Annotated in this window: 59 protein-coding genes (1 of these 59 running past the window's edge); 33 read left to right on the top strand and 26 right to left on the bottom strand. The window is 72.7% G+C overall.

What is annotated here, in order from left to right; translation table 11 throughout:
- Positions 1-813 (bottom strand): globin domain-containing protein (locus VGN18_RS00250; protein WP_327537603.1); only part of this gene is annotated, 813 nt, incomplete at its 3' end.
- 194 nt (positions 814-1,007) lie between these two features.
- Here VGN18_RS00250 and VGN18_RS00255 point away from each other — a divergent pair.
- From VGN18_RS00255 to VGN18_RS00295, 9 genes are all read left to right on the top strand, one after another.
- On the top strand, positions 1,008-1,529 hold the full coding sequence (locus tag VGN18_RS00255; protein WP_327537604.1) for a pyridoxamine 5'-phosphate oxidase family protein: 522 nt from the start codon (positions 1,008-1,010) through the stop codon (positions 1,527-1,529).
- A 61-nt stretch (positions 1,530-1,590) separates the two neighbouring features.
- A complete protein-coding gene (locus tag VGN18_RS00260) occupies positions 1,591-2,055 on the top strand; it encodes an SRPBCC family protein (protein WP_414655002.1) in 465 nt (154 codons plus the stop codon).
- Between the two features lie 40 nt (positions 2,056-2,095).
- Complete coding sequence (locus VGN18_RS00265) at positions 2,096-2,488, top strand: hypothetical protein (RefSeq protein WP_327537606.1); 393 nt, start codon at positions 2,096-2,098, stop codon at positions 2,486-2,488.
- 48 nt (positions 2,489-2,536) lie between these two features.
- A complete protein-coding gene (locus VGN18_RS00270) occupies positions 2,537-3,148 on the top strand; it encodes a TetR/AcrR family transcriptional regulator (protein ID WP_327537607.1) in 612 nt (203 codons plus the stop codon).
- The gene (locus tag VGN18_RS00275; protein ID WP_327537608.1) at positions 3,135-4,763 is read left to right on the top strand and encodes an acyl-CoA dehydrogenase family protein; all 1,629 of its coding nucleotides are present in this window, start codon (positions 3,135-3,137) and stop codon (positions 4,761-4,763) included. The genes VGN18_RS00270 and VGN18_RS00275 overlap by 14 nt, the downstream gene beginning before the upstream one ends.
- The gene (locus VGN18_RS00280) at positions 4,760-5,755 is read left to right on the top strand and encodes a crotonase/enoyl-CoA hydratase family protein (RefSeq protein ID WP_327537609.1); all 996 of its coding nucleotides are present in this window, start codon (positions 4,760-4,762) and stop codon (positions 5,753-5,755) included. The genes VGN18_RS00275 and VGN18_RS00280 overlap by 4 nt, the downstream gene beginning before the upstream one ends.
- 48 nt (positions 5,756-5,803) lie before the next feature.
- Positions 5,804-6,727, top strand: a complete 924-nt coding sequence (locus tag VGN18_RS00285) for a metal ABC transporter solute-binding protein, Zn/Mn family (protein WP_327537610.1) — start codon at positions 5,804-5,806, stop codon at positions 6,725-6,727.
- The gene (locus VGN18_RS00290; protein ID WP_327537611.1) at positions 6,720-7,571 is read left to right on the top strand and encodes a metal ABC transporter ATP-binding protein; all 852 of its coding nucleotides are present in this window, start codon (positions 6,720-6,722) and stop codon (positions 7,569-7,571) included. The genes VGN18_RS00285 and VGN18_RS00290 overlap by 8 nt, the downstream gene beginning before the upstream one ends.
- Positions 7,568-8,413, top strand: a complete 846-nt coding sequence (locus VGN18_RS00295) for a metal ABC transporter permease (protein WP_327537612.1) — start codon at positions 7,568-7,570, stop codon at positions 8,411-8,413. The genes VGN18_RS00290 and VGN18_RS00295 overlap by 4 nt, the downstream gene beginning before the upstream one ends.
- Positions 8,414-8,443: 30 nt before the next feature.
- On the opposite strand, the gene VGN18_RS00300 is transcribed toward VGN18_RS00295, so the two are convergent.
- On the bottom strand, positions 8,444-8,692 hold the full coding sequence (locus VGN18_RS00300) for a DUF5999 family protein (protein ID WP_327537613.1): 249 nt from the start codon (positions 8,690-8,692) through the stop codon (positions 8,444-8,446).
- Between the two features lie 192 nt (positions 8,693-8,884).
- Positions 8,885-9,349: a hypothetical protein gene (locus VGN18_RS00305; RefSeq protein WP_327537614.1), complete on the bottom strand. Its 465-nt coding sequence runs from the start codon at positions 9,347-9,349 to the stop codon at positions 8,885-8,887.
- A gap of 71 nt (positions 9,350-9,420) precedes the next feature.
- On the opposite strand from VGN18_RS00305, the gene VGN18_RS00310 reads away from it, so the two are divergent.
- From VGN18_RS00310 to VGN18_RS00320, 3 genes are all read left to right on the top strand, one after another.
- Positions 9,421-10,854 carry a GuaB1 family IMP dehydrogenase-related protein gene (locus VGN18_RS00310; RefSeq protein WP_327537615.1) on the top strand — a complete coding sequence of 478 codons (1,434 nt, stop codon included), beginning with the start codon at positions 9,421-9,423 and terminating at the stop codon, positions 10,852-10,854.
- 12 nt (positions 10,855-10,866) lie between these two features.
- Positions 10,867-11,811, top strand: a complete 945-nt coding sequence (locus tag VGN18_RS00315) for a cation diffusion facilitator family transporter (RefSeq protein WP_327537616.1) — start codon at positions 10,867-10,869, stop codon at positions 11,809-11,811.
- 68 nt (positions 11,812-11,879) lie between these two features.
- Positions 11,880-13,250: a wax ester/triacylglycerol synthase family O-acyltransferase gene (locus VGN18_RS00320; protein ID WP_327537617.1), complete on the top strand. Its 1,371-nt coding sequence runs from the start codon at positions 11,880-11,882 to the stop codon at positions 13,248-13,250.
- Between the two features lie 3 nt (positions 13,251-13,253).
- Here VGN18_RS00320 and VGN18_RS00325 read toward each other — a convergent pair whose 3' ends face one another.
- The 6 genes from VGN18_RS00325 to VGN18_RS00350 all read right to left on the bottom strand — a co-directional run bounded on the left by VGN18_RS00325 (position 13,254) and on the right by VGN18_RS00350 (position 18,405).
- The gene (locus VGN18_RS00325; RefSeq protein WP_327537618.1) at positions 13,254-13,667 is read right to left on the bottom strand and encodes a VOC family protein; all 414 of its coding nucleotides are present in this window, start codon (positions 13,665-13,667) and stop codon (positions 13,254-13,256) included.
- A gap of 38 nt (positions 13,668-13,705) precedes the next feature.
- Positions 13,706-14,131, bottom strand: a complete 426-nt coding sequence (locus tag VGN18_RS00330) for an AraC family transcriptional regulator (protein ID WP_327537619.1) — start codon at positions 14,129-14,131, stop codon at positions 13,706-13,708.
- A gap of 57 nt (positions 14,132-14,188) precedes the next feature.
- Positions 14,189-15,229, bottom strand: a complete 1,041-nt coding sequence (locus tag VGN18_RS00335; RefSeq protein ID WP_327537620.1) for a PDR/VanB family oxidoreductase — start codon at positions 15,227-15,229, stop codon at positions 14,189-14,191.
- Positions 15,226-16,122, bottom strand: coding sequence for a metal-dependent hydrolase (locus VGN18_RS00340; protein ID WP_327537621.1), 897 nt, complete (start codon positions 16,120-16,122; stop codon positions 15,226-15,228). Before VGN18_RS00340 ends, VGN18_RS00335 begins: the two co-directional genes overlap by 4 nt.
- 11 nt (positions 16,123-16,133) lie before the next feature.
- The gene (locus tag VGN18_RS00345; protein ID WP_327537622.1) at positions 16,134-17,834 is read right to left on the bottom strand and encodes an SDR family oxidoreductase; all 1,701 of its coding nucleotides are present in this window, start codon (positions 17,832-17,834) and stop codon (positions 16,134-16,136) included.
- Positions 17,835-18,003: 169 nt separating this feature from the next.
- Complete coding sequence (locus tag VGN18_RS00350; protein ID WP_327537623.1) at positions 18,004-18,405, bottom strand: STAS domain-containing protein; 402 nt, start codon at positions 18,403-18,405, stop codon at positions 18,004-18,006.
- Between the two features lie 198 nt (positions 18,406-18,603).
- Here VGN18_RS00350 and VGN18_RS00355 point away from each other — a divergent pair, with 198 nt between their 5' ends.
- From VGN18_RS00355 to VGN18_RS00370, 4 genes are read left to right on the top strand one after another with little or no spacing between them, the layout of a single operon-like run.
- Positions 18,604-19,344: a GAF and ANTAR domain-containing protein gene (locus VGN18_RS00355; protein WP_327537624.1), complete on the top strand. Its 741-nt coding sequence runs from the start codon at positions 18,604-18,606 to the stop codon at positions 19,342-19,344.
- Positions 19,345-19,396: 52 nt separating this feature from the next.
- The gene (locus VGN18_RS00360) at positions 19,397-20,278 is read left to right on the top strand and encodes a short-chain dehydrogenase/reductase (RefSeq protein WP_327537625.1); all 882 of its coding nucleotides are present in this window, start codon (positions 19,397-19,399) and stop codon (positions 20,276-20,278) included.
- Positions 20,279-20,282: 4 nt separating this feature from the next.
- The gene (locus tag VGN18_RS00365) at positions 20,283-22,778 is read left to right on the top strand and encodes a hypothetical protein (RefSeq protein WP_327537626.1); all 2,496 of its coding nucleotides are present in this window, start codon (positions 20,283-20,285) and stop codon (positions 22,776-22,778) included.
- Between the two features lie 26 nt (positions 22,779-22,804).
- Entirely contained in the window at positions 22,805-23,347 is a 543-nt protein-coding gene (locus tag VGN18_RS00370; protein ID WP_327537627.1) for an SRPBCC family protein, read from the top strand.
- Between the two features lie 3 nt (positions 23,348-23,350).
- Here VGN18_RS00370 and VGN18_RS00375 read toward each other — a convergent pair whose 3' ends face one another.
- The 5 genes from VGN18_RS00375 to VGN18_RS00395 form a co-directional block, all read right to left on the bottom strand.
- Positions 23,351-23,791, bottom strand: coding sequence for a hypothetical protein (locus VGN18_RS00375; RefSeq protein WP_327537628.1), 441 nt, complete (start codon positions 23,789-23,791; stop codon positions 23,351-23,353).
- 139 nt (positions 23,792-23,930) lie between these two features.
- Complete coding sequence (locus VGN18_RS00380; RefSeq protein WP_327537629.1) at positions 23,931-25,592, bottom strand: peptide-N4-asparagine amidase; 1,662 nt, start codon at positions 25,590-25,592, stop codon at positions 23,931-23,933.
- A gap of 29 nt (positions 25,593-25,621) precedes the next feature.
- The gene (gene helR / locus VGN18_RS00385; protein WP_327537630.1) at positions 25,622-27,790 is read right to left on the bottom strand and encodes an RNA polymerase recycling motor ATPase HelR; all 2,169 of its coding nucleotides are present in this window, start codon (positions 27,788-27,790) and stop codon (positions 25,622-25,624) included.
- A 153-nt stretch (positions 27,791-27,943) separates the two neighbouring features.
- The gene (locus VGN18_RS00390) at positions 27,944-28,564 is read right to left on the bottom strand and encodes a hypothetical protein (RefSeq protein ID WP_327537631.1); all 621 of its coding nucleotides are present in this window, start codon (positions 28,562-28,564) and stop codon (positions 27,944-27,946) included.
- An 83-nt stretch (positions 28,565-28,647) separates the two neighbouring features.
- A complete protein-coding gene (locus VGN18_RS00395) occupies positions 28,648-28,911 on the bottom strand; it encodes a helix-turn-helix domain-containing protein (RefSeq protein ID WP_327537632.1) in 264 nt (87 codons plus the stop codon).
- A 51-nt stretch (positions 28,912-28,962) separates the two neighbouring features.
- Between VGN18_RS00395 and map the strand changes: the two genes are divergently transcribed.
- Positions 28,963-29,778, top strand: coding sequence for a type I methionyl aminopeptidase (gene map / locus VGN18_RS00400; RefSeq protein WP_327537633.1), 816 nt, complete (start codon positions 28,963-28,965; stop codon positions 29,776-29,778).
- Between the two features lie 464 nt (positions 29,779-30,242).
- Here map and VGN18_RS00405 read toward each other — a convergent pair whose 3' ends face one another.
- The 3 genes from VGN18_RS00405 to VGN18_RS00415 are packed head-to-tail and all read right to left on the bottom strand — an operon-like array spanning position 30,243 to position 33,517.
- Positions 30,243-32,618, bottom strand: coding sequence for an excinuclease ABC subunit UvrA (locus VGN18_RS00405; protein WP_327537634.1), 2,376 nt, complete (start codon positions 32,616-32,618; stop codon positions 30,243-30,245).
- Between the two features lie 21 nt (positions 32,619-32,639).
- Complete coding sequence (locus VGN18_RS00410; protein WP_327537635.1) at positions 32,640-33,062, bottom strand: VOC family protein; 423 nt, start codon at positions 33,060-33,062, stop codon at positions 32,640-32,642.
- Positions 33,059-33,517 carry a helix-turn-helix transcriptional regulator gene (locus tag VGN18_RS00415; protein ID WP_327537636.1) on the bottom strand — a complete coding sequence of 153 codons (459 nt, stop codon included), beginning with the start codon at positions 33,515-33,517 and terminating at the stop codon, positions 33,059-33,061. Before VGN18_RS00415 ends, VGN18_RS00410 begins: the two co-directional genes overlap by 4 nt.
- A gap of 56 nt (positions 33,518-33,573) precedes the next feature.
- Between VGN18_RS00415 and VGN18_RS00420 the strand changes: the two genes are divergently transcribed.
- Positions 33,574-34,233 (top strand): Pr6Pr family membrane protein, encoded by a 660-nt coding sequence (locus VGN18_RS00420; protein ID WP_327537637.1) that lies wholly within the window; start codon positions 33,574-33,576, stop codon positions 34,231-34,233.
- Here the strand turns inward: VGN18_RS00420 and VGN18_RS00425 are convergent.
- Entirely contained in the window at positions 34,204-35,001 is a 798-nt protein-coding gene (locus tag VGN18_RS00425) for an alpha/beta hydrolase (RefSeq protein WP_327537638.1), read from the bottom strand. The two genes, VGN18_RS00420 and VGN18_RS00425, sit on opposite strands and share 30 nt — an antisense overlap.
- A 39-nt stretch (positions 35,002-35,040) precedes the next feature.
- Entirely contained in the window at positions 35,041-36,708 is a 1,668-nt protein-coding gene (locus tag VGN18_RS00430; protein ID WP_327537639.1) for a GAF domain-containing sensor histidine kinase, read from the bottom strand.
- Between the two features lie 174 nt (positions 36,709-36,882).
- Between VGN18_RS00430 and VGN18_RS00435 the strand changes: the two genes are divergently transcribed.
- Entirely contained in the window at positions 36,883-37,344 is a 462-nt protein-coding gene (locus VGN18_RS00435; protein ID WP_327537640.1) for a hypothetical protein, read from the top strand.
- Here the strand turns inward: VGN18_RS00435 and VGN18_RS00440 are convergent.
- Positions 37,337-38,227: a L,D-transpeptidase family protein gene (locus VGN18_RS00440; RefSeq protein WP_327537641.1), complete on the bottom strand. Its 891-nt coding sequence runs from the start codon at positions 38,225-38,227 to the stop codon at positions 37,337-37,339. The genes VGN18_RS00435 and VGN18_RS00440 overlap by 8 nt on opposite strands.
- Before the next feature lie 42 nt (positions 38,228-38,269).
- On the bottom strand, positions 38,270-39,301 hold the full coding sequence (locus tag VGN18_RS00445; RefSeq protein ID WP_327537642.1) for a hypothetical protein: 1,032 nt from the start codon (positions 39,299-39,301) through the stop codon (positions 38,270-38,272).
- 76 nt (positions 39,302-39,377) lie between these two features.
- Here VGN18_RS00445 and VGN18_RS00450 point away from each other — a divergent pair, with 76 nt between their 5' ends.
- Complete coding sequence (locus tag VGN18_RS00450; RefSeq protein WP_327537643.1) at positions 39,378-39,665, top strand: antibiotic biosynthesis monooxygenase family protein; 288 nt, start codon at positions 39,378-39,380, stop codon at positions 39,663-39,665.
- An 8-nt stretch (positions 39,666-39,673) separates the two neighbouring features.
- Here the strand turns inward: VGN18_RS00450 and VGN18_RS00455 are convergent, their stop codons facing one another.
- Positions 39,674-40,105 (bottom strand): VOC family protein, encoded by a 432-nt coding sequence (locus VGN18_RS00455; protein ID WP_327537644.1) that lies wholly within the window; start codon positions 40,103-40,105, stop codon positions 39,674-39,676.
- A 72-nt stretch (positions 40,106-40,177) separates the two neighbouring features.
- Here VGN18_RS00455 and thiD point away from each other — a divergent pair, with 72 nt between their 5' ends.
- On the top strand, positions 40,178-40,993 hold the full coding sequence (gene thiD, locus VGN18_RS00460; protein ID WP_327537645.1) for a bifunctional hydroxymethylpyrimidine kinase/phosphomethylpyrimidine kinase: 816 nt from the start codon (positions 40,178-40,180) through the stop codon (positions 40,991-40,993).
- 3 nt (positions 40,994-40,996) lie between these two features.
- On the opposite strand, the gene VGN18_RS00465 is transcribed toward thiD, so the two are convergent.
- Together VGN18_RS00465 and thiE are read right to left on the bottom strand one after the other, a co-directional pair.
- Positions 40,997-41,854: an alpha/beta hydrolase gene (locus VGN18_RS00465; RefSeq protein WP_327537646.1), complete on the bottom strand. Its 858-nt coding sequence runs from the start codon at positions 41,852-41,854 to the stop codon at positions 40,997-40,999.
- A 76-nt stretch (positions 41,855-41,930) separates the two neighbouring features.
- On the bottom strand, positions 41,931-42,590 hold the full coding sequence (gene thiE / locus VGN18_RS00470; RefSeq protein WP_327537647.1) for a thiamine phosphate synthase: 660 nt from the start codon (positions 42,588-42,590) through the stop codon (positions 41,931-41,933).
- Between the two features lie 133 nt (positions 42,591-42,723).
- Here thiE and thiO point away from each other — a divergent pair, with 133 nt between their 5' ends.
- From thiO to VGN18_RS00505, 8 genes are all read left to right on the top strand, one after another.
- Entirely contained in the window at positions 42,724-43,869 is a 1,146-nt protein-coding gene (gene thiO, locus VGN18_RS00475; protein WP_327537648.1) for a glycine oxidase ThiO, read from the top strand.
- Complete coding sequence (thiS, locus tag VGN18_RS00480; protein ID WP_327537649.1) at positions 43,866-44,066, top strand: sulfur carrier protein ThiS; 201 nt, start codon at positions 43,866-43,868, stop codon at positions 44,064-44,066. Before thiO ends, thiS begins: the two co-directional genes overlap by 4 nt.
- A gap of 5 nt (positions 44,067-44,071) precedes the next feature.
- Entirely contained in the window at positions 44,072-44,845 is a 774-nt protein-coding gene (locus VGN18_RS00485; RefSeq protein WP_327537650.1) for a thiazole synthase, read from the top strand.
- 96 nt (positions 44,846-44,941) lie between these two features.
- Complete coding sequence (locus tag VGN18_RS00490; RefSeq protein WP_327537651.1) at positions 44,942-46,294, top strand: purine-cytosine permease family protein; 1,353 nt, start codon at positions 44,942-44,944, stop codon at positions 46,292-46,294.
- A 9-nt stretch (positions 46,295-46,303) separates the two neighbouring features.
- Positions 46,304-47,206, top strand: a complete 903-nt coding sequence (locus VGN18_RS00495) for a pseudouridine-5'-phosphate glycosidase (RefSeq protein WP_327537652.1) — start codon at positions 46,304-46,306, stop codon at positions 47,204-47,206.
- Positions 47,203-48,081: a carbohydrate kinase family protein gene (locus VGN18_RS00500; protein WP_327537653.1), complete on the top strand. Its 879-nt coding sequence runs from the start codon at positions 47,203-47,205 to the stop codon at positions 48,079-48,081. The genes VGN18_RS00495 and VGN18_RS00500 overlap by 4 nt, the downstream gene beginning before the upstream one ends.
- A 22-nt stretch (positions 48,082-48,103) precedes the next feature.
- Entirely contained in the window at positions 48,104-48,388 is a 285-nt protein-coding gene (locus tag VGN18_RS21040; protein WP_349259798.1) for an NAD-dependent epimerase/dehydratase family protein, read from the top strand.
- Positions 48,307-48,936 (top strand): NAD(P)-dependent oxidoreductase, encoded by a 630-nt coding sequence (locus tag VGN18_RS00505; protein ID WP_327537654.1) that lies wholly within the window; start codon positions 48,307-48,309, stop codon positions 48,934-48,936. The genes VGN18_RS21040 and VGN18_RS00505 overlap by 82 nt, the downstream gene beginning before the upstream one ends.
- A 7-nt stretch (positions 48,937-48,943) precedes the next feature.
- Here the strand turns inward: VGN18_RS00505 and VGN18_RS00510 are convergent, their stop codons facing one another.
- Positions 48,944-49,654, bottom strand: coding sequence for a DUF2993 domain-containing protein (locus VGN18_RS00510; RefSeq protein WP_327537655.1), 711 nt, complete (start codon positions 49,652-49,654; stop codon positions 48,944-48,946).
- 50 nt (positions 49,655-49,704) lie between these two features.
- Between VGN18_RS00510 and VGN18_RS00515 the strand changes: the two genes are divergently transcribed.
- Genes VGN18_RS00515 through hypE form a run of 4 tightly spaced genes read left to right on the top strand, consistent with a single transcriptional unit; the run spans position 49,705 to position 55,300 of the window.
- On the top strand, positions 49,705-50,775 hold the full coding sequence (locus tag VGN18_RS00515) for a winged helix DNA-binding domain-containing protein (RefSeq protein WP_327537656.1): 1,071 nt from the start codon (positions 49,705-49,707) through the stop codon (positions 50,773-50,775).
- Positions 50,776-50,830: 55 nt separating this feature from the next.
- Positions 50,831-53,137 (top strand): carbamoyltransferase HypF, encoded by a 2,307-nt coding sequence (gene hypF, locus VGN18_RS00520; protein ID WP_327537657.1) that lies wholly within the window; start codon positions 50,831-50,833, stop codon positions 53,135-53,137.
- Positions 53,134-54,249, top strand: coding sequence for a hydrogenase formation protein HypD (gene hypD / locus VGN18_RS00525; protein WP_327537658.1), 1,116 nt, complete (start codon positions 53,134-53,136; stop codon positions 54,247-54,249). Before hypF ends, hypD begins: the two co-directional genes overlap by 4 nt.
- Entirely contained in the window at positions 54,242-55,300 is a 1,059-nt protein-coding gene (hypE, locus tag VGN18_RS00530) for a hydrogenase expression/formation protein HypE (RefSeq protein ID WP_327537659.1), read from the top strand. The genes hypD and hypE overlap by 8 nt, the downstream gene beginning before the upstream one ends.
- An 81-nt stretch (positions 55,301-55,381) precedes the next feature.
- Here hypE and hutI read toward each other — a convergent pair whose 3' ends face one another.
- Positions 55,382-55,727: the final stretch of an imidazolonepropionase gene (gene hutI / locus VGN18_RS00535; RefSeq protein WP_327537660.1), read on the bottom strand. 824 nt of this gene lie beyond the right edge of the window; the window shows 346 of its 1,170 coding nt (coding positions 825-1,170); its start codon lies off the right edge, out of view; it ends in the stop codon at positions 55,382-55,384.

Raw genomic sequence — 55,727 nt, forward strand, 5'->3', positions numbered from 1 at the left:
GATCGCCTCCTCGGTCTCGGCCGTCCAGGCCGAACCCATGATCGTCCTGAACGCGTTGACGAGGGCCTGCCCGGCGATGTCGTAGTGCCGCGGCTCGACGTCGAACTTGCGGTGGTCGACGCCGAGCTGGTCGAGGTGGGCCGCCATCGACTCGGGGTCGTCGGCGACGACCCACTGGAGGAGTGCGCGGCCGAAGTCGTCGCGCTGGGCCGACATGTTCGACGGGAACATCTGGAACGCCTCGTCGCCGAGGGCGAAGAACAGCTCGGCGTAGAAGGTGCGCACGAGCTGGTCGGCGCGGTCGCTGACGCAGTCCCAGGCGGCGCGGACGACCGCGCGGTCGTAGGGCTTGGCCACGACCGGCGTCAGGGCCGGCGGGGTCGGGGGCGTGTAGAAACCCGGCACCGGAACGGGCGCGCTGCGCAGTTCGGCGGCACCGACGACAAGACCCCCGGCCGTGGGACCGGGGGCGAAGAACTGAGCGGTCGGCGCCTCGTCGAGATCGGGTCTCGGGGCGCCGGCAAGATCAGCTCTGGGTGGATGCGGCAGCGGGCGCGGGGAGGCGTGCACCCCGTTCGTACCGTTGAATCGCGTTCCGTCAGCGGTGTCGGTCTTCGGCGGTACGTAGTAGCCGTTCGTGGCCGGCGCGACGGGCTCGGGTCGGGCGCCGTTGCGGGGCAGACGCAGCTGGCCGGTGGACGGGTCGGCCTGATGGCGGTGAACGGGGGCGTCGGTCACCGCGCGGCGGGCGCGACGCTCACGTCCGGCCTCGTCGGACGAGCGCCATTTGTCGAGGGCCTGTCGAAGCCCCATGGGTGTGCCTCCAGTTGACGTCGAATCCGACTGTAGCGGGTATGCCCGTATGGACGATGTACCGTAAATCGAGCCGAAAGGGAGGTTGTCTGGTGAGTCCCAAAGGTACGCCGAAGCCTGGTTCCGACGGTGAACACCTCCTCCAAGATCTTTACGGCACCGGCGATCGCGCCGATCGCTTCTACCGCGAGCAGATGCTCGACACCCTCACTCCACGCATGGTGGAGTTCCTCCGCAGCCAGACCCAGATGATTGTCGCGACGGTCGATTCCGACGGCCGTCCCGACGCCTCCGTCCGCTTCGGCGAGCCCGGTTTCGTCGCCCCTCTGGACGAGCGGACGCTGTGCTGGCCGGAGCTGCGGGGCAACGGCGTGCTCACCACGCTCGGCAACATCTCCAAGAACCCGGCCGCCCACCTCATGTTCCTCGACCACGCCGAGCGCATCGGGCTGCACCTGCGCGGTGACGCGACCATCGTCGAGGCCGACGACATGCGCGACGAGCACCTGTCCCTCGCGCACTCGCCGAGCGCCGGACGGGCCCCTGACCGCTTTGTCGTGTTCGCGCTGGAGACGAGCTACATCCACTGCCGCAAGCACTTCCCGAAGGAGTCGGGGACAGTCCAGTGGGGCACCGACGACATGCGGGCCAAGGGCGGCGACTACTTCGGCGCCAAGGACACCCCGTCGCCGTGGTCGCGCCCCGACGAGGGCTGAATCACCTCGACTGGACGCCGCGCGCCCGATCGCTAGCGTGACCTCGACTGAGGAGGTCACATTGGGTTCGTCGGACGCATCGAGCAGCGTCGAGATCGCCGCGACGCCGGAGCGCGTCTACGCCCTCATCACCGACCTCGCGGTCCTCGCCGAGCTGGCCGAGGAGACCGCGACGATGCGCTGGGTGTCCGGCGACACCGCCGCGCCGGGGTCGGTCTTCCGCGGGGCGAACCGCAACGGGTGGCGCCGCTGGTCGACCCGCTGCACCGTCACCGCCGCCGAACCCGGACGGTGCTTCGGCTTCGACGTCGTCTTCCCGCCGGGGCTGCCCGTCTCGCGCTGGCAGTACGACCTCGAGGCCACGCCCGCCGGCTGCCGGGTCACCGAGACCACCTGGGACCACCGCTCGGGACTCTTCGCCGCCCTCAGCGGCCTGGCGACGGGCGTGAGCGATCGCGGGCAGACGAACGCCGAGCACATCGAAGCCACCCTGGCCCGCCTGAAGGCCCGGGCCGAAAGCAGCTGACGTACTGCGGGGCGGCTCGGGGATCGGGCATGCTCGTGGCATGGACGCCGCCCTCCACCGCATCGAGGTACTCCCCGGGTCCGGCCGCTACGCGGTCACCTTCGTCGGGGTCGACGGCCTCGAGCAGACCGCGGTCGCCGAGATCGCCGACGACACGCTCGTCGTCGCCGAATCCAGCCTGCCCGCCGGGTGGACCACCTCGTCGGAGCGCTTCCTGGCGGCGGCCGAGACGGTGTTCGCCTTCGAGCGCGCCCGGTCGGTCGGCTCGTCCGGGCTGACCCTGCGCGACGTCGACGGCGGGTGGGACGTCACGCTCGGCAACGTCACCCTCGACGCCTCGGGCGGCCCGACCTGCGCCGAGCACGGCAACATGAAGGAGGAGGACTCGGTCTGGGTCTGCGCCGGCTGCGGGGCCCGGGCGACCCTCGGCTGACGCTCGCGCCGGTTGCGGCAAGCGCTGAACTGTTGTTCACTGCTTGCCATGGCTTACCGCCGCACGCCGCAGATCCAGGCGCGGCTGGACGCCCAGCGCCAGGCGATCCTGGCCGGCGCGGCCCAGCTGCTCGCCGAGCAGGGCTACGCCGGCTGCAGCATGGCCGGCGTCGCTGCCCGCGCCGGCATCGCCAGCGGCACGCTCTACAACCACTTCACCAGCAAGTCCGACCTCCTCGCCGAGCTGTTCCGCACCGTGGTGACCCGCGAGGTCGAGGCGGTGCGGGCCGCAGCCGCCGCCGAGAGCAGTGCTCTCGACCGCACGACCGCGGTCATCGAGACCTTCGCCGGGCGGGCGCTGAAGCAGCCTCGCCGGGCGTACGCCCTGCTCGCCGAGCCGGTCGACCCGGCGGTCGACGAGCTGCGCCTCGAGTTCCGCCGGGCCTTCCGCGACGTCATCGCCGCGGCCGTCGAGCAGGGGGTCGCCGACGGCGAGCTGCCGCCGCAGAACCCGACCGTCGTCGCCGCCGCCCTCGTCGGCGCCATCGGCGAGGCGCTCGTCGGCCCGCTCGCCAGTGGCGTGGCCGAGCCCGACGCCGTACCCACCCTGATCGAGTTCGCCCATCGCGCCGTCGGAGGTACCGCCCGTGCCCACGCATGACGTCACCAACCAGGTCCCGCCGATCGTCGGCCACGACATCAGCACCCAGCCGGCGCTCTTCGAGGGCCTGCACCGCGAGGGCGCGGGGTGGGCCGAGGCCGAGGTGCGCGAGCTCGCGCTCCTCGGCAACAGCGAGGAGATGCAGCTCGCCGGGCGGCTCGCCAACGAGCACCCGCCGGTGCTGCGAACGCACGACCGCTACGGCAACCGCGTCGACGAGGTCGAGTACCTGCCGCAGTATCACGACCTGATGCGGACAGCTGTGGGCCACGGCCTGCACGGCGCCCCATGGGCGTCGCAGCGAGCGGGGGAGCACGTCGCCCGCGCGGCCAAGGTCATCGCCTGGGGCGTGGCCGACGCCGGCCACCTGTGCCCGATCTCGATGACCTACGCGGTGGTGCCGGCACTGCGCACCACGCCGGATCTCGCGGCCGCGTACGAGCCGCTGCTGAGCAACCGCGAGTACGACCCGGAGCTGGCGGCTCCGCTGGGCAAGCGCGGTCTGATCGCCGGCATGTCCATGACAGAGAAGCAGGGCGGTTCGGACGTCCGGGCCAACACCACCCGCGCCGTCCCGGCCGGAGACGACACCTACCGGCTGACCGGCCACAAGTGGTTCACCTCGGCCCCGATGTCCGACCTGTTCCTGACCCTCGCCCAGGCGCCGGGCGGGCTGTCCTGCTTCCTCGTGCCGCGGGTGCTGCCCGACGGCACGCCCAACGCGTTCTTCCTGCAGCGACTCAAGGACAAGCTCGGGAACAAGTCCAACGCCTCCGGCGAGGTCGAGTACGACGACGCGTTCGGCTGGCTCGTCGGCGAGGAAGGCCGCGGGGTCGCGACGATCATCGAGATGGTCAACATGACGCGGCTCGACTGCGCGCTCATGGCCGCGGGCGGCATGCGCCTCGGCACGGCGCACGCGATCCACCACGCCACGCACCGGCACGCCTTCGGCAAGGCGCTCGTCGACCAGCCGGCAATGGTCAACGTGCTTGCCGATCTGGCCGTCGACTCCGAGGCGGCCACGACCGTGGTCATGCGCATCGCCGGCGCCGTCGACCGCGCGACCCGGGGCGACCAGGCCGAGGCCCTCTTCCGCCGGGTAGCGCTGTCGGTCACCAAGTACTTCCTCTGCAAGCGGCTCTCGTCGCACACGGTCGAGGCGCTCGAGTGCCTCGGCGGCAACGGCTACATCGAGGACTCCGGGATGCCGCGGCTCTACCGCGAGGCGCCGCTCATCTCGATCTGGGAGGGCTCGGGCAACGTCGCTGCCCTCGACACGCTGCGGGCGATGGCCAAGGAGCCGGCGGCCGTCGAGGCGTTCTTCGCCGAGCTCGACCTCGCCGCCGGGGCCGATGCCCGCTACGACGACGCGTTCGCCCTGCTGCGGAAGGACTTCTCCGACCTCGAGAGCCTGCAGTTCCGGGCCCGCCGCATCGTCGAGCGCATGGCCCTGCTGCTGCAGGGTTCGCTGCTACTGCGGGTCGGGAACCCGGCCGTCGCCGACGCGTTCGTCGCATCCCGGCTCGCCGGCGACTGGGGCGTCGCCTACGGCACCCTGCCCGCGGGCATCGACACCGCGACGATCCTCGATCGCGCCCGGGTCACTGCATGACCGAGCCCGGTTGGCCGCGCGGCCTGACCGACGGCGACGACTCGCTGTTCGCCGGGCGCCCGACCCCGATCGACGAGGCCACCTACCCGACGCTCACCTACGAGGTCACCGGCCGCATCGCCCGCATCACGTTCGACCGGGCGGCACAGGGCAACGCCATCACCCCGGACACCCCGCTCGACCTCGCCCACGCCGTCGAGCGCGCCGACCTCGACCCGCGCGTCCACGTCATGGTCGTCTCCGGACGGGGGAGCGGCTTCTGCGGCGGGTACGACCTCTCGCTGTTCGCCGAGCAGGACATGGCCGAGGCGCGCTCGCAGGACGGGACCCGTGCCGGGACGGTGCTGGACCCGGTCGCCCAGGCCCGCAACCACGACCCGTCGCGCGTGTGGGACCCGATGGTCGACTACGCGATGATGAGCCGGTTCAACCGCGGCTTCGCGAGCCTGCTGCACGCGAACAAGCCGACCGTGGCCAAGCTGCACGGCTTCTGCATCGCCGGCGGCACCGACATCGCGCTGTTCGCCGACCAGGTCGTCGCGGCGGCCGACACCAAGATCGGCTACCCGCCGACGCGCGTCTGGGGCATCCCGGCGGCCGGCATGTGGGCGCACCGGTTGGGCGACCAGCGGGCCAAGCGCCTGCTGTTCACCGGCGACACGATCACCGGCGCCGAGGCGGCCGAGTGGGGCCTGGCCGTCGAGGCGCCCGAGCCGGACGAGCTCGACGCGCGCACCGAGATCCTGCTCGAACGCATCGCCCGGATGCCACTGAACCAGCTGGTCATGGCCAAGCTGGCGCTCAACGCGCCGCTGCTGGCCCAGGGCGTCGCGACGAGCGGCATGATCAGCACCGTCTTCGACGGGATCGCGCGGCACACCCGCGAGGGCCACGGCTTCGCCGAGCGGGCCACGTCGGTCGGCTTCCGGCAGGCCGTGCGCGACCGGGACGAGCCGTTCGGCGACGCCGGCCGGACGGTCTTCCGCGGCTGACCCGGCCCCCTTGTTGGGAACGGTTCTCATATCCGTTACTGTTAGCGAGTGCTTCCGATCCGCCTCGTCGCCGCGCTGCTGAGCGCCGCCTCCGTGCTCGCGGCCTGTGGCGCGGCGGGCGACAGCGCCGGCGGCAACGGCCTGCCGACGAGCCGGCCGGACCCGAACGACCACCGCATCCAGGTGCTCGCGGCCGAGAGCCTGTGGGGCGACCTCGCCGCCCAGATCGGCGGCGCGCTGGTGCACGTCACCTCGATCCTGGACAACCCGAACCAGGATCCCCACGAGTACCAGAGCGGGGTGGGTGACGCCGCGGCCGTTGCCGACGCGCAGGTCGTCGTCGTCAACGGGGTCGACTACGACCCGTTCATGCAGCGGCTGCTCTCGGTCGACACCTCGGCCACCCGCACCGTGGTCACGATCGCGACCGTGGTCGGCGCGGGCAACGGCGCCAACCCACACCTCTGGTACGACCCGGCCTACGTCGAGCGGGCCGCGGTCGCCATCGCGGCGGCCCTGACCGAGCGGCAGCCGGCCCACGCCGCCGGGTTCGCCCGGGGCCTCGCCGCGGCCCGGGCCGCGGTGCGCCAGGTCGTCGCGGTCATCCGCCGCATCCGCGTGGCCCATGCCGGGGAGTCCGTCGGCTACACGGAGGGGGTCCCGTACTACCTCGTCCGGTCGGCCGGGCTGACGCTCGGCACCCCGATCGGCTTCTCCCGCGCGATCGAGGACGGCACCGATCCGAGTCCGGGCGACAGCGCCCACTTCGAGCAGGCCATCACCGGACGGCGCATCCGCGCGCTGCTGCTCAACACCCAGGTCGGCGACCGCGAGACCGCCCGGCTGGCCGGTCTGGCCCGCAGCCACGGCGTGCCCGTGGTCGGCGTGGGCGAGACGCTGCCGCCGGGCCGGCACCTGCAGGCCTGGCAGGCCGCGCAGGCCGAAGCGCTGCTGGCGGCCCTCGATGGTTGAGCCGACCGTCCGGCTGCGCGACGCCGCGGTCACCTTCGGGGCCCGGACGCTCTGGGGTGGCCTCGACCTCGACGTCGCGCCGGGGGAGTTCCTCGCCGTCCTCGGCCCCAACGGCGGCGGCAAGACGACCCTGCTCAAGGTGCTGCTCGGCCTGCAGCCGCTGAGCCGCGGCCGCGGCGAGGTGTGCGGGCAGCGGCCGCACCGGGGCAGTGCGGCCGTCGGTTACGTGCCCCAGCAGAACGCGTTCGACCGCGACGTCGCTCTGCGCGGCCGCGATCTCGTCCGGCTCGGGCTGGACGGTCACCGGTGGGGGCTGCGACGCCCCGCGCACGGCGCCCGCGAGGCCGTCGACCGCGCGATCGCCGAGGTCGGCGCGACCGACTACGCCGACGCCCCCCTCGGGATGCTGTCGGGGGGCGAGCAGCAGCGGCTGCGCATCGCCCAGGCCCTGCTCGGCGACCCCGAGGTGCTGCTCTGCGACGAGCCGCTGCTCAGCCTCGATCTGCACCGGCAGCAGAGCATCAGCGCGCTCATCGACGAGCGGCGGCGCCGCGCGAACACCTCGGTCCTGTTCGTCACCCACGAGATCAACCCGATCCTGCCGATGGTCGATCGGGTGCTGTACCTGGTCGGGCGGCGCTGGGCGATCGGCACCCCCGACGAGGTGCTGACCACCGAACGTCTCAGCGCGCTGTACGGCACCGACATCGACGTGCTGCGGGTCCGGGGCCGCATCGTCGTCATCGGCACGCCGGACGCGCCGCACGGCGAGGCCGACGGCGGGCACCACCATCACCCGAGCGGCGACGACCACACGCACGAGCCGAGCGAGGTGACGCGGTGATCGGCTTCCTGCTCGGGTTGCCGGCGGTGCAGCACGCCTTCGTCGCGGCCAGCCTCGTCGCGGTCATCAGCGGCCTGCTCGGACCGTTCGTCATCACCCGGCGCGCGGCCTTCGCCGTGCACGGCGTCTCGGAACTGTCCTTCACCGGCGCCGCGGCCGGGCTGCTCTTCTTCGACAACCGGCTGCTCGGCGCCATCGTCGGCAGTCTCGTCGTGGCTGTGGCCATCGCGATACTGGGGGCGCGCGAGCACGAGCGCGACGCCGCGATCGGCGTGACGCTCGCCTTCGGCCTCGGGGTCGGGGTCTTCCTGCTCAGCCGCCTGCGCAACTTCGGCACCCAGGCGACGAGCCTGCTGTTCGGCCAGATCTTCGGGGTGAGCACCGCGGACATCGCCGTCCTGGCGGTCATCGCGGTGCTGGTGCTGGCGGTCACGGTCGTGATCTACCGGCCGTTGCTCTTCGCGTCGGTCGATCCGGAACTCGCCGAGGCGCGCGGGGTGCCGGTGCGCCTGCTCGGCCTGGTGTTCCTGGTGCTGCTCGCCCTCACGGTGACGGAGGCGGCGCAGATCGTCGGGACGACGCTGGTGCTGTGCCTGGTCATCACGCCGGCGGCGGCGGCGCATCAGCTGTCGGCGCGTCCCGGAGCGGTCGCAGGCCTGTCGGTGCTGATCGCCCTGCTGGCGGCCGACGGCGGCATCTTCGCCAGCCTGTCGGTGGATGTCACGCCGAGCGTGCCGATCACGACCATCAGCTTCGCGCTCTACGTGCTCGCCCGGTTGATCGGGCCGCGGTTGCGGTCACGCCGTCGGGTGGCCGCCATGGCGGCGGCTGCGAGCGCCTAGGGGAGGGGCGCCCGGGGAGGGGTTCTCGGGTCAGCCGGCGCGGCGGTGCGGCGAAGCGGCGAGCAGGGCGTGACGCCGGGCGGCGACGCTCTGGCCGTTCGGCAGCAACTCGCCGAAGTCCTCGAACAGGACGACGCCGTTGCAGAGCAGGCTCCAGCCCTGCTCCGGGTGCGCCGACACCACGTGGGCGGCGTCGCGGTCGAAGGCGTCGGCGGTGGGGCAGCAGGGGGTGTGCGCGCAGGGGTGGTGCGCATCCGTCTCGATCTGGGTGTCGATCATCGTGTGTCCTGTAATCGCTTCCGGTGTGGGCTCGACCCTAGTGTGCACGTCTCCTGCAAGTTGTCCAGCACGCACGCTCGGGGTGTTGACAGCTATTCAAATCGGAACTGCTACGTCCTGTGTGAGGTTGGTGTGAGACTGTTATCTCACTGTGACCTAACGCGCGCTTCAACGGGACATTACACACGACGGTCAGGTCCGGCCGTCCCGATCCTGCGCATGTCGCAGGGTTCGTCCCCGCGGGACCCAGTCGGCCAGGACGGCCGGGAAGCCCGCATCCAGGGCGGTCCGGATGACCTCGTCGTCGTCGTCGATCACCGCCGCGATGCCGCGGGGCGCCAGTTCGCGCAGGACGGAGAGCTTGTAGCGCGGGGCGGGGCGGTAGTCACCGTGCGGGCGCATGAACAGCTCGTCGCCGGGCAGCCCGTGTTCGGCGAACCAGTCGAGCGTGACATCGCGTAGCCATTCGGGACGTCCGGTCAACCAGACGATCTCGTGCTCGCGAGCGAGATCGGCGACGAGGCGCGCGCCCTCGACGAGCAGCTCGTCGGCGACCGCGTCCGCGAAGAAGGCCGACCAGGAGCGGCGCCGCTCCAGGTGGTGCAGCCGGTGCCGGACGTCGGCGACGACGCCGTCGACGTCGAACACGGCCAGCACCGTCCCAGCCTAGGGGGCCCCGTACCGCGGCACCGCCGAACGCCGGTACACGCCGGTATAGTCAGTGACTCGTGCGATTCATTGGCTCCGAACCGACCTTCGACCTGACCTATGACGACGTGTTCATGGTCCCGGCCCGATCCGACGTCGGCTCCCGTTTCGACGTCGATCTGACCACCACCGACGGCAGCGGGACGACCCTGCCGCTCGTGGTCGCGAACATGACCGCGGTCGCCGGCCGGCGGATGGCCGAGACGGTCGCCCGCCGCGGCGGACTCACCGTCCTTCCGCAGGACATCCCCGTGCCGGTGGTGCACGAGGTCGTCGGCTGGGTGAAGCACCGGCACCACGTCGTCGACACCGCGGTCACGCTGGCGCCGCACAGCACCGTCAGCGACGCGCTGAGCCTGCTGGCCAAGCGGGCGCACGGCGCGGTCGTGGTGGTCGAGCACGACAAGCCGGTCGGCGTGGTCACCGAGGCCGATTGCACCGGCGCCGAGCGCTTCGCCCAGCTGCACCAGGTGATGACGCCGGACCCGCTGACCCTCACCGAACCCATCGACCCGGCCCGCGCGTTCGAGGTGCTCGACGCGCAGCGCCGCAAGCTCGCCCCGGTGGTCGACGCCGACGGCAGGCTGGTCGGCATCCTGACCCGGCTCGGCGCGCTGCGCGCCACCATCTACACGCCGGCGCTCGACCCGCAGGGGCGCCTGCGCGTCGCCGCGGCGATGGGCGTGAACGGTGACGTCAAGGCCCGGGCGGCCGACCTGCTGGACGCCGGCATCGACCTGCTCGTGCTCGACACCGCGCACGGCCACCAGCGCCGCATGATCGAGGCCCTCGAGGCCGTCCGCGCGCTGTCGCCCCACGTGCCGGTCGTCGCCGGCAACGTCGTGTCGGCCGAGGGCACCCGCGATCTCATCGCCGCCGGGGCCGACATCGTCAAGGTCGGCGTCGGCCCGGGCGCCATGTGCACGACCCGGATGATGACCGGCGTCGGGCGGCCGCAGTTCTCGGCGGTGCTCGAATGCGCGCAGGCGGCCACCGAACTGGGGAAGCACGTGTGGGCCGACGGCGGGGTCCGCCACCCCCGCGACGTCGCGCTGGCCCTGGCCGCCGGCGCCTCCGCGGTGATGATCGGCTCCTGGTTCGCCGGGACGTTCGAGAGCCCGGGCGACCTGCACGTGGCAGCCGACGGCCGGGCCTACAAGGACAGCTTCGGCATGGCGTCGGCCCGGGCCGTGGCCAGCCGCACGAGCGGTGAGAGCGCGTTCGAGCGGGCCCGCAAGGGGCTGTTCGAGGAGGGCATCTCGACCGGGCGCATGTACCTCGACCCGGCGCGTCCGGGCGTCGAGGACCTGATCGACACGATCATCGCCGGTGTCCGGTCGGCCTGCACCTATGCCGGGGCCACGACGCTCGCCGAACTGCACGAGCGCGCGGTCGTCGGGGTGCAGAGCTCGGCCGGCTACGCCGAGGGTCGGCCGCTGCACGCCGGCTGGTGAGACCATGACGGCATGAGCGGGCACGGGCACGACCACCGGCCGTCGGCCCAGGCCGACCGGCGGTGGCTGCTGGCCGCACTGGGCGTGATCGTCGTGTTCATGGCGGCCGAGATCGTCGCCGGTCTGCTGGCGCACTCGCTGGCCCTGCTCGCCGACGCGGGCCACATGCTCACCGACGCCGCCGCCCTGGCCCTCGCCGTCATCGCCTCGCGCATCGCCGAGCGACCGGCCCGCGGCGCGTACACCTACGGCTTCGCCCGGGTCGATGCGTTGTCGGGGCAGGTCAACGGCATCACCCTGCTGCTGCTCGCCGTCTGGTTCGCCTTCGAGGGCATCCGGCGCCTCGTCCACCCGTCCGGGGTGCACGGCGGCGTGGTGGCGGTCGTCGCCGTCATCGGCGCGGCGGTCAATCTGGTCGCCACCTACCTGGCCGGGCGGGCCGACCGCGACGGGCTGAACGTGCGCGGCGTCCTGGCGCACCTCGTGACCGACGTGTGGGCGTTCGCCGCCACCTTCGTCGCCGGGCTCGTCATCGTCTGGACCGGCTGGCGGCAGGCCGATCCGGTGGCGTCACTGCTGGTGGCGGCGCTGATGGCCTGGACGGGGTGGCGGCTGGTGCACGAGGCCGGCCGGGTGTTCCTCGAGGCGGCGCCACCCGGCGTCGACCCGCAGGCGCTCGGCGCCGAGCTGGCCGCGGCCGACGGGGTCGCCGAACTGCACGACCTGCACGTCTGGGTGCTCGGCTCGAGCGAGGCGGCGCTGTCGGCGCACGTGCTCGTCGACCTGGAGTACGACTGCCACGAGGTCGCCGGCCGGCTGCGGACGATGCTCGGCCGCGACCACGGCATCGGTCACGTGACCCTGCAGGTCGATCATCTCGACGCCGCGACCCACGTCGCCGAGCACTGCACGGACGCGCACGGCACGGTGCACGTCGCGCCGGCCGCCACCGACTGAGCGGCGGTCCGGCCTGCGGCTCGTCCTCGCGCCGGGCCGGACGGGCCGAAAGCTGACAGAATCGGTGCATGCTGCTGCCGATGCCTCCGACGAGTTCGCTGTTCCTGATGGCGGAATCCCGCGAACACCCTATGCACGTCGGCAGCCTGCAGCTGTTCCAGCCGCCCGAGGGGGCCACCGCCCTCGACGTCCGCCGCATGTTCGACGACGCGATCGGCGTCGACGAGGTCGCGCCGCTGTTCCAGAAGCGTCCGCGCCGCTCGATCTCGACGCTCGGGCAGTGGGCCTGGGAGACCGACCGGGCCTTCGACCTCGAGCACCATGTTCGGCGCAACGCCCTGCCCGCGCCGGGGCGCATCCTCGAACTGCTCGCGCTCTGCTCGCGGCTGCACTCGACGCTGCTCGACCGGCACCGCCCGCTGTGGGAGATGCACCTGATCGAAGGGCTCGAGGACGGCCGCTACGCCGCCTACTTCAAGGTGCACCACTCGCTGGTCGACGGCGTGTCCGCACTGCGCATGCTCTCGCGCCAGCTCTCCACCGACGCCGACGAGCGCAACATGCCCGCGCCCTGGGCGCCACGCGAGCGGGCACCGCGCGAGCCGCGGCCGCGACCCAACCGGGCCAGCACCGCGGCGTCCACGATCAGTGACGCCCTCGGCCTCGGCCCGGCGCTGCTGCGCACGGTGACCCGTGCGATCAACGACCAGAGCGGGTCGATGTCGCTGGCCGCCCCGAAGTCGATGCTCAACGTCGACATCACCGGCGCTCGCCGCTTCGCCGCACAGTCCTGGCCGATCGAACGCATCCGGGGCGTCGGCAAGGCGGCCGACGCCACCGTCAACGACGTCGTGCTCGCCATGTGCTCCGGCGCGCTGCGGCAGTACATGCAGAGCCTGGACGCGCTGCCCGAGTCATCGCTGATCGCGATGGTCCCGGTGTCGCTGCACGGCGACGGCCCCGGCTCGGGCGACGGCGGGGGCAACGCGGTCGGCGCCGTGATGTGCCGCCTCGGCACCGACCTCGACGACGCGGGCGAGCGGCTCGCCACCGTGCATCAGTCGATGGCCGAGGGCAAGGAGGCGCTCTCGACGATGAGCCCGTCGCAGATCCTGGCCATGAGCGCGCTCGGCATCAGCCCGCTGGCGCTGTGGCCGGCGCTGCGGCTGACCGAGACCATGCGGCCGCCGTTCAACCTGATCATCTCGAACGTGCCCGGCCCGCGGGAGCCGATGTACTGGAACGGCGCCCGGCTCGACGGCCTGTACCCGCTGTCGATCCCGCTCGACGGCCAGGCCCTCAACATCACCTGCACGAGCTACTCGAGCGAGATCGCGTTCGGGCTCACCGGGTGCCGGCGGACCGTGCCGCACCTGCAGCGGCTGCTCGGCTACCTCGACGACGAGCTCGCCGCGCTGGAGCGCGCCGTCGGCCTCTGACCCTCAGGCCCCGTGCGGCTGCACGAAGCGGAGTTTGTTGCCGAACGGGTCGCGGATGCCGCAGTCGATGCCGTAGGGCTGCTCGTTCGGCCCGTCGGTGAACTCGACGCCCCTCGCACTGAGCTCCTCGTAGGTCTTGCGGCAGTCGTCGGTGACGAGACCGAACCAGCCGCCCATCGCCCCCTTGGCCACGAGTTCGCGCACCTGCTCGGCGGTCGCCGCGTCCATCGCCGGAGGGCCGGGCCGCTCGAGCAGGATCTCGCGCTCGGGGTGACCCGGGACGCAGACGGTGAGCCAGCGCATGAAGCCGAGGTCCTGATCGGTCTTGACCTCCAACCCGAGCTTGCCGACGTAGAAGTCGAGTGCCTCGTCCTGGTCGAAGACGAAGATCTGCGAGACGTTGATCCCGGTGAACATGTCGTGCCCCTCTCGGTGGTTCGCTGGTCAGGACGACGCTAGTGATCGCGTTCGGTGCGGGCTTCTCCGAAACTGCTCGGTCGCGTCCACGCCATGCCGAAATGGGTCGGCACGTGCGCGATGGGCGTGTTGCCGGCGCGGTACGCACTCGGGGATTCGCCGACGATCTCCCGGAAGGTGCGGCTGAACGTGCCCAGGCTCGTGAATCCGACGGCCATGCAGATGTCGGTGATGCTCGTGTCGCTCTGGCGCAGCAGCGCCATCGCCCGCTCGACGCGGCGACGTTGCAGGTAACGATGCGGGGTCTCGCCGAACGTGGCGCGAAAGGTGCGGATGAAGTGGGCCTCGGACACGTGGGCCACGGCGGCGAGCGCCGGGATGTCGAGCGGCTCGGCGAAGTTGCGGTCCATCGCATCACGGGCGCGCAGCAGGCGCCGGTTCGACTGCTCGACCTCGCGGCTCACGACGTCCAGCCTGCCGCACGTTGCGCGTCCGGCCCCGACCGGTCAGGACGCGCGCGCTCAGAGGTCGAGCGTGATGCGGCCGGTCGCCCGCGAGACGCAGACGGCCACGCGCGACTCGCGCTCGAGGGTGGTCAGGCACCGGTCGCGGTGCTCGACGTCGCCGCCGAGCAGTCGCACCGGGCAGGTTCCGCAGAAGCCCTGCTGGCACGAGTAGGCGACGTCGGGCAGCACCCGCCGGATCGCGATCAGCGCCGTCTCGCTCGCGCCGACCGGGACGACGTGGCCGCTGCGGGCCAGCACGACCTCGAACGGCTTGCCGCCGACGACGGGCGCGGGGGAGAAGCGCTCGAAGTGCAGGGACGCGATCGGGGCGGCCGGAAGCTCGGCCCGGATCGCGTCGATCATCGGCGGCGGGCCGCAGGTGTAGAGCGCGGCGCCGTCGGGAGCCAGGGCGAGCACCTTGGCGGCGTCGGGCGGCCCGTACTCGTCGTCGGGCCGCACGTGCACGCGGTGCGGGTCGAGGGCGGACAGCTCGTCGAGGAACGGCATCGACGCGCGGCTGCGCCCGGTGTAGACGAACTGCCACTCGGCGCCGCGCCGGATCGCGTCGTGCAGCATCGGCCGGATCGGGGTGATGCCGATGCCGCCGGCCACGAACAGGTAGCGGTCGGCCGTGATGAACGGGAAGGCGTTGCGCGGGCCGCGCAGCGTGAGCCGGTCGCCGACGCCGAGCGCGTGGATCGCCCGCGAGCCGCCTCCACCGTCGGCGATGCGACGCACGGCGATGCGGTAGTGGTCGCGCTCGTCCGGGTCGCCGCACAGCGAGTACTGGCGCAGCGCGCCCGACGGCAGCTCGACGTCGACGTGCGCGCCGGGGTGCCAGCGGGGCAGCCGGCCGCCGTCGAGAAGTTCCAGGCGCAGCGAGACGACGTCGTCGGTGAGCCGGTCGAGCGCCGTCACCCGGGTGCGCAGCGACCGGTCGATCGGCGTCGGCTCGGGGCGCAGCAGCCCCGAGACGCCCGACACCTTCTCGTAGGCGGTGACGACGAGCGCCAGGGCGCGCATCGTCGTCGCGCGCGGCCGGTAGCCGGTGCTCACCTGTGCGCGTCGGCGGCCAGGGCCACGGGCGACTGCGCCAGGTAGGCCACCGCCTGGCTGGTCGAGCCCTCCTGGGTCGGGTGGTAGCCCGGCTGCAGGTAGCGCCACGCACAGCCGACGACGTTGAGGTAGCTCGGGGTGAGCCCCTTCCCGGCCGACAGCACGAGGTCGCGCCACCGCGGCTTCTGCGGCGGATCGAGGGTCGGGTCGGCCGCCATCAGGTACCGCACGCCGCGGATCCAGAGGTAGACGAGAGCGGTCGCACCCACCACGTACGTGCGCGCCCGTCGCACGTAGCGCCCGTCGACGTGCATGTAGACGTCGTAGGCGACCGAGCGGTGCTCGACCTCCTCGGCCCCGTGCCAGCGCAGCAGGTCGAGCATCCGCTCGTCGGCCCCGGCGACGTCCAGCCCGGGGGAGTTGAGGATCCAATTGCCGAGGAACGCGGTCACGTGCTCGATCGCGGCGATGAGCGCGATGCGCTCGATCAGCCACTCCTCGCGCTTCGCCCCGGTGAGCCGGCGGGTGCCGAGGAGGCGGCGGAACAGGTGCTCGAGGTCGGCGACATACTCCGAGGTATCGAGGCCCTGTGACTCGAAGTAGTCCTGCACGCCCAGGTGCGCGGCGGCGTGCATGCCCTCCTGGCCGATGAAGCCGAGGACGTCCTCGCGCAGCCGGTCGTCCTTGATGAGCGGCAGGGCCTCGCTGAACACCTTCACGAACCAGCGCTCGCCCTCGGGCAGCAGGACGTGCAGCACGTTGAGCAGGTGCGAGGAGAAGGCCTCGTTCGGGATCCAGCGCAGCGGCAGGCCGGCCCAGTCGAAGGCGACCTCGCGGGCGTGCAGGGCCACCCGCTCGGGCTCGGTGCGCAGCCGGTCGTAGATCGCGGTCATCGCGGGTCCTCTCAGATCTTGTTGAGGTCAAGCTTGGCGACGCGTCGCCCGAGGGCCGGAGCAAACCGGCTGATCGCCCGCAGGAGCTTGGCCTCGGGGGTGATGACGGCGACGGCCTTGCCGGCCGCGACCGCGCGCACGATCTGCCGGGCCACCTTCTCCGGCGTGTAGCCGCGCCGCTGGTAGGAGGCCACCTGGTGCGCGCTGCGTTCGGCCGCCGTCTCGTCGTCGACGCCGACGTGGATGGTCGTCCGCGCGATGTCGGTGTTGATGAAACCGGGGCACACGGCGGTGACCCCGATGCCCTCGCGCTCGAGCTCGGCCCGCAGGCACTCGGTGAGCATCAGCACGGCCGACTTCGACGTCGCGTACGCCGGGTAGACGACGGACGGCGAGTACGCGGCCGCCGAGGCGACGTTGACGATGTGCCCGCCCTGGCCCCGCTCGATCATCTGCGCCGCGAACAGCCGGCAACCGTGGATGACGCTCCAGAGGTTGACGTCGAGGATCTTCTGCCAGTCGGCGACCGAGGTGCCGAGGAACGGGCCGCCCAGGCCGATGCCGGCGTTGTTGACGACGATGTCGGGAGTCCCGTGCTCGTCGCGCACGGTCGTGGCGAAGTACTCCCAGGCGCCGGCGTCGCTGACGTCGAGGTGGGCCGACCACGCGCCGACCCCGAGTTCGCGCAGCTCGCCGACCGTCTCCTTCGCGGCGACGTCGTCGATGTCGGCCACCACGACGTCGGCGCCGGCCCGGGCGAACTGCAGCGCGGTCGCCCGGCCGATCCCCCGCGCGCCGCCGGTCACCACCGCGAGCTGGCCGGCGAAGCGGCCGTGCCGTGCGGGCTCGGCCGCGCGCGCGGGGCCGCGGCCGTCGATGAAGGCCGCGGCGAGCCGCGCGATCACGTCGGGCCGCTCGCTGACCACCCAGTGCCCGCCGGACACCCGCTCCACGCGCAGGTTCTCGGCCCAGGGCTGCGCGGCCTCGACCGCCAGATCGGCGGTCACGAACGCGTCGCGATCGGGCACCACGACCTGGACCGGCGTCGAGGTCGGGCGCGGGTTCGGACGCCCCAGGCGACCCAGCATGTTGGCCCGGTACAGGGACAGCCCGTTGACCTTGTCGGCCTCGCTGCGGGTCGGCTCACCGGCCGCGGCGGCCGAGCTCTTCCCGCGGGAGGCGAGGCGGACGCCGCGGTCCAGCACACCCGAACGGGCCGCGAGCTCGGGCAACCCCGGCAGCTGGAACAGCATGATGTAGTACGAGTGCGCGAGCTGCCCGAGCGAGGCGCGCGGGTGCTTGTGCACGGCGCGCAGCCACGCGGCGGCGTAGTCGAGCGACGGCCCCGACACCGAGGTGAACGAGGCGATCCGGGCCCCGACCGTCGCGTCGGTGACCGCGGGCCAGCTCTGGATCGACCCCCAGTCGTGGGCAAGCAGGTGGACGGGGGAGTCCGGGCTCACCGCGTCCGCGACGGCCGCGAGGTCGGCGACGAGCTGCTCCATGCGGTAGGCGCTGCGGGCGCCGGGCTTGTCCGACTCACCGCAGCCCCGCACGTCGTAGGTGACGACGTGGAACCGCTCGGCCAGCAGTTCGACGACGCCGTCCCAGACGGTGTGGTTGTCGGGGTAGCCGTGCACGGCGAGCACGGTCGACCGCTCGGGGTCACCCGACTCGTAGACCGCCAGCGAGACGCCGTCGCTGCTCGTCACGCGCCGGGGGATGCTGGTGATCCGGGCCGTCGACCGATCTCGCTCCACGCTGTGCCGCTCCGTCCGGTGTCGCTGCCCGGCGAGCACGGTACGTGCTACGCGTCGTCGCAAGTAACGCTCCGACTATGGGGGAGCACCCGAGGGCTGTCAACCGGAACGCGCGGGCGCGTCAGGACGGGCGGGTGGCGTCGTCGATCGTCGCGTGCAGGGGCAGGTGGGCATCGACCCCGGTGAGCTGCAACGGGCGCAGGACGGCCCGGTTGGCGGCGACGAGACGCACCTCGACGCCGTGCTCGGGCGCCATCTCGTGGAGGGTGAGCAGCACCTGGATCGCGGCGGCGCTGAGCAGGGTGACCAGGCTCAGATCGACCACCAGCACGGGGACGGATGCCCCGAGGCGCTCGAGCAGGCGCCGGCGCAGGGTCGGCGCGACGAGGTAGTCGAGGTCGCCCTGGACCCGCGCGACCAGCACGCCCGGGGCGTGGGGCTGCACGTCGACCGCGAACGGCGCGACACCGGGGACCACCGGCGGGGCGGCGCACGAACCTGGATTCTGAGGGTGCGGGAGCATGGATCCTCGGCGTCAGGAGACGGCTCCGCCCGGCAGGACGGAACCGCGGCTGACTGCGTAACCGCCTGCGGAATGTTACGCGATCGAAGCCCTCGGTGGCGGTCGACCCAACCGGGGTTAAATCCCCGTACGCTCTGCGATGCCGGTAGGGGAGTTCGACAGTGCTCGACAGCGCTGGAAGACGGGGGGTCTTTCACCATGGACACGCAGGAGCTCTTGTCGGTCTCGGAGGAGCTGGCCGAGGTCACCCGGCTGCTCGCCGACGACGACGTCACGACGAGCCTCAGCCGCTACGTCTCGCGACTCGTGCACAGCGTGCCCGGCTGCGATGCGGCGTTCATCTCCGCCGCCGCGACGAACACCATCGAGACCGTCGCCGGCACCTGGCAGCCGAAGGGGAGCGCACCGATCGAGCTCGGCCCGATCGGCGACGCCTTCACCTACCGCGAGCCGCGCCGGCTGACCGACACCCGCTCCGACACCCGCTGGCCGGCGTTCAGCGCCGAACTGCGCAACGACGGCTTCCACTCCGCCCTGGTGCTGCCGCTGGCCGGCACCGCCGAGCCGAACGCCACGCTGACCCTGCTGTCGACCACGCCGAGCGAGTTCGGCGAGGCGTCCTTCGACCTCGTCCAGCTCTTCGCCGCCTACGCCGGCGCGGTGCTCGACAACGCGACGCTCTACTCCGACTGTCGCAGCCTGGTCGACAACCTGCGCTCGTCCCTGCGCACCCGGTCGACGATCGGTCAGGCCCAGGGACTGCTCATGGTCCAGCGCGACCTCGACGCCAGCGGCGCGTTCGACCTGCTGCGCCAGGCCTCGCAGCACCACAACGTCAAGCTCCGTGACCTCGCGGCCGATCTGGTGGCAGCGCACGAGGACGGCTCGTTCGACGATCTCGCCGGTCGCTTCGGCCTGCTCGGACCCGGAGCGGCCTGACCCGCCCGGCTCGTACCTGTCGCGCCGCCTCCGGCAGGTGTAGGAAAGGCCGATGACGCGACGCGACTGGCAACTCAGCGGCAAGGTCGTCCTGATCACCGGTGGCGCGCGCGGCATCGGCGCGAACGTCGCCGCCGAGCTCGCCCGCCGGGGCGCGATCCCGGTGCTGGCCGACATCGACGAGACCGCCCTGAAGGCGACGGCGACGACGATCCCGTCGGCCTCCACCGTCGTTGTCGACGTCACCGACTTCGAGGCCTGCGCCGCCGCGGTCGCGACCGTGCTCGAACGGCACGGCCGGCTCGACATCGTGTGGGCGAACGCGGGCATCGGCGCCGGCGGCCCGGTCGAGCTGGTCGACCCCGACATCTGGGCCCGGGTCATCCAGGTGAACCTGCTCGGCGCGTACAACACCGTCCGGGCCGCGCTGGACGCCGTGCTGGCCGCGGAGGGCTACGTCGCGATCACCGCATCGCTCGCCAGCTTCGTCCACGGGCCGATGATGTCGGCGTACGGAGCGTCCAAGGCCGGGGTGGAGGCGTTCGCCAACTCGCTGCGCATCGAGGTCGAGCACCAAGGGGTCGACGTCGGCACCCTGCATCCGACCTGGATCGCCACGGACATGGTCAACGAGGCCGACGCCGAGTCACTCGCGTTCCAGCGACTGCGCCGGTCGCTGCGGCCGCCGTTCGCCAAGACCTATCCGGTCGATGCGATCGTCGGCCCGATCGCGGACGCGTTCGCCGAGCGGCGACACCGCATCTTCCTGCCGGGCTTCGTCCGGGTGGCGTTCACGCTGCGGGCGATGCTGAACGGCAAGGCGGCCACCCGCGACCAGCGCAGGGCCGCGCCGGAGATCCGTCGCCTCTTCGTCGAGCAGTCCGAGCAGGACGGGTCCCGGCTGACCTCGCTCGGTTCGCGCTGGCATCGCTGACGTCATGGGCGCGGGGGGCGAAGCGACGCCGGCCGGGGCGATCGAGTTGCGGGTGCACGGCGTGTCCGGCACCCCGCCGGAGGACCTGCTGGACCGGCCGCTCGTGCACCAGATCGGCGGCAACGCCATCGCCGGCTTCTACGTGCCGCGCCGGCCGGCCGAGCGACCGGACGCCGCGCCCGACGTGTGCGCCCCCACCCGACCGACGGCGGCGTCCCTGGTCGGGTACAGCTGGGGCGGCCTGACCTCGGGTTCGCCCGCCCGCGCCCTGTGGCTGGCGCTGCTGCCGTTCACGCTGCTCAACGTCGCGCCCCGCTCCCGGCCGCCGGGGGCGCCGGCCAAAGGCTTCTGCACCTGGCTGATCTGGTACCTGTGCCGCCTCATTTCGCTGACGCTCACCGTCCTGTTCGTCCTGGTCGGCGTGGGCGTGGGGGAGGACCTCATCGGCTGGCAGTGCGTCGGCGGCCGGTCGTGCACGAAGGCGGCGCCGGGCTGGATCTTCAACGGCCTCTCGGCCGCGCATCACCTCAAGCCCGAGACCATGCTGCTCATCGGCGCCGCGGTGCCGACCCTGTTGCTGACGCTGATCTGGTACACGTCCACCCGGACCGCGAACCGCTACGAGCGCACCATCGCCGACGTGGGGGGTGCCGTCACCGAGACCGATCTCAACGACGAGCCGGACGTCGACGACATCGAGGTGCCGCTCGAGTCGCAGCTGATGTGGCGCAATGCGAACCAGGTGCGGCGGCTGCGGGCGATCCACATGCAGAGCGGCTACGCCGTCGTGCTGCTGACCGTGATCGCGACAACCCGGTACGCGTGGGTCGCCGTCGTGCCGGCGGCGATCCTCACCTACGCCGTGATCGTGCTCGGCGTCAACAGCTACACCGGGCACCGGGCTTCGTCGCGCTGGCATCTCGCATCCCGGGCGATCTGGATCCTGCTGGCCGCCACCGGCATCGCCGAGATCCTCGGCCTGCTCGTCGCCGACACGTGGATCGACGGCCGCTTCCTCGGCGCGGGGGCGGAGCGCCTGCCCCTCGGCGGCCTGCCCTACTACGCGCCGACCATCCTGGCCACCTGTGCCGTCGCGCTCGGCCTGCTGCTCGGGCTCGGCGTCCCCGTCGGCCTGGCGGCGCGGGGGGCCACGCCGGCTCCGCCCCCGCCGCACCAGCCGCTCGCGCCGGGCCTGTTCGGCCTGGGCACGTGGGTGTTCGCCGCGCTGGGCGTCCTCCTGGCCGCGACGTTCGGCGCGGGCGCGTACATCTTCGCGGCGACCTGGCTGCACACCGGGTCGGTGAAGCCCGGCTTCGCCGACGTGTCGGCGACGCACCGGTACTTCGTGCTGCCGGCCGCGGTGGCGACGGCGAGCGTTGCCTACACGATCGCCGTGTTCTTCGTGCTCCTGCTCGTCCTCGTGTTGGCCGTCGTCGCCGGGTCGCGCTACGCCCGGCAGCCGGGGCACGCCGGCGCACTGTCGCTGGATTACGCCGTCCCGACCGGGCCGGATCCGCTCGGCGAGAACCGTCGCCGGGCCGTGTCGATCCGGCGAGACATGTTCCTGGGCTCGCTCGTCGACAAGGCCCCGCTGCTCATCGGCCCGCTCGTGCTGTTCGGACTCGCGATCGTGATCTTCTTCGGCGGCATCCTGCTGAGCACCGGGGGGCAGGCCCCGGTCGTCCTGTTCGGCCACGGCACGGGCTGGCGATCACCCGCCGGGCTCGGCGGGATCGGAGCATACCTTGCGGTATCCACGCTGCTCGGGATCGTGTCGTTGGGTGCCCTGGCGTTCCGCGTGCCGGCGACCCGTCGCAGCGTCGGCATCCTCTGGGACGTCGCCTCGTTCTGGCCGCGGGCCAGCCATCCCCTCGCGGCCCCCTGCTACGCCGAGCGCACCGTGCCCGACCTCGTCACCTTCCTCACCGACCAGCACCTCCGCTCGAAGGACGCGCCGATCGTGCTGTCCGCGCACAGTCAGGGCACCGTCATCAGCGCGGCCACGCTGCGCCAGCTGCGCACCTTCGACCAGCTCGCGGCGGCCGAGACGGGCGTGATCGACCATCTCGGCTTCCTGACCTTCGGCTGCGTGCTGCGCCGCCTGTACGGCCGGTACTTCCCGGTGTACTTCGGTCCGGCCGAGCTGGCCGAGGTGCAGGCGATCCTCACCGCGCCGTCGGGCGCCGGGCCCAGGTGGCGCAACCTCTGGCGCTACACCGACTACCTCGGCGGCCAGGTGACGGCCGGGCCCGGGCCGCAGCTGCCGACGACGTCGACGGCGCCCGTGCAACCCGACGACCTCATCGCCGCCCCGCCGGTGACGGGCCCGGCCGCCTGGGAGTGGCACAGCCCGGATCCGCCGCTGTTCGACCGGGCACCGGGCGACACGACGTACTCCTCCCCGGGCCGGCACTCGGATTTCTGGAAGGACCGCTCGGGCTACTTCCAGCTCGCCGTGGCCGACCTGGTCGAGCACGTCCGCACCGACACCGGGACGTAGCGGCCCCCGATCGGCACAATGGAGGCGTGCGCCGACCGTTCGCGAGCATTGCTGCCGGGCCGGACGAGGTCGCGGCCGGTGTCGCCGGCGACGACATCGTCGCCGCGGCCGACGTCGTGATGGACCGCGCGTTCGTCGTGGACGCCGAACCGGCGGACGTCTGGCCCTGGCTCGTGCAGCTCGGCAAGGGCCGCGCCGGGTGGTACCTGCCGCGCCGCGTCGAGCGGTTGCTCCCCCCCGGCAACCGGGCGGCGCGCCGGATCGAGCCACGGTGGCAGCAGCTACAGGTGGGTGACGTCGTCCCCGATTACGGCGGCGCCCACGCCACCTTCGAGTTGGCGGTCCTCGACCCGCCGACGACGCTCGTGTTCCGGTCGCAGCGGGGTCGCGTGCACCTCTCGTGGGCGATCACGCTGACCCCGTTGCCGACGGCGCGGACCCGGGTCCATCTGCGGCTGCGGCTCGGACCGGTGAAGCACGTCCGCCTGGCCGAGACCGCCGGTGGCTTGTTCGACGCGGCGACGATCGCCGGGATGGCGGCCGGGCTGCGGGAGCGGTTGCGCGCGTGACGATCAGACCGGCGTGCGGGCGAGTCGGTTCAGCTCGGCGAGGGCGATGAGCAGCAGCAGCCCCTCGACGACCAGCGACGCGACGGCCAGCGGCTCGCCCCAGTTGCCGATGTCGTCGGTGGCGTTCGGCAGGCCGATGGTCCGGGTGAGGACGAACGCCACGAGCGGCCCGGCGGCGCAGCCGAGAGCGAGCAGCCACGTGCCGCGCGCGGGATGGGCGAGGACCCCGACAGCGCCGAGCAGGGCCAGGACCTCGACGATCACGTAACACACCTGGAGGTATGCCGGATCCTTGGCGAAGGCCAGGAAGCCCTGATCGGCGAAGTGGATGTAGGCAACTGCCACGAGCAGGGCGGCGGCGGCAAGGCGGACGCCCAGGTGGGTGTTCGCCCGTCGGGCCAGGGTCTGCGGCAGGGTCGGGGATTCGGTACGGACACCCGTCATGGGTCGATCTCCTTCATCAGCGCCCCGACGCGGTCGGATGACCTGGGGCCTCGGCGGTGTTCGTGTCTCGCCGATCAGCCTCGCCACGGCCGCCTCTGTTTTCACTATCAGGACCCCATGAATGCCCCCGCGGACGCGCTCACACTCCCGTGTCCGTGACGACCCGGCCGTGGTCGGTCGTGATCGCGCGGTGATACGGGCGCCCCAGGTCGTCGGTGCCGGCGTAGGCGGTTCGCGAGTGGCCGTCGGACCCGCTGGTCACGCCGGCCGAGCGGGCCAGGATGCCGTACGAGTCGACGTCCCAGCTCCAGCCCCGGATCGCGCGGGCGGCACCGTCGTGCACCACGCTCGCGACGTCCTGCCCCATGTCGACCGTGCCCTCGAGCGAGAAGTTCTGGTCGTCGACGTACTGCGCGGCCGAGAAGTCGACCGAGATCGGGTAGGACTCGGCGAGGGACGAGCTGCGCACGACCTGCGCTCCGCGCGTCGACACCGAGGACTGCACAACGCGGTCGGTCTGGTCGATCGACTGCACCAGCCCGTTGTCGGTCACCCGGCCGCTCTGGGTGTAGGTCCGCCGGTAGGTGTCGCGGGTGTCGATGCGTCCGGCCGAGGTGTCGACGTAGCCGGCCACGGTGTCGGCGCGGTTGCCGGTGACGTCGTACTTCTGACCATCGGTGATCGGGGACGAACTGGTGTGCGTGACCGCCGCCGGAGCCACCGTGTCCCGCGTGAGCGCGCCGGACGTCCGGGCGCGGTGGTGGTCGGTGTAGAGGAACAGCGTCGCCGTCACGTTCCAGGTGTCGCCGATCGGCGAGATGGTCGTCGTCAGTTGGTGATCCCGGCCGTCGACGAGCCTCCCGGCGAAGGGAGACAGGTCCAGGTTCTCCGGCCGCAGGTCCAACGTGTCGATGGCGAGGACGGGGCGCCACAGGGTGGGCACGATGCCGCCGCTGTAGATGTGCGGGTAGGTGTTGACGGCGCCGGCCGGGGTGCCGTCGACGGCGAAGGACGCCTCGCGGAACGGCCCGGCGGCGCAGAGCCCGGCACCGGGGAACCTTGCCGCGACCTCGTCGGGCACGGCGGTGAACCACTGCTCGTCGCACCCGTTGCCCTTGAGCGTCACCTCGAGATCGGCCCGGGTGATGTTGCGGGGGAGGCCCGACAGCGTGACCGTGCGGCCGGGGGTGCCCGGGTTGAGGTCGGCGATCGACACACCGCGCACGACGTCGGGAACCACGGGCGCCGGGTGCGTGGCATCGGCGCGGTAGTAGGTGAGCGTGACGGTCTGCGAGTAGACACCGGTGTAGACCGAGCTCGTGTAATTGCCGTAGCCACCGCTGTACGCCTGCGGTGCGCGGAACAGCGCCGAGTAGCGGGTGACGTCTTTGCTGAACGAGAAGGTCGTCGGCGTCGCGCCCGCCGGCTCCTGCGTCGTGCCGAACCAGATGGTGTCGCCGCCGACCTGCAGGCTGCCCGAGCGGTCGTACTGGCGACCGCTCACCGTGGTGGTCGAGTCGAGCACGACCTTGGCCCACGGGCCCGGGCAGGCGGCCGGGGGAGTGAGTCGGCCGGTGTAGGACTGCGGCGCACCGCTCGCGTCGTTGGACGGGAAGTCCTTCGCCAGGGTGACGGTGCAGTGCGCGGTGTCGGGACGGGTGACCGCGGGAGCGGCGCTGACCGGGTCGTCGCTGCCGTGCTCGATGTAGCCCGAGGTGGCGGCCGAGGCCGGCGTAGCGAGGGCGAGGGCAGTCAGCAGGGTCGCGAGCGCGGCGAGCGGGGTGGCCAGGCGTGCGGGCATCCGGGGTTCCGTCCTGGAGGTGAAATGAGTCAGTTGTCCGGATCGTACTGCGGCCGGGCGGTCCTGACGATCACCAGTTGGCGGGTCGCGCGGGTCATCGCGACGTAGCGGTCGACCGCCCCCTCGATGCCGTCGCCGAACGCCGCCGGGTCGACGAGCACGACCAGGTCGAACTCGAGCCCCTTGGCCAGTTCGGGCGTCAACGACCGGACTCGCTCGGTCGGCGGGAACGCGGGATCGCCTATGACACAGGCGATCCCGTCGTCGTTGGCCGCGAGCCAGGTGGCGACGACCGACGCGAGCTCCGACGCTTCGGCGTACCTGACCGGGATGCCGCTCCAGCGGACCGAGGTCGGCACGTTCGCGTCGGGCAGCACGGCCCGGATCACCGGCTCGGCCTCGGCCATGACCTCCTCGGGCGTCCGGTAGTTGATCGTCAGCGAGGCCTGGGTGACCTGGTCGAGCCCGATCCGGCCGAGACGTTGCGACCAGGTCTCGGCGAAGCCGTGCCGGGCCTGGGCGCGATCCCCGACGACAGTCAGGCTGCGGGACGGGCAGCGGAGCAGGATCATCTGCCACTCGGCGTCGGTGAGCTCCTGGGCCTCGTCGACGAGCACGTGCGCGAACGGGCCGGCGAGGCGGTCGATCGCCGCGCCGGGGAGGACGCTCTCGTCCTCGAGCGCCTGGCGGATGCCGTGCTGGCGCAGCTGGGCCATCATGCCGTCCTCGTCGGGTACCTGGAGCAGGTCGTCGATGACCCGGGCCATGCGGGCGCGCTCGGCGCCGAGCTCGGCCGCGCGCCGTCGCCGGCGCTGCTCGGCTCGCGGGTCGCCCAGCCGGGCGCGGGCGGCGTCGAGGAACGGCAGGTCGGACACGGTCCAGGGCCGCCCGGGCTCGCGCTGCAGCGCCCGGATCTCCTCCGGCGCGAGCCAGGGGGCGCACGCGCGCAGGTAGGCCGGCACCGACCACAGATCGGCCACGACATCGGTCGGCTCCAGCAGCGGCCAGGCATCGGTCAGCATCGCGCGGAGCTCGCGATTGCGCTCGAGCGAGGCCCGCAGCTGCTCGGCCGGCACCCCCTCGTCGTGCCGGTCGGCGACGAGGTCGAGCAGTTCGGCCCAGATCGACTCGCGGGCCTCGTTGTGCGGCGTCCCGGGCTCGGCCGCCGCGAACGCCTCGGCCCAGTCGGCGGCACCGAGGCGGACGTCGGCCCACTCGGTCGCCACGGTCCGGGCGCGGGTGGGCGCTTCCTCGTAGATCGCGACCGCCTTCTCGATCGCCCCGACGAGCCGGGCCGACGACTTCAACCGGGCGACCTCCGGATCGGCCTCGATCACCGCCGCCGCGCCCTCGGGAACGAGGTCGCGCACCGTGCAGGTCTGCACGCCCTCCTCGCCGAGGCCGGGCAGCACGTCGGCGACGTAGTCGAGGTAGGGCTGGTGCGGCCCGACGAACAGCACGCCGCCGCGATGGTGGCCGAGCAGCGGGTCGGCGTAGAGCAGGTAGGCCGAGCGGTGCAGCGCGACCACGGTCTTGCCCGTTCCGGGGCCGCCGTCGACGACGAGCGTGCCCCGCGCGCCGGCCCGGATGATCGCGTCCTGGTCGGACTGGATCGTGGCCAGTACGTCTCGCATCCGGGACGACCTGGCCCCGGACAGGCTGGCGATGAAGGCTGACTGGTCGTCGAGTGCCGCGCGTCCGGCCAACCCGTCCGGATCGAACAGCTCGTCCCAGTAGTCGGTGATCCGACCGCCGGTCCACCGGTAGCGGCGCCGGCTCGTCAGGCCCATCGGATCGCCGTGCGTCGCGCCGAAGAACGGCTCGGCGGCGGGGGAGCGCCAGTCGCACAGCAGCCGTCGACCGTCGCGGTCGGTGAGTCCGAGGCGTCCGATGTAGATCGCCCCGGAGCCGTCGGCCGGGACGATATGGCCGAGGCAGAGGTCCAGCCCGAAGCGGCGCAGGGTGCGCAGGCGCGCGGTCAGGCGGTGCACCTCGAGGTCGCGGTCCATCGCCTCCTGCCCGGTGCCGCCGGGGGAGCGGCGCTCGGCGTCGAGACGTTCGGACAGTTCCCCGATCGACTGCGCGAGACTGTCGGCCAGGACGGCGAAATGGCGTTCGTCGGCGGCGATCAGCGTCGGGTCGGCCTTGGCGGCGAGGCGGGCGGGCAGGGCGAACGGGGTCGTGATCAGGGGGTTCATGTCAGCGGCTCCAGTCACGGGGTCGCCGCAACCGGTGCGCGCGGACGGACCCTCGGCGGGGGAGTCTGCGGCACGACCGGGGTCTTGCCGCAAGCCCCCCGACGCGCTATACGTTGGAAAGGGAAGGGGTTCGCCCCTCCCCGTCGCCGGTGGCTACCCCGCGGCCGGGGCCACGCTCTTGGTCATGACCGTGTGCTTCGCCCCCAGGCTCCGCACGAACGCGAAGCCGGCCTGCTCGAACAGGCTGCGGGTGCCGTTGTAGAGGAACGACGCCGAGGTCTTCTGGCCGCGGGTGTCCTGCGGGTAGCTCTCGACGACACCGCCCCCGGCCGCGGCGATGAGATCGAGCGCGCCGTCGAGCGCGATCGCCGAGGCACCCCGCCGGCGGTAGTCCTTGTCCATGAAGAAGCAGGTGATCCGGTAGTCGGGCCGCACGTCGGTCGTGGTCAGGTACTCCTTGCGGTACTTGATGCCGGGCAGCTCGTCGGGCGGCCCGTATTCGCACCAGCCCACGGCGGTCTCGCCGTCGAACACGAGGGCCGCGTGCGCCGTGCCGGCCTCGACGCGCTGCTTCTTGAAGTCACGGTGCGACTCATAGGTGTCACCCCGGACGAGCTGCCGCTCGCCGTTCGTCTCGCAGTGGAACCAGGTGCACCAGCAGCCGCCCCAGACACCGTTGTTGCGGTCGACCAGGGCCGCGAACGCCGGCCACGTGTCGGGCCCGAGGGCCCGGATCGTCAGTTCCGGCAGCGGGGTGAGGGGGGTGCGCGGCATCGCAGGCTCCGTCCGACTCGGGAACGATCACCGCGACTATAGGACGCATTGCGGACGTCCCGCGTCCGGGAATCCGGATCTCGTCAGGCCGTGGCGGCGTCGGCCTCGGCAGCGACCTCGGCGACGAGCGCGGCGAGATCGAGGCCGAGCGCGGCGCCGAGCGCGGCGACGGTGAAGAACGCCGGCGTGACGATGCGCCCGGTCTCGATCTTGCGCAGCGTCTCGACCGGGACCCCGGCCGCCGACGCGACCTCGACCATGCTGCGCTCGCCGCGGGCCTGGCGCAGTGCGGCGCCAAGGCGCCGGCCGCGCTCGCGTTCTGCGGGGGAGAGGATCGGGCGGACCATGACCGTGATACTAATGCCGGTATAACAATCACGGTCGAGGGGTACTGCACGATGGTCGCATTGAAGACGGCAGGGGAGATCGAGGCGATGGCCGCAGCCGGCGCCGTCGTCGCCCGCGCGCTCGCGGCGACGCGGGACGCCGCCCGGCCGGGGGTGCGGCTCACCGAGCTCGACGAGGTGGCGCACGCGGTGTTGCGCGAGGCGGGAGCGAGCTCGCCGTTCCTCGGTTACCAGCCGTCGTTCGCCCCGGCCCCGTACCCGGGGGTGGTGTGCCTGTCGGTCAACGACGCCGTGCTGCACGGCCCACCCAGCCACTACGCGCTGCGCGACGGCGACCTGCTCAGCGTCGACTGCGGCGCCACGCTCGACGGCTGGACGGGGGACGCGGCCATCTCCTTCTGTGTCGGACGCACGAGCGCCGGCGACGCGCACCTGCTCGAGCGCACCGAGGCCGCACTCGCCGCGGGCATCGCCGCGGCGCAGCCCGGCGCGCGCATCGGCGACATCTCGGCCGCGATCGGTCGGATCGCCCGCGCGGCGGGTCTCGGCCTGCACACCGATTTCGGCGGGCACGGGGTCGGCCGGACGATGCACGAGAGCCCGCACATCGCCAACGACGGCCGCCCGGGGCGCGGCCTGACGCTCCGGCCCGGGCTCACCGTCGCGATCGAACCGTGGTTCCTCGCCGGCGGTCAGGACGCCTACCTCGTAGACGACGACGGCTGGACGCTGCGCAGCGCCGACGGCTCCCGCGGCGCGCACTTCGAGCACACCATCGCCGTCACCGAGGACGGGCCGCGCATGCTGACCGGCCCGGTTGCACGGCCTCTCGCGCGAGAGGGCGGGCCGGGGCCGAGATTCTGCTGATTGACATAATGTGCATTATCGGCGCAATAACGAGATGCCCGAGCCAGGCCGCTGACGACCCCGCCCGTCATCGACCCTGAAGCAGCTGCGTTACGACACGCCCAAGCGCCTGCCGTTACTGGTTCAGCGTCGGCCCGAGATCCGCCGTCGATCTCGGGCCAACGATGTCTCGACCCGCCGGCTCGACCCTTGGGTGCAGCAGGTGACGCAGCGAGCCGCCGTCGGGCCCCTACCGGCAGGCCGGGCGATCTGCCCGATCACGTTATGTCAGGTATAGGGAGCGCACCGGCAGGCTGTTTCAGGGTGGACGTGACCTACTCGGTCCTGACTCGCCTGTTGGGTGAACACGAGACTGGACCCGGCCGACGCGGCCCGCCTCATCGCCGAACGCTTCGAGGCCCCGCTGCTGCTCCGGGCGTCCGACGCCGTGGGCGCCCGCGTGGAGGTCGTCGCCTAGCGCGGACTCACCCGCCGGCGACGTAGGCGGCGAGGTGTTCGCCGGTGAGCGTGGAGCGGCCGGCGACGAGGTCGGCCGGCGTGCCCTCGAACACGACCCGGCCGCCGTCGTGGCCGGCGCCCGGGCCGAGGTCGACGATCCAGTCGGCGTGCGCCATGACGGCCTGGTGGTGCTCGATGACGACGACGGAGCGGCCCGCGTCGACCAGACGGTCGAGCAGGCCGAGCAGTTGCTCGACGTCGGCGAGGTGCAGGCCGGTGGTCGGCTCGTCGAGGACGAAGACGTCGCCCTTCTCGCCGAGGTGCGTGGCCAGCTTGATGCGTTGGCGCTCACCGCCGGACAGCGTGGTGAGCGGTTGGCCGAGGCTGAGGTAGCCGAGCCCGACGTCGACGAGCCGGCCGAGGATCCGGTGCGCGGCCGGCAGGGCGGCTGGCCCGTCGGCGAAGAACTGCTCGGCCTCGGCGACCGGCAGCGCCAGCACCTCGCTGATGTCCTTCCCGCCGAAGGTGTAGGTGAGCACCTCGGCGTCGAACCGTCGGCCCTCGCAGACCTCGCAGGTCGTCGCGACGCCCGCCATCATCCCCAGATCGCTGAAGATGACCCCGGCGCCGTTGCAGTTCGGGCAGGCCCCCTCGGAGTTCGCGCTGAACAGCGCCGCCGTGACGCCGTTTTCCTTCGCGAACGCCTTGCGGATCGGCTCGAGCAGTCCGGTGTAGGTGGCCGGGTTGCTGCGCCGGGATCCGCGGATCGTGCCCTGGTCGATGGTCACGACGCCTTCGCGTCCGGCGACCGAACCCTGGATCAGCGAGCTCTTGCCCGAACCGGCGACGCCGGTGATCACGCACAGCACGCCGAGCGGCAGGTCGAGGTCGACGCTCTTGAGGTTGTTCGTCCGTGCGCCGCGCACCGCGAGCGCTCCGGTCGCCGCACGTACCGACGATTTGACCCGCGCTCGATCGTCAAGGTGCTTGCCGGTTGTGGTGCCACTCCCCCGCAGCCCGTCCACCGTGCCCTCGAACACGACCTCGCCGCCTTCGGTGCCCGCGCCCGGCCCGAGATCGACGACGTGGTCGGCGATGGCGATCGCCTCGGGCTTGTGCTCGACGACGAGCACGGTGTTGCCCTTGTCGCGCAGTTGCCGCAGCAACTCGTTCATGCGCTGGATGTCGTGCGGGTGGAGCCCGATCGTCGGCTCGTCGAAGACGTAGGTGACGTCGGTGAGCGACGAGCCGAGGTGCCGGATCATCTTGGTGCGCTGCGCCTCGCCGCCCGACAGCGTGCCGGCCGGACGGTCCAGGCTGAGGTAGCCCAGCCCGATCGTGACGAAGGAGTCGAGGGTCTCCCCCAGCGCCGCGAGCAGGGGAGCGACCGACGCCTCCTCCCGCTCGCGCACCCACGCCGCGAGATCGCTGATCTGCATCGCGCAGGCGTCGGCGATGGTGATGCCGGCGATCTTCGACGACCGCGCCTCCGGGCTCAGCCGGGTTCCGCCGCAGTCGGCGCAGGTGCTGAAGGTGACCGCCCGTTCGACGAACGCCCGGATGTGCGGCTGCAGCGCGTCGACGTCCTTCGCCAGGATCGATCGCCGGAGCTTGGGGATCAGCCCCTCGTAGGTGAGGTTGATCCCGTCGACCTTGATCTTCGTCGGCGCCTTGTACAGCAGGTCGTCCAGCTCGCGCCGGGTGAACCGCGCGATGGGCTTGTCCGGATCGAAGAACCCGCAGCCGCTGAAGATGCGGCCGTACCACCCCTCCATGCTGTAGCCCGGGATGGTCAGCGCGCCGTCGTTGAGCGACCTCGTGTCGTCATAGAGCGCGGTCAGGTCGATGTCGTTGACCGCGCCCCGGCCCTCGCAGCGCGAGCACATGCCGCCGAGGATGCTGAAGCTGCGCCGCTCCTTGGTCTTCCGGCCGCCCTTGTCGACGGTCACCGCGCCGGCACCGCTGATCGACGCGACGTTGAACGAGAATGCCTGGGGCGGACCGATGTGCGGCCGGCCCAGCCGGCTGAACAGGATGCGCAGCATCGCGTTCGCGTCGGTGGCGGTGCCGACGGTCGAGCGCGGGTCGGCCCCGAGCCGTTCCTGGCTGACGATGATCGCCGTCGTCAGCCCCTCGAGCACGTCGACGTCGGGCCGGGCGAGCGTCGGCATGAACCCCTGCACGAAGGCGCTGTAGGTCTCGTTGATCAGCCGCTGCGACTCGGCCGCGATCGTCCCGAACACCAGCGAGCTCTTGCCCGAGCCGGAGACGCCGGTGAAGACCGTGAGGCGTCGCTTCGGCAGCTCGATGCTGACGTCCTTGAGGTTGTTCACGCGCGCCCCGTGCACCCGGATCACGTCATGGCGGTCGGCCGGATCTCCCGTGGACGACGTGCGAATCATCGGCACTCCTGCTCGGACGGCTCAGGCCAGCTGGTTGATGCGGATCAGGTTGCCGGCGGGGTCGCGGACGGCGCAGTCGCGGATGCCGTAGGGCTGCACCGTCGGCTCCTGGACGATCTCGGCGCCGCCGGCCTCCAGCCGGGCGAAGGTGCCGTCGAGGTCGTGCGTGCCGAGGACCAGGATCGCGTAGGTGCCCTTCGCCATCATCTCGGTGACGGTCCGGCGCTCGTCGTCGGTGATGCCCGGGTCGACCGCCGGCGGGTGCAGCACGATCGACGTGCTCGGCTGGCCGGTCGGCCCGACCGTGAGCCAGCGCATCGTGCCCTGGCCGACGTCGAGACGGACCTCGAAGCCGAGCGTGTCGCGCCAGAACGCGAGTGACGCCTCCGGGTCGTCGTGCGGCAGGAAGCTGGAGTGGATGGTGATGTCGTCGCTGTTCGTCATGTCGATGAGGCTAGGTGCGCCTCGACGAGCGGCGCTTCTCGATTCCTGACCGGTCGGGTGACCTGCTTGACGACGCACGACGGCAACCCGGCCGACCCCAGCGCGGCCCGCGCCTTGTAGATGCTCGGCGACATGCCGACGAGCTCGCTGAAGCGGGTGCTGAACGTGCCCAGCGACGAGCAACCCACCGCGAAGCACACCTCGGTGACCGACAGATCGCCCCGGCGCAGCAGCGCCATCGCCCGCTCGATGCGCCGCGTCATCAGGTAGCCGTAGGGCGATTCGCCGTAGGCGAGTCTGAACTCGCGGCTCAGATGTCCGGCCGACATGTGGACGCCGCGGGCCAGGGCCTCGACGTCGAGGGGCTGCGCGTAGTCCCGATCGATGCGGTCGCGCACCCGGCGCAGCCGCGCGAGGTCCTGCAGGCGCTGCGCACCGGCGGCTCGGCTGGTCACCGCCCGATCGTCCCACAGGAAGGGGACGAGCTCCTGGTTTCCACTAGGGTGCCGCCATGGATCAGCGTTGGGCGCGTCCCTGGTTCGCCCTGACCGCAGCGTGTGTCGCCACCGGGATCATCACCCAACTGATCATCTCGGCGCGGTCGCCGGGGTTCTTCGGCGGCAGCCCGCTCAACCGCGCGCTGAACGTGTTCGCGTTCTTCACCATCCAGTCGAACCTGATCGTCGGCGGCACCTGCCTGCTGCTGGCCCTCGATCCCGGGCGCCGGTCGACCCTGTTCGCCACGCTGCGCCTGACCGGCCTGATCGCCATCACGGTCACCTTCGTCGTGTTCCACGTCGCGCTCAGCCGACTGCTCGACCTCGACACCTGGGGCCAGGTCGCGAACCAGTTGCAGCACACGGTCGTGCCGGTCCTGGCGGTGGTGGGCTGGCTGGTGTTCGGCCCGCGCGAGCGCACGTCCAAGCAGGTCGCCCGCTCGACGGTGATCTTCCCGCTGACCTACATGGTGTTCACCGCGATCCGCGGCCCGCTCGCGTCGGACTGGTATCCCTATCCGTTCGCGAACGTCCACGCCCTGGGCTACCCGCGCGTCGCCGTCAACGCGCTGTGGATCTCGCTGCTCTTCGTCGGGCTCGCCGCGGCCGCCACCGCGCTGGACGGCCGGCTCCCCCGCGTCCGGTCAGCCGAGGCAGTGCGCTCGTACGAGTGACGCGGTGGCCTCGGGCTGCTCCCACCAGAACAGGTGCCCGACCCCGTCGAAGGTGTGCAGCGTCGCCGTCGGCATGAGCTCGGCGATGCGCTCCCCGTTGGCGTGGTCGAGCATCTCGTCGGCCGTGCCGTGCAGGACGAGCGTCGGGACGGTCACGCCGGGCAGCCGGGCGCTCGTGTCGTGCCCGAACGCGGCCTTGGCCTGGCGCATGATCACCGGCACCGGCACGGTGACCGACAGCGTCGCCTCCCGGAACTGCTCGAAGTGGGCCTCCGACGCGGCGAACGCGCGCGACAGGTTGGCCGCGAAGGCGGTGCGCAGGGCGACGTCGACGTTGCCGAGACCGATCGCCTGGAGCATGCGCACCGGCCCGGGCGCGGCCAGCGTCGAGCCGGGACCGCCCGGGTAGGTGCAGCCGAGCACGAGCGAGCGCAGCCGGGGTGCGTGGTCGACGGCCAGGTGCTGGGCCACCATGCCGCCCATCGAGATGCCCATGACGTGCGCGGCGTCCCAGCCGAGCGCGTCGAGCAGCATCACCGCGTCCGCGGCGAGATCGGCGATGCCGAAGTCGGCGTCCCGGAGATCGGTGCTCGCCCCGACACCGCGGTGGTCGTAGGCGACGACGTCGAAATCGCGCTCGAGCTCCCGCAGGAACGGCTCGCCCCAGAGTCGGTGGTGCCCGGCCATGCCCTGGATCAGCAGCAACGGTTGGCCGCTCCCCCGACGCTCGTAGTGCAACGTGCGCGATCCGACGGCGACATGCGGCATGCGGTACCTCGGGGTCGGGCGAAGGCGGGCAGCGCGACGCTACCCGACGGCCCCGGGCTCGGGCGGCGCGGCATCCATCGGGGCCGACCAGCGCAGGCGGGTGCCCCCCGTGCCGACGGTCTCGATCGCGAGGGACCCGCCGCGCTGCTCGGCGCGGGCCCGCAGGTTGGACAGCCCGCTGCGGCGCGTGGTCTCGCCGAGCCCGCGTCCGTTGTCGGTCACCTGCAGCGCGACCTCGGTCGCGGTGAGGACGATCGACACGGCGGCGCGGGTCGCGGCGGCGTGGCGGGCCACGTTGCTCAGGGCCTCGCGCAGCACGGCAAGGCAGTCGTCGATCAGATCCTCGTCCACCCCGAAGTCGACCGGGCCCTCGATGGTGAGGTCGGGACGGAAGCCGAGCACCGACTCGAGGTCGTCGAGCAGTCGGGTCGATTGGGTGCGCAGCGACGAGTCCGGCGACAGGATCGGGCCGCGCAGGCGGTAGATCGTGTTGCGGATCTGCTTGATCGTGTCGTCGATCTCATCGACGCTCGCGCGCACCCGCTCCCTCGTCGCGAGCGGGTCGGCGTCGCGGTCGGTGCCGAGGTACTGCATGGTCAGCCCGACCGCGAACAGCCGCTGGATGACGTGGTCATGGAGGTCGCGCGCGATGCGATCGCGCTCCTCGATCAGCGCGACCTGGTCGCGGTGGGCCAGGCTCTCGGCAAGATCGAGGGCGAGGGCGAGCTGACCGGCGAACATCGTCGCCATGCCGAGCTCGGCCGCGGTGAACGGGATGCGCCCGGGGCGGCGCGCGATCGCCAGCAGGCCGCGGACGACCGTGCCGTTCAGGGGCACGAACATCGTCGAGTCGAGGGGATTCGCCCGCAGCCGCCGCGCCGCCCCGGGGTCGACCTCGCCCATCCGCTGCGACAGCTGCCCGACCTGCGCCGCGGCGTCACCGGCGGTCACCCCGAGACCGAGCGCCTCGCGGCTGAGCACACAGTGCTTCCAGGCGGCGGAGTCGGTGCCGGCGACCGCGGCGACGCTCAGCCGACCGTCCTCGCCGTCCGGGCGCAGCACCGCGACGAGGTCGGCCTCGGCGATGTCGAGCACGCGCTGGGCGATCAACCGGAGCGGGCGGCCGTTGGTGCCCGACACGAGCTCACGGGCGAGCACCGACCCGCCGGTCGTCCACCGGTCGCGGCGCTGGTTGGCCGCCGCCGTGCGGGCCCGCTCGACCGCGACCGCGACCGCGCCGGCGATGACGGCGGCGGTGGCCTCGTCCTCGACGCCGAACTCGTCGCGACCGCGCGGATCGGTGAGGAACAGTCCGCCGCCCGGGCGCCCCCGCAGCACGACCGGCACGCCGAGCAGGGCGCGCGGAGCCGGGTGGTGCGACGGCAGTTCCCCGATGCCGCGCGGGTCCGCGCCGATGTCGGCGATCCGCACGACCTCGCCCTCGCGGGCCACGAGCCCGAGCGGGCCCCGGTGGGTCGGTTCGAGCCCGATCTCGTGGCGCGTTCCGGGTGGTGGTCCGGCGGTCTCGAAGTGTTCGGTCGAGCCGCCGACCCCGATCACGCTGACCGCGGCGTACCGGCAGTCGAGGATCTCGCGGGCGGCCTCCACCGCGTCCCGGAGCGACGTGGTGAGCGGCGGCGGCGTCTCGGCCCGGACGGACTCCGCCAGTGCGCGCAGACGCGCCTCGACGGCCCCGTCGTCATCCACCGGAACATCCACGTGCAGCACCCCGACCCTGACCCCGGGCCCACCCCCCGCGGGCGCCAGGTCATCCGGATTCGAAATCTACCGGACGCGCGGTCACCCGCAGCCAGGTGAACCGACCGCGGCGCACTCCCGTCTCACCCATCAGAAGCGTGGGACGGAAAGGACGTCGTCGAGATGGAACCTCGCAACCGGGCGGCCCTGCAGATAGCCCTCACCGTGATCGTCGTCGTCGGGCTCGCGATCGACGCGTTCGTCCACTACGACCTGGCGTCGGCGTTCCGGCACATCCGCTCGAGCACCCTCGGCGAGGACGAGTTGTTCCGGGCCGAGGCCACGGTCGCCGTCGTCGCCGCGATCGCCCTCGTGATCCGGCCGCGGCGCTACACCGCGGCGTTCGCGTTCCTCGTCGCGGCCGGCGGCACGGCCGCGGTCGTCGTATACCGCTACGTCGACGTCGGCGCCTTCGGGCCGTTCCCGGACATGTACGACCCGTTCTGGGCGCCGACGGAGAAGACGGTCAGTGTGTTCGCCGAAGCCGCCGCAGCCCTGGCCGCGCTCGGGCTGTTCATGATGTTCCACGCGCGGACGCACCGCGAGTCCGAGGTGCGGCCCACCGCTCGCGTGCCGGTCAGGTGACGCCGATCAGGATGCGCGGGTGGGACGCGAGGTCGAGCCACTGCATGATGCGCACGAGGTCGTCCTGCGGGACGGATACGCAGCCGGCGGTCGGCTGCCCGACGGTCACGTGCAGGAAGAAGGCGCTGCCGGCGCCCGCCCGCACCCCGCCCGGCGCATTGGTCGTGTTGTAGTCGATGACCACGGCGTAGTTGTAGTACGGCGTCTCGTAGTACAGGTGCTCGTTCGGGTCGCCGTGGTTGAAGCCGCAGCCGGACGAGCAGATCTGGTGGGTGTTGTAGAGCGGGCCGGGCTCGCTGATCCACCAGTCGGCGGGGGTCGTGTGCCGGTACGGCAGGCGCGTGCCGGGGTCGCTGTCGTGGCCGAACGCCTGGGTCAGGGTGAAGCTGCCGGCCGGGGTGCGGCTGGTCGACTCGCCGGCCGGTCCGACACCGTCGGCGCCGAGGTGCGCGAACACCGACGGCCCGACCCGGCGCCAGCCGCCGCTGACCCGGCGCCAGGCCTGCAGGTTCCCGGTCGTGCTCGACGACGAGTCGGCGGTCACGGTGATCACCTGGGCCGCCCCGTCGGTCGGCAGGTCGAGCGGCAGCGACTGGCCGGAGGCGACCGCGCGGCGGGGCTCGGTCACCGCGGTCGAGGTCCTCGGGTGCGGGGTGGTCACGGTGGGCGTTGCCTTCCGGGACGCCTTCCGGGAAGCCTGCCGGGGCGCCGAGGTTGTCGGGCGCACCGTCGGGGTCGGCGTGGGTGTCGAGCGAGCGACCGTGCTCGCGGACGGGGTGGCGGACACCGAGGCCGTGCCCCGGGTCCGGGTGTCGCTGCCGCAGGCCGAGAGGGTGAGGACGATCCCGGCCAGCGCGACGATGCCCCATCTGCGCCGATCCATCCGAACACCGTCTCATGTCGTCGGCCGGCGCGGGCACCCGGCTCAGGCGACGCCGATGAGGATTCGCGGATGGGCCGACGGGGTGAGCCACCAAATGATCGGGATGAGCCGGCTCTGCGGGATCGCGACGCAACCGGCGGTGGCCGTGCCGTCGGTGACGTGCAGGAAGAACGCGCTCCCCCGGCCCGCGCGGACGCCGCCCGGGGCGTTTCTCGTGTTGTAGTCGATCACCACGGCGTAGTTGTAGTACGGCGTCTCGTAGTAGAGGTGCTCGTTCGGGTCACCGCGGTTGAACGCGCAGCCGTACGCGCAACGCTGGTGGGTGTTGTACAGCGGGCCGGCCTGGCTGATCCACCAGTCGTACGCGTTGGTGTGCAGGTAGGGCAGGTTCGTGCCCGGATTGCTGTTGTGCCCGAACGCCTGGGTCAGCGTGAAGCTGCCGATCGGTGTGGCCGAGCGGTACTCGCTGGCCTGGCCCATGCCGTCGGCGCCGATGTGCGCGGTCACGGCCGCACCGATCTTGATCCAACGTCCGGTCGAGACCTTGTCCCACGCCTGCAAGGTCGCGGTGGTGGCGCCGTAGGAGTGCCCGACCACGGTGATCACCCGCGTGGCCGTGCCGGTGGAGTAGCGCAACGGCAGCGCCTGCCCGATGGCCGCGACGCGGACCCGCGCCGGTGTCGGCGTCGGCGTCCCTGCCGGGCGGACTGTCGCCTCGGGCTGGGCGGCGACGTGGGTGGGGCTCGGTGCCGCGGCCACCGACGACGTCGGGCGGATCGTGACCGGCGCGGCGGCGGTAGTGGGCGTGGTCGGAGCCGACCCGACCCGCGAACTCGACGCGTGGGTGGGCGGCACCGACGTCGCGGCGGGCGAGGTCGACGTGACCACGGCGACCGGCGCCACGACCGGCAGCACGGCCGGCCGCGGCGTCGAGGTGGGTGCCGCCGCGACCGACGGAACGGAGCCCGAGGTATCGCCGACGCTCGCGGAGCGACTCATCCCGAGCGCGACGACGGCGCAGCCGCCGACGGCGGTGGCAGCGAGGAGAGACGACAGGACCCGACCCACAGACATGTGACCAGTGTGACAGGTGTTAAGGATGTGAGTCGACTGCCTGGACGTGGTGTGTCGGTCCTGGGAGGCTTCGGGCATGGTCCTCGAAGTCGCCGACATCGACGTCACGCCCGGCGCGGAGAACGAGTTCGCCGCCGCGTTCCACGGGGTGAAGGAGGTGCTGGCCACCACCCCCGGCTGCCGATCGGTGCGGATGACGCAAGGGGTCGAGTCGCCCTCGCGCTTCGTCCTGCTCGTCGAGTGGGAGTCGGTGGAGGCCCATGAGCAGAACTTCCGCGGCACCGACCGCTTCGCGGCATGGCGCGCCGCGATCGGTCCGCACTTCGCCCACCCGCCGCGGGTGGAGCACTTCCGCGACCTCTGAGGCGCGCCCTACTCGGCGCTGACCGCCTCGATCAGGTTCCCGGCCGGGTCGCGCACGATCGCGTGGAACTCGCCCCGGCGGTAGAGGGTCCACCGGCGGGGCGCGGTGTGCGTCGTGCCCCCGTGCTCGAGCGCTTCCGCGAAAAAAGTCTCGACGTCGACTCGAGAGTCGGCCTGGAACCGAAGATGCAGTCCGGCCGTCGGGCGTGGTCCGGTGACCAGCCAGAGGACGGCGGGACCGTCGGCCGGTCCCCAGGCCGCGGCCTCGAGGTCCGGGTCCTCCTCCTCCTCGTCGACCAGTTCGGTGGTCCGGACGAGGCCGAGCGCGGCGAGTGCGGCGTCGTAGAAGGCGAGCGATCGGGCGAGGTCGGCGGCGGTGATCGTGACGAGGTCGAGCGCGGCCGGTGCCGGCCCCGGGCGCTCTGCCGGCGTCTCGTCCACCGAGCACTCCTTTCGACGTTGCGTGATCCGAGGCCCTCGGGGTGCGTTCCGGGCCCTCGGGATACTGGCACAGTGACCGCTCTCCAGCCGCCGAAGGCCCTGACGATCGCCGGTTCCGACTCAGGCGGCGGGGCCGGCGCCCAGGCCGATCTGAAGACCTTCCTCGCCTGTCGTGTGCACGGGATGTCGGCGCTCACCGCTGTCACCGTGCAGAACTCGCTCGGCGTCTCGGGCTTCTACGAGCTGCCGCCGAACGCGGTTGCCGAGCAGATCGAGTCCGTGGCGAGCGACATCGGGGTCGACGCGGCCAAGACCGGCATGCTCGCGTCCGCGGCGATCATGACCGCGATCGCCGAGGTCGTGGTGCGCCTGGGCATCGGCCCGCTCGTCGTCGATCCGGTGGCGGCGTCGCAGCACGGCGACCCGCTGCTGCGTCCGGACGCCTTCGAGGCCCTGCGCGACGTGATCATCCCGCTCGCCGCGCTGATCACGCCGAACCTGGGCGAGATCAAGCTGCTCACCGGCGTCGAGGTGCACTCCCGCGCCGACATGGAGGAGGCGGCCGAGGCGCTGCTCGCCCTCGGCCCGCGGGCCGTGCTGGTCAAGGGGGGCCACCTGCCGACCGGCGACGCCGTCGACCTGCTCCACGACGGTTCGGGCTACGTCGAGCTGAGCGCACCGCGCCACGAGTCGATCCACACGCACGGTTCGGGCGACACCCTGGCTGCGGCGATCACCGCGGGGCTGGCCCGCGGGCTCGGGCTAGCCGACGCCGTCCGCGAGGGCAAGACGTTCGTCACCGGCGCGGTCGCGGGCTCGTTCCCGCTCGGCGCCGGGCTCGGGCCGGTCGGTCACTTCTGGCGCGTGCGCGACTGGCCACCGGTCTGACACTCACCCGCTCGGATGGGTCGTTGCCGCGAGAAAGCGGTTGACCCGGCTGTTGACGGCCGGCAGCGAGATGTTCTCGTGCCGCCGGCTCGACACGACGAACAGCTGCACCGGCCGGCCGGCGGCTCGCAGGGCTCGAGCGAGGGCGACCGACTGGCCGAGCGGGACCGTGGGGTCCTCGCGCGAGTGGACGATGAGGAAGGGCGGCGAGGTCGCGTCCACGTGCGTGATCGTGCGCGCATCCTGCCACCCGGCCGGGCAGGCCGACGGCGCGCACCCCAGGAGCTGCCGGGCGGCCCGGCCGAGTTCCTTGTTGGGTGCGCTCAGCGCGGCCAGCGGGTCGACGGACCCGTCGAGGTCGACGACGCCCGCGACGCCGGTCTCCAGCCCGGCGATGGTGGCGAGTTGACCGCCGGCCGAGAAGCCGACGAGATCGCCGCGCGTCGGGTCGAGACCGTAGGTGGCGGCGTGGCTGCGCAGGAAGCCGATTGCCGCCTTGACGTCGTCGAGCGGACCGGGCCACTTGGCGACCTGGGACAGCCGGTAGTCGACCGAGAAGACCTGGAAGCCCTGCAGCCGCAACCGCTCGGACCACACCTCGTTGCCGCCGCCGTTGCCGCTCGACCAGTAGCCGCCGTGCACGTAGAGGATCCACGGGGCGTGGTGCCGGGTCGGGTCGTAGTGGGCGACGAGCGACACCCCGCCGGACGCGGTCGGCACCGGGACGTGATCGGCGACGATCTCGTGACCCGTGCCGTGCAAGCGCTGCGTGAGCGGTGCCGACGCGCAGGCTGCGAGCACCGCAAAGCCGGCCACGAGCACCGTCAGCCGGGCCACCGCCCGGCCCCACCCGATCCGCATACCGCTCCCGTTCGACGTCGAAAGGCCGAGAGTAGGAGGTGTGGACCAAGCCGGGGGGACAAGCCCGGGCGTGTTCTCAACTGCCCGTGACGGCTTTCGCGAGCCGGTCGGCGAAGGCCGCGGCCGCGGCGCCCGGATCCTCGGCCTCGGTGATCGCGCGCACGACGACGGCGCGGCGCGCACCCGCTGCGATCACCTGGTCGAGCCGCTCGAGCGACTCGATACCTCCGATCGCGAACCAGGGCCGGTCGTCCTGCGCGGCGGCGGCGTGCTCGATCAACTCGAGGCCCGCGGCGGGCCGGCCCGGCTTGGTCGGCGTCGTCCAGGTCGGCCCGCAGCAGTAGTACGCGACGCCCTCCTCCGACCGGGCGGCGTCGGCCTGGGCCGGGTCGTGGGTCGAGCGGCCGATGAGGACGTCGTCCCCGACGATGGAGCGTGCGATCGCCACCGGCAGGTCGTCCTGGCCGAGATGCAGGATCGGTGCGCCGACGGCCCGGGCGACATCGGCCCGGTCGTTGACCGCGAACAGCGCGCCGTGCCGCTCGGCCGCCGCGGCGAACACCTCGAGCAGCCGGATCTCGTCGCGGGCCTCGAGCCCCTTCTCGCGCAACTGGACGACGTCGACGCCGTGGGCCAGGACGGTGTCGAGGAAGTCGGCGAGGTCGCCGGTACGGCTGCGCGAGTCGGTGCAGACGTAGAGGCGGGCGTCGGGTCGGAGTCCGGCGAGGTCAGGCATCGGACGAGCGTAGGGTTGGCGCCGCACGGGAGCCTGCCGCGGGGTGGGCTGAGAGGGCGAACGAGCGGGGTGCCAACCCCGCGAAGCGCCGACCGTCGAACCTGATCCGGGTCATGCCGGCGCGAGGGAGCGAATGTCCGACAGCGCAGCCAGTGGAACCGTTGCCGTCATCGGCGCCGGGGCCATCGGCGCGGCCGTGGCCTGGCGCTGCGCGCAGCGCGGGCTGACGGTGACGCTGGTCGACCCGGCCGCCGACCGGGGGGCCTGGAACACCGCAGCCGGCATGCTCGCGCCGGTCACCGAGCTGCACTACACCGAGCCGGCCCTGCTCGAACTCGGCCTGGACTCGCTGGCGCGCTACCCCGAGTTCGTCGCCGAGCTCGAGGCGGAGTCGGGCCGTCCCACCGGCTTCGTCGAGTGCGGCACCGTCCTCGTCGCGTGGGATGCCGCCGACCTCGCGGCCCTGCGCGACCTGCACGCCTTCGCGATCCGGCTCGGCGTCGACGCCTCGCTGGCGAGCTCACGCGAGCTGCGCGCCCTGGAGCCGGCCCTCGCCCCGGGGCTGCCCGGCGCGCTCGTGGCGCCGGGCGATCACCAGATCGACCCGCGGCTGCTCCACGCGGCGCTGCTCGAGGCGCTGCGTCGACGCGGCGCGGCGATCGTCACGTCGCGGGCAACGGTGCGGGTCGAGCAGGGTCGGGCGATCGGTGTCGACCTCGACGACGGCACGACGCTGCGGACCGACCACGTCGTCGTCGCCGCGGGTGCGTGGTCGGGGGCGATCCCCGGCATCCCGGACGAGTACCGCCCGCCGGTGCGGCCGGTGAAGGGCCAGACGCTGCACCTGCGGCTCGACGGCGAGGTCCGGCTGCGGCACGTCCTGCGCGCGACGGTGAAGGGCACGCCGGTCTACGTGGTGCCGCGGGCCGACGGCGAGCTGGTGATCGGGGCGAGCTCCGAGGAGGCCGGCTTCGACCGGCAGCCCCGAGCCGGGGCGGTCTACGAGCTGCTGCGCGATGCGCAGTCCGTCCTGCCCGAGCTGAGCGAGGCCGTGCTGCTCGACGTCAGCACCGGGCTGCGCCCCGGCTCCCCCGACAACGCGCCGCTGGTCGGCCCCAGCGGCCTGCCCGGTCTCGTCCACGTCACGGGGCACTTCCGCAACGGCATCCTGCACACGCCGGTGACCGCCGACGCCGTCGCCGACCTGCTGTCGACCGGCACCCTGCCCGACGTGATGGCCGACTTCGCCCCGGCCCGCTTCGCGACGGTGTGCTCGTGAGGATCGAACTCAACGGACAGGCCCGCGAGATCAGCTCCGGCACGACCGTCGGCGCGCTGCTCCTGGCCGAGACCGGCTCGGCTCGCGGCAGCGCCGCCGTCGTCGACGGCGAGGTCGTCCCGCGCAGCACGTGGGACTCGCACGAGCTCCGCGACGGGCAGGTCGTCGAACTGATCACCGCGGTGCAGGGAGGATGAGCTCCATGGACGACGACACCTTGGTGATCGCCGGGGTCGAGCTGGGGTCGCGGTTGATCCTGGGTACCGGCGGCGCGCCCAGCCTGCAGGTCATCGACGAGACGCTGCGGGCCTCGGGCACGGCGATGTGCACGGTGGCGATGCGCCGGGTGGACGCCGCGACGAGCGGCACGATCCTCGACGTCATCGACTCCCACGGCGTGCGGGTACTGCCGAACACGGCCGGCTGCCGCACCGCCCGCGAGGCCGTGCGCACCGCGCAACTCGCCCGCGAGGCGCTGGAGACCGATTGGGTGAAGCTCGAGGTCGTCGCCGACGAGCGCACCCTGCTGCCCGACCCGATCGAGCTGCTCGATGCGGCCGAATCGCTTGTGGCGCAGGGCTTTCGGGTGCTGCCCTACACCAACGACGACCCGGTGCTGGCCCGCCGCCTGCAGCAGGCCGGCTGCGTGGCGGTGATGCCGCTCGGCTCCCCCATCGGCACCGGGTTGGGCATCGGCAACCCGCACAACATCGAGCTGATCGTCAGCGAGGCCGCGGTGCCGGTGATCCTCGACGCCGGCATCGGCACCGCCTCCGACGCCGCGCTGGCGATGGAGCTCGGCTGCGACGGCGTGCTGCTCGCCTCCGCCGTCACCCGCGCCCAGGACCCGCTCGCCATGGCCGAGGCGATGGCGCTGGCCGTCCGGGCCGGCCGCCTCGCGTACCGTGCGGGCCGCATACCGAAGCGTTTCCACGCCCAGGCGTCGTCGCCCACCGAGGGGATGGCGTTGCTGTAACCGAACCGCGGGAGCTCGCGAGGGCTGAGAGGGCGGCGCACCCCGTGCCGCCGACCGCCGAACCCGCCGGGTAATGCCGGCGCAGGGAGAGATGCCATGACCACGACCGAAGCACCGATCACCGAAACGGCCGAGGCGCCGCACACGCTCGACCAACCGGCATCACGCTCGCTGCGTCTCGTCGACCAGCTCGGGCTCTGGGGCAACCTGGGCGTCAGCCTGCTCGGCTTCACCGGCGCGATCTTCGTGCTCGCCCCGATCGAGGGCGCGGCCGCGCTGTCGCTGACGGCGGCCCTCGTCGCGCTGCTGGTCGGCACCGTGCTGGGCAGCGCCGCGATCGGCGTCGCCGCGATCCCGGGAGCGCGCACCGGCTCGCCGGCGATGGTGCTGCTGCGCGGGCTGTTCGGCACCAAGCCGTCCTACCTGCCGACGCTGCTCAACGTCGTGCAGCTGCTCGGCTGGACGACCTTCGAGCTCGTCACCATCGGCACGGCCATGCACCAGATCACGCCCGGCGTGCCGCGGTTGATCTACATCCTCGCCGGTGGCGTCGTCACCACAATGCTCGCGCTGCGCCCGCTCGGCTGGATCCGGGTGCTGCGCAAGTACGTCACCGTCGCCGTGCTGATCGCGCTGGCCTACCTCGCGATCCAGCTGTTGCGGCACCCGCTGCCGGCCTTCGGCCACGGCTCCTGGAACGGGTTCTGGATCGCGGTGGACACGGTCGTCGGCGTCTCGGTGTCGTGGGTGCCGCTGGCCGCGGACTACACCCGGCACGCCCACTCGGGGCGCGAGGCCTTCACCGGCGCGTTCCTCGGCTACTCCGTCACCCAGGTGATCTGTTACGCCATCGGTCTCGTCGCGCTCGTCACCGTGGCCAAGGGCAACCCCGATCACATCTTCGGCGCGTTCATGGCCATCCCGGTCGGCACACTCGCCTTCGCGGTGCTGGCCGTGCGCGAGCTCGACCAGTCCTTCGCCGACACGTACTCCGCCGCGGTCTCGGTGCAGAACTTCCGTCCCCGGTGGGACCGACGCCCGCTCGCGCTGGTGATCGGCGCGGCGTCGACCGTCGCCGCGCTGAGCCTGAACATCTACGACTACGAGAACTTCCTGCTGCTGGTCGGGTCGATCTTCGTGCCGCTGCTGGGCGTGCTGGCCGTCGACTACTTCGTCGTGTCCCGCGGGCGCTGGGATCTCGGCGAGAACGTCCGCGTGCGCTGGTCGACGCTCGTCCCGTGGGTGGTCGGCTTCGTCGCCTACCAGCTGGTGAACCCGGGCTACGTCGGCTGGTGGGCCGGCATGTGGAGGCACGTGCAGTCCTGGCTGCACTTCACGCCGACGACGTGGATGAGCGCGTCGCTGATCTCGTTCGCCGTCGCCGCGGTGGTCACACTGCCGCTCGGCCTGCTGGCCTGCCGCGGTGAGCGGACCACCGTCGCGGCATAGGCTGCGGCCGTGCTGATTCACCCCGAGGTCGCGGACGCCCTCGCCGAAGGCCGGCCGGTCGTGGCGCTCGAGAGCACCATCATCAGTCACGGCCTCCCCCGTCCGGACAACCTGCGCATCGCCCGCGAGATCGAGGCGGCGGTGCGGGCCGGCGGGGCCGTGCCGGCCACCATCGCGGTCATCGACGGGCAGGCCCGGATCGGTCTCGACGACGACGCCCTGGAGAAGGTGGCGGCCGACCTCGGCGTCACCAAGGTGAGCGTGCGCGACCTCGCCGTCGTCGCCGCGATGGGCACGGTCGGCGCCACCACGGTCGCCTCCACCGCGCACCTCGCGGCCCGGGCCGGCATCCGGGTGTTCGCGACGGGCGGGCTCGGTGGGGTGCACCGCGACGCGCGCGAGACGTGGGACGAGTCGGCCGACCTGACCACGCTGTCGCGCACGCCGGTGCTGGTCGTCTGCGCCGGGGTGAAGTCGATCCTCGACGTCGGCGCCACGCTCGAGCGCCTCGAGACGCTCAACGTCGGCGTGCTCGGCTACCGCACCGACCGCTTCCCCGGCTTCTACCTGCGCGACTCCGGCTACAGCCTGTACTGGACGGTGTCGTCGGCCGCCGAGGCGGCCGAGGTGCTGCGGGCCCAGGACGCGATGGGCAGCGCCGGGTACGGGCTCGTGCTGGCCAACCCGATCGCCGCGGCCGACGAGCTCGACCACGACCTGCACGACCGCGTCCTGGCCCGCGGCCTGGCCGCGGCCGACGCCGCGTCGATCACCGGCAAGGACGTGACGCCCTACCTGCTCGACTTCTTCCACCGCGAGACGCACGGGGCCTCGCTCGCCGCGAACGTCGCGCTCGTGCTCGCCAACGCGCGGCTCGCCGCGGAGGTCGCGACCAGCTACGCCACCGGATGACCGGGCGGGTGGTCTGCGTCGGCGACCTCATGACCGACGTCCTGGCCCGGCTCCCCGGCCCGCTCGCACCCGGCTCGGACACCCCGTCGCGCATCGGCCTGTTCGGCGGCGGGGCGGCGGCGAACGTCGCGGTCGGCCTGGCCACCGCCGGTCTCGACGCGGTCTTCGTCGGGCGCATCGGGCACGACGCCCTGGGCCGCCACGCTGTCGCCGAGCTCGCGGCGCACCGGGTCACGCCCGCGATCTCGCACGACCCGCTGCGGGCCAGCGGCACCTGCATCGTGCTCGTCGCGCCCGATGGCGAGCGCACGATGATCCCGGACGCGGGCGCCAATGCGGGGCTCGGCGAGGTCGACCCGGCCACCCTGCCCGAGGCCGCCGACTGCCTCTACCTGTCGGGCTACGCGCTGCTCGATTCGGGCGCCCGCCCGTTCGCGCTCGCCGCCCTGGCCCACGCCCGCGACCGGGGCTGGCTCATCGCCGTCGACGCCGCCTCGGCCGCACCGCTCGCCGCGATCGGGGCCGACGTCTTCGGCCGCTGGGTCGGCCGCGGCGTGGTGCTGTTCGCCAACGAGGACGAGACGCGGGTGCTCCTCGGCGGCGAACCGGACGACCCGGCGCGGGCGCTGGCGGCGCAGTACGGCGAGGCCGTGGTGAAGCTCGGCGCCGCGGGCGCGGTGTGGTCCGATGGGGTCGACGAGTGCGTGGTGGGGGCCCGCCCGACGACGGTGATCGACACGACCGGGGCGGGCGATGCCCTCTCGGCCGGATTCCTAAGCGCCCGGCTCGCCGGCGGCGACGCCCGCGCGTGCCTCGAGCGTGGCGCCGAGTTCGCGGCCCGGGTCGTCAGCCAGGTCGGGGCCCGGCCACGCTGAGCGGCGGCCTATCGTCGAACGGATGCGCGCATTCGTCATCGGCGGATCGGGTCTGGTGGGCCGGGCGGTGGCCCGTCGCCTGATCGGTTCCGGCTGGGACGTCGACGTCGTCGGCCGCAGTGCCGCGACCGTGCCGGCCGACCTCGCGGCGTCGTTCGTCGCGGCCGACCGCGATGACCCGGCGGCCCGATCGCCGAGGACCGACCGACCCTGCCGCCGGGCGACATGCCCTACGCCAGCCGCGAGGGGTACGGGCCGAACAAGGTCGCCGCCGAGCAGGCGCTGCTCTCCTCGGGACTGCCGGTGACCGTCGTGCGGCCGTCCAAGATCCACGGCGAGGGCGCCCGCCCGGCCCGCGAATGGGTCTTCGTGAAGCGGGTTCTCGACCGCCGGCCGGCCGTGCTGCTCGCGCACGGCGGTCGCGGCGTCGACCATCCCAGTGCCGCGGTGAACATCGCGGCGCTGGTCGAGACGGTCGCGGCCCGGCCGGGGGCGCGGATCCTCAACTGCGCCGACCCGGACGCGCCGACGGGGCGCGAGATCGCCCGGGCAGTGGCCGCGCACCTGGGGCACGACTGGCGCGAGGTGCTGCTCGACGACAACGCCGACCCGGCGCTCGGGAACCATCCGTGGGACCGGCCGCACCCGGTCGTCCTCGACATCACGGCGGCTCGGGAGCTCGGCTGGATCCCGGTGGGCACCTACGCCGAGACCGTGCCGGCGACGGTCGACTGGCTGGCCGGAATCGCGCTCCGCACCCCGCCCGGGGCGGTGCTGCCGCCCGGCTGGGACGGCGAGGTGGGCGAGTTCGACTACGCCCGCGAGGACGCGTTCCTGCGCGACGCTGCGCGGTAGGACGCGGCTACTTCGAGTAGGAGAGGTCGGCGCCGGTCAGCACGATGCGCAGCCCGGCCGGAGCGACCGTCACCGACTTCACCCGCACGTGGAACGGCAGCCCCTGCAGCGGCAGCGACACGTCGAAGACCTTCGTCAGCAGGGCGACGGCCTCCTGCGCGAGCGAGTTGGCGCCGTCGACCTGGACGCCGGCGAACGAGAGGCTGTCGTTGACGATCCTCGGTTCGGCGGTGATCGAGCCGGTGAACTGCCGGCCGAGAACGGTGACCGTCTTGCTCGCATGCACCCGCCCGTCGCCGGCGTATCGCAGCGTCACGCCGAGGGCCTTGCCGAGTTGGGTGTAGTCGATCAACCCGTTCGCGGCGGCGCTGTCGGCGTGGAAGGAGGAGAAGTTGCGCGAGACCGTGACCTGGTGCAGCACGACGCGCAGCTGCGTCACCGTCAGGGCGGTCGATCCCGTCCCGACGGGGACGTCGGAGGAGGTCAGGGTGATCTCGCCGTAGTCGCCCGCCGCGAACTGGGTGAGGAACGGGAAGCCGGCGACGTCGACCTCGGGACGCGAGGGCAGGTGCTGGCTGTTCTGGATCGTGTCGCCCGCGATCCGCTCCGCGCCGTACTTGCCGATCCGGTCGGCCGCGAGCAGCACGAGGGCCAGGACGACGAGTCCGATGAGCAGGCGCCGCGGCGCGCGGGGACGGGGTGGCGCGGGGGTAGCCATCCCTCGATGGTTGCACGGGCGTTGTCGCACACCCCGGGCAGACTGCCGGCATGACCACCTCGGCCGCCGTGCTGCGCGAGCGCATCGCCCGGCACGGGCTGATCACCCGGCCGAGCCCTTCGGTGGTGCGGGCGGTCGCGCTAACCACGGCGATCCAGGCCCAGGAGCCGCACGCGTCGCGGCTCGGCATCCGGGTGCGCCACGCCACCTCCACCGATGCGGGCGTGCTCGCCGACATCGCCACCAAGAGGCTCGTGCGCACCTGGCTGATGCGGGGCACGATCCACCTCGTCGACGCCGCCGACGTGCGATGGCTGGTCCGGCTGGTCGGTCCGGCCATCTCGCGCAAGTACCGCACCCGGTGGCGGCAGATCGGGCTGAGCGACGACGTCCTCGACGCCAGCGTCGCGGCGCTGCCGGGCATCCTGGCCGGCCGACCGCTCACCCGTCCCGAGATCCGCGACGCGCTGGCCGAGCGGGGTGTCGTCATCGACAGCCCCGACACCCAGGCCCACACGCACGCCCTGGTGCACGCCAGCACGCTCGGGCTCGTCTGCCGCGGGCCCGAGCGCGGCCGCGAGGCCACCTTCACGCTGCTCGGGGACTGGGTGCCCGACGCCCCGGCCGGGCCCAGCGGCGACGACGCCCTGGCCGAGCTCGCCCGCCGCTACTTCGCCGCCTTCTCCCCCGCGACGCCGGCCGACTTCACCGCGTGGTCGGGGTTGCCCTCGACCCGGGCGATCGAGCTGATCGGCGACGAGCTGAGCGCGGTCGAGGTCGGCGGGCGTCCCGGCTTCCGGCTGGGCGAGGTCGAACCGGTGCGCGGCGTGTGCCTGCTGCCGGCGTTCGACAACTACCTGATCGGCTATCGCGACCGCGACGCGATCCTGCCCGCCGCGCAGCGCCCGCGGATCTACAACGGCGGCATGATCCATCCGGCCGTGCTGCACGACGGGCGGGTCATCGGCTCGTGGGCGCTGGATCGTACGAAGGGGCACGTCCGGGTGAGCCCGTTCGAGACCCTGCGTCCCGCGGTGCGGCGGGGCGTGGAGGCCGAGATCGCCGATCTCGAACGGTTCCTCGGGCGGGAACTGACCTTCGACCTGGCCGCAGCGGGCTGATCACGGAGTACGTTCGTCCCACTCGATCAGGCGTCCCTGGGAGGCGACTCGGCGCATGCAGCTGCTCGCAGCGGGTGAGGCCGCAGGCGGTGGGCGCACCCGCGTGCGAGTGGGCGTCGAGGGCGCCGTGCAGGGGGTCGGTTTCCGCCCGTTCGCCTTTGCCCTGGCCCGCGAGCTCGGCCTGGCCGGTTCGGTCGGCAACACCGCCGGCGGTGTGGTGGCCGAGGTCGAGGGAGCACCCGAGCACGTCGACGCGTTCGTGCGGCGGCTGCGCGACGACGCGCCGCCGCTCGCGATCGTCGACCGGGTGCGGAGCGAGACGATCGCGGTGCGGGGCGGCACCGACTTCGTCATCGACGATTCGCGCGGCGGGCCCGGCCGCACGCTCGTCTCCCCCGACATCGCCACCTGCCCCGACTGCCTGCGCGAACTCGCCGACCCGCACGACCGACGCTTCGCGCACGCCTTCATCAGCTGCACCAACTGCGGACCCCGCTTCACCGTCGTCCGCGACGTGCCCTACGACCGGCCGGCGACGACGATGGCCGACCTGCCGCTGTGCCCGCGCTGTGCCGCCGAGTACGCCGACCCGGGTGACCGCCGCTTCCACGCCCAGACCGTCGCCTGCCCCGACTGCGGCCCGACCCTCACGCTGCACCATCTCGGCGCGGTGCACACCGGCGACGACGCGCTGGCCCGGACCCGCACGCTGCTCGCCGACGGATCGATCGTCGCGATCAAGGGGGTCGGCGGCTTCCACCTCGCGTGCGACGCCACGAACGCGGCGGCGGTCGACACGTTGCGCAAGCGCAAGGACCGCGGCGACAAGCCGTTCGCCCTGCTCGTGCCGGATCTCGCCGCCGCCGGGACGATCGTCACGCCGGATCCGGCGGAGCAGGCTCTGCTCGTCGATCCGCGGCGGCCGGTCGTGCTCGTGGCCCGGCGCCCGGAACCCGCACTCGAGCTCGCCGACGGCGTCGCACCCGGCAGTCCCGACCTCGGTGTGCTGCTGCCGTACACGCCGGTGCACCACCTGCTGTTCGGCGCCGGCGCGCCGCCGGTGCTCGTGTTGACGAGCGGCAACCTCGCCGGTGAGCCGATCGTCGTCGACGGCGACGTCGCCCGCGAGCGGCTGGCCGGCGTCGCCGATGCCTGGCTCGACAACGACCGCCCGATCCACGTGCCGTGCGACGACTCGGTGCTTCGGGTCGCGGGCGGTGAGCCGCTGCCGGTGCGCCGCTCGCGCGGCTACGCCCCGCTGCCGGTGGCGTTGCCGGTCGAGGTGGAGCCGGCGCTGGCCGTCGGCGGCGATCTGAAGAACACGTTCTGCCTCGCCGAGGGGCGCTACGCGTGGCTCTCGGCGCACGTCGGCGACATGGACGACCTCGCGACCCTCCAGGCGTTCGAGGCGGCGACCGCACACCTCGCGTCGCTCACCCGGGTCACGCCGGGGACGATCGTCGCCGACCGGCATCCGGCGTACCGCAGCGCGCAGTGGGCCACGCGCGCGGCGGGCCACCGCCCGGTGCGTCGGGTGCAGCACCACCACGCGCACATCGCCTCGGTGATGGCGGAGAACGGGCACGACGGCTCGGCCCGCGTCATCGGCTTCGCGTTCGACGGCACCGGCTTCGGCGACGACGGCGCGGTGTGGGGCGGCGAGGTGCTGCTCGCCGACTACGACGGCTACGAGCGGGCGGCGCACCTGCGCTACACGCCGCTGCCGGGCGGGGACGCCGGCGTGCGCAACCCGTGCCGGATGGCGCTGTCCCACCTGCGGGCGGCCGCGGTCGAGTGGGATCCGCTGCTGCCCCCGGTCGCGGCCTGCTCGGAGTCGGAACGGCACGTGCTCGACCGCCAGTTGCGCACCGGCTTCGGCTGCACGCCGACCTCGAGCCTGGGCCGGCTGTTCGACGCGATGTCGTCACTGGCCGGGGTCTGTCACCGGGTGGAGTACGAGGCCGAGGCCGCGATGCGGTTCGAGGGCCTGGCCCGCACCGCGGTCGACGGCTGCGGTGACCCGTACCGGTTCGGGCCCGGTCTCGACGCGCGGCCGGTGATCGCGGCAGCGGCGGCCGACGTCCGGGCCGGGGTCGACGCCGAGACCGTCGCGGCCCGGTTCCACCTCGCGGTCGTCGACGCGGTCGTGATGACGGCGCAGCGGGTGCGCCGAGACACCGGGCTGGACACCGCGGCGCTGTCGGGCGGCGTGTTCCTCAACGCCCTGCTGACCGTGCGCTGCCGCGACGCCCTCGAGTCGGCGGGCTTCCGGGTGCTGCGCCACCGGCACGTCCCACCCAGTGATGCCGGCCTGGCGCTCGGACAGCTCGTGATCGGCGCGCGACGACGGGAGACGACGTGAGGTACCTCGACGAGTTCAGCGATCCGGAGCTCGCCCGCAAGTTGCTCGACGACATCCACGCGACCGCAACCCGACCGTGGGCGCTGATGGAGGTGTGCGGCGGGCAGACGCACTCGATCATCCGGCACGGCATCGACCAGCTGCTGCCCGACGGCATCGAGATGATCCACGGCCCGGGCTGCCCGGTCTGCGTCACGCCGCTCGAGCTCATCGACAAGGCGCTGGAGATCGCCTCCCGGCCCGGGGTGATCTTCTGCTCCTTCGGCGACATGCTGCGGGTGCCGGGCAGCGGCCGCGACCTGTTCCGGGTCAAGAGCCAGGGCGGCGACGTGCGGGTCGTCTACTCCCCGCTCGACGCGCTCCGGATCGCCCGCGAGAACCCCGATCGCGAGGTCGTCTTCTTCGGCATCGGTTTCGAGACCACGGCCCCGCCGAACGCGATGGCGGTCCACCAGGCGCATCGTCTCGGGGTCACCAACTTCAGCATGCTGGTGTCACACGTGCGGGTGCCGCCGGCGATCGAGGCGATCATGGAATCGCCGACCTGCCGGGTGCAGGCGTTCCTCGCCGCCGGTCACGTGTGCAGCGTGATGGGGCTGGCGGAGTACCCGGCCCTGGTCGACCGGTATCGCGTGCCGATCGTCGTCACCGGCTTCGAACCCCTCGACGTACTCGAGGGTATCCGGCGCGCCGTCCACCAGTTGGAGAAGGGCGAGGCGCGGCTCGACAACGCCTACGCCCGCGTCGTCCCGGAAGCAGGGAACCCGGCCGCGCGGGAGCTGCTGTCCGACGTCTTCCAGACCGTCGACCGCCGGTGGCGCGGCATCGGCACCATCTCCGGGAGCGGCTGGCGACTGGCCGAGAAGTACCGCGCGTTCGACGCCGAGTACCGCTTCGCCGTGGGACACATCGACACCGCGGAGTCGTCGGTCTGCCGCAGCGGCGAGGTGTTGCAGGGGTTCATCAAGCCCCGCGAGTGCGCCGCGTTCGGCACGACCTGCACGCCGCGCACCCCGCTCGGCGCGACGATGGTGTCGAGCGAGGGCGCGTGCGCGGCCTACTACCTGTACCGGCGGCTCGAGACCGCTCGCGAGGAGACCTCCGTTGGCTGAGCCGGCGCCCGATCTCGACGGCTGGACGTGCCCCGTGCCGCTGCGGGACAGCCCGACGATCGTGATGGGCCACGGCGGCGGCGGCCAGCTGTCGGCCGAGCTGATCGAGCACCTCTTCCTGCCCGCGTTCGGCACCGCGCCGGAGGCGCTCGGCGACTCGGCCGTGGTCGACCTGGGCGGGGTCCGGGTGGCGTTCTCGACCGACACCTTCGTCGTGCGGCCCCTGTTCTTCCCCGGCGGGTCGATCGGGCACCTGGCCGTGAACGGCACCGTGAACGACCTCGCGATGAGCGGGGCGGTGCCGCGCTACCTGTCCTGCGCGGTGGTGCTCGAGGAGGGCACCGATCTCGCGGTGGTCGGGCGGGTCGCCGAGGACATCGGGTCGGCGGCCACCGCCGCCGGGGTAACCGTGGTCACCGGCGACACCAAGGTCGTCGACGCCGGCCACGGCGACCAGGTCTTCGTCAACACCGCCGGCCTCGGGCTCGTCCCCGACGGCGTCGATCTCCGGCCCGACCGCGCGCGTCCCGGTGACGTCGTGATCGTCAGCGGCGACATCGGCGTGCACGGCATCGCCGTCCTGAGCGTGCGCGAGGGGCTGGAGTTCGGGTCGGAGCTGACCACCGACTCGGCCCCGCTGCACACGCTTGTCGCGGCCATGCTCGGGGTGACCCGTGACCTGCGGGCACTGCGCGATCCGACCCGGGGCGGGCTGGCGACGTCGCTGAACGAGATCGCCCGCGCGTCGGGCGTGGGCATCGAGATCGTCGAGCGCTCGGTGCCGGTGCCGCCCGACGTCGGCAACGCGTGCGCGCTGCTCGGGCTCGACCCCCTCTACGTGGCCAACGAGGGCAAGCTCGTCGCGTTCGTGCCGCGCGAGCACGCCGAGGCCGTGCTCGCCGCGATGCGCACCCACCCGCTCGGCCTGGGCGCCGCCGTCATCGGCGAGTGCGTCGACGTGCATCCGGGTCTGGTGGTGGCCCGCACCGGATTCGGCGCGACCCGCATCGTCGACACCCCGCTCGGCGAGCAACTCCCCCGCATCTGCTGACCCGGAAGTTGGCGACTTGTCCGCCCGGGTGGCGGTGATATCGGGCCAGATCACAGCCACAACGGCGGACAAGCCGGGAAATCAGGCGCGCTCGGCCAGGTCGAGGACGCGGGCCAGCGGGACGCCCGGGCGGTAGGCCAGGTGGATGAAGCTGGGGGCGGCCAGCACCGCGAGGTCGGCGCGGGCGCCGGGGGCGATGCGTCCGATGTCGGCCCGGCGCAGGGCGGCCGCTGCCCCGGCCGTGGCGGCCCAGAGTGCCTCGGCCGGCGTCATCCCCATCTCGCGGACGGCCAGGGCGATCACGAACGGCATCGACGACGTGAAGCTCGTGCCGGGGTTGCAGTCGGTGGCGAGCGCGACGGTCGCGCCGGCGTCCAGCAGCCCGCGGGCGTCCGGGTAGGGCGAGCGGGTCGAGAACTCGGCCCCG

The sequence above is a fragment of the Jatrophihabitans sp. genome (assembly GCF_036000465.1).
Taxonomy (GTDB): domain Bacteria; phylum Actinomycetota; class Actinomycetes; order Mycobacteriales; family Jatrophihabitantaceae; genus Jatrophihabitans.

Coding starts and splice junctions, on each gene's coding strand:
- VGN18_RS00270 (WP_327537607.1), top strand. CDS start 2,537: ATGGCTTACCGCCGCACGCCGCAGATCCAGGCGCGGCTGGACGCCCAG.
- VGN18_RS00320 (WP_327537617.1), top strand. CDS start 11,880: ATGCTGCTGCCGATGCCTCCGACGAGTTCGCTGTTCCTGATGGCGGAA.
- VGN18_RS00410 (WP_327537635.1), bottom strand. CDS start 33,062: ATGACGAACAGCGACGACATCACCATCCACTCCAGCTTCCTGCCGCAC.
- VGN18_RS00290 (WP_327537611.1), top strand. CDS start 6,720: ATGGTTGAGCCGACCGTCCGGCTGCGCGACGCCGCGGTCACCTTCGGG.
- VGN18_RS00315 (WP_327537616.1), top strand. CDS start 10,867: ATGAGCGGGCACGGGCACGACCACCGGCCGTCGGCCCAGGCCGACCGG.
- VGN18_RS00265 (WP_327537606.1), top strand. CDS start 2,096: ATGGACGCCGCCCTCCACCGCATCGAGGTACTCCCCGGGTCCGGCCGC.
- VGN18_RS21040 (WP_349259798.1), top strand. CDS start 48,104: ATGCGCGCATTCGTCATCGGCGGATCGGGTCTGGTGGGCCGGGCGGTG.
- VGN18_RS00440 (WP_327537641.1), bottom strand. CDS start 38,227: ATGGATCGGCGCAGATGGGGCATCGTCGCGCTGGCCGGGATCGTCCTC.
- VGN18_RS00360 (WP_327537625.1), top strand. CDS start 19,397: ATGACGCGACGCGACTGGCAACTCAGCGGCAAGGTCGTCCTGATCACC.
- VGN18_RS00325 (WP_327537618.1), bottom strand. CDS start 13,667: ATGTTCACCGGGATCAACGTCTCGCAGATCTTCGTCTTCGACCAGGAC.
- VGN18_RS00405 (WP_327537634.1), bottom strand. CDS start 32,618: ATGATTCGCACGTCGTCCACGGGAGATCCGGCCGACCGCCATGACGTG.
- VGN18_RS00425 (WP_327537638.1), bottom strand. CDS start 35,001: ATGCCGCATGTCGCCGTCGGATCGCGCACGTTGCACTACGAGCGTCGG.
- thiO (WP_327537648.1), top strand. CDS start 42,724: ATGTCCGACAGCGCAGCCAGTGGAACCGTTGCCGTCATCGGCGCCGGG.
- VGN18_RS00435 (WP_327537640.1), top strand. CDS start 36,883: ATGGAACCTCGCAACCGGGCGGCCCTGCAGATAGCCCTCACCGTGATC.
- VGN18_RS00485 (WP_327537650.1), top strand. CDS start 44,072: ATGGACGACGACACCTTGGTGATCGCCGGGGTCGAGCTGGGGTCGCGG.
- map (WP_327537633.1), top strand. CDS start 28,963: ATGGTCGCATTGAAGACGGCAGGGGAGATCGAGGCGATGGCCGCAGCC.
- VGN18_RS00420 (WP_327537637.1), top strand. CDS start 33,574: ATGGATCAGCGTTGGGCGCGTCCCTGGTTCGCCCTGACCGCAGCGTGT.
- VGN18_RS00490 (WP_327537651.1), top strand. CDS start 44,942: ATGACCACGACCGAAGCACCGATCACCGAAACGGCCGAGGCGCCGCAC.
- VGN18_RS00300 (WP_327537613.1), bottom strand. CDS start 8,692: ATGATCGACACCCAGATCGAGACGGATGCGCACCACCCCTGCGCGCAC.
- VGN18_RS00500 (WP_327537653.1), top strand. CDS start 47,203: ATGACCGGGCGGGTGGTCTGCGTCGGCGACCTCATGACCGACGTCCTG.
- thiE (WP_327537647.1), bottom strand. CDS start 42,590: ATGCCTGACCTCGCCGGACTCCGACCCGACGCCCGCCTCTACGTCTGC.
- VGN18_RS00465 (WP_327537646.1), bottom strand. CDS start 41,854: ATGCGGATCGGGTGGGGCCGGGCGGTGGCCCGGCTGACGGTGCTCGTG.
- VGN18_RS00280 (WP_327537609.1), top strand. CDS start 4,760: ATGACCGAGCCCGGTTGGCCGCGCGGCCTGACCGACGGCGACGACTCG.
- VGN18_RS00350 (WP_327537623.1), bottom strand. CDS start 18,405: ATGCTCCCGCACCCTCAGAATCCAGGTTCGTGCGCCGCCCCGCCGGTG.
- VGN18_RS00395 (WP_327537632.1), bottom strand. CDS start 28,911: ATGGTCCGCCCGATCCTCTCCCCCGCAGAACGCGAGCGCGGCCGGCGC.
- VGN18_RS00515 (WP_327537656.1), top strand. CDS start 49,705: ATGACCACCTCGGCCGCCGTGCTGCGCGAGCGCATCGCCCGGCACGGG.
- hypF (WP_327537657.1), top strand. CDS start 50,831: ATGCAGCTGCTCGCAGCGGGTGAGGCCGCAGGCGGTGGGCGCACCCGC.
- helR (WP_327537630.1), bottom strand. CDS start 27,790: ATGAACCCCCTGATCACGACCCCGTTCGCCCTGCCCGCCCGCCTCGCC.
- VGN18_RS00505 (WP_327537654.1), top strand. CDS start 48,307: ATGCCCTACGCCAGCCGCGAGGGGTACGGGCCGAACAAGGTCGCCGCC.
- VGN18_RS00365 (WP_327537626.1), top strand. CDS start 20,283: ATGGGCGCGGGGGGCGAAGCGACGCCGGCCGGGGCGATCGAGTTGCGG.
- VGN18_RS00355 (WP_327537624.1), top strand. CDS start 18,604: ATGGACACGCAGGAGCTCTTGTCGGTCTCGGAGGAGCTGGCCGAGGTC.
- VGN18_RS00510 (WP_327537655.1), bottom strand. CDS start 49,654: ATGGCTACCCCCGCGCCACCCCGTCCCCGCGCGCCGCGGCGCCTGCTC.
- VGN18_RS00445 (WP_327537642.1), bottom strand. CDS start 39,301: ATGTCTGTGGGTCGGGTCCTGTCGTCTCTCCTCGCTGCCACCGCCGTC.
- VGN18_RS00375 (WP_327537628.1), bottom strand. CDS start 23,791: ATGACGGGTGTCCGTACCGAATCCCCGACCCTGCCGCAGACCCTGGCC.
- VGN18_RS00340 (WP_327537621.1), bottom strand. CDS start 16,122: ATGACCGCGATCTACGACCGGCTGCGCACCGAGCCCGAGCGGGTGGCC.
- VGN18_RS00390 (WP_327537631.1), bottom strand. CDS start 28,564: ATGCCGCGCACCCCCCTCACCCCGCTGCCGGAACTGACGATCCGGGCC.
- VGN18_RS00380 (WP_327537629.1), bottom strand. CDS start 25,592: ATGCCCGCACGCCTGGCCACCCCGCTCGCCGCGCTCGCGACCCTGCTG.
- VGN18_RS00255 (WP_327537604.1), top strand. CDS start 1,008: ATGCTCGACACCCTCACTCCACGCATGGTGGAGTTCCTCCGCAGCCAG.
- VGN18_RS00450 (WP_327537643.1), top strand. CDS start 39,378: ATGGTCCTCGAAGTCGCCGACATCGACGTCACGCCCGGCGCGGAGAAC.